This is a genomic window from Microbacterium testaceum StLB037 (assembly GCF_900104345.1).
Taxonomy (GTDB): domain Bacteria; phylum Actinomycetota; class Actinomycetes; order Actinomycetales; family Microbacteriaceae; genus Microbacterium; species Microbacterium testaceum_A.
Genome location: NZ_FNJN01000007.1, coordinates 1 through 56,482, shown reverse-complemented (window position 1 = coordinate 56,482; position 56,482 = coordinate 1). Strand labels below are relative to the sequence as shown.

Sequence of the window (56,482 nt, the reverse complement as noted above, 5' to 3'; positions counted from 1 at the left end):
CGAGCATGCTCGGCTCGCTCGGGTTCTGCTCGATGCGCGAGCGGATGCGCTTGATGTGCACGTCGAGGGTCTTGGTGTCGCCGAAGTAGTCGGTCCCCCACACGCGGTCGATGAGCTGGCCGCGCGTGAGCACGCGACCGGCGTTGCGCATGAGCACCTCGAGCAGCTCGAACTCCTTGAGGGGGATGTTGATCTCGCCACCGTCCACGGCGACCGTGTGACGGTCGATGTCCAGCACGACGCGCCCGCCCGACAGGACCCGGTCGTCGAGGTCGGCCTCCTCGGGCGTGCGGCGGCGCAGCACGGCGCGCATCCGCGCGAGGAGTTCGCGGGTCGAGTAGGGCTTGGTGACGTAGTCGTCGGCGCCGAGTTCGAGACCGACGACGATATCGACCTCGGAGTCCTTCGCCGTGAGCATGATGATCGGCACCTGCGAGGTCAGACGCACCTGACGACATACCTCGGTCCCCGGCATCCCGGGGAGCATGAGATCCAGCAGGAGGATGTCGGCTCCGCGCTCGCGGAAGGCGACCAGTGCGAGGGCGCCGTCCTCGGCGATCTCGACTTCGTACCCCTCCCGGCGCAGCAGGTAGGCCAGCGGGTCGGCCAGATCGGGTTCGTCCTCGACGATCAGAACGCGGGTCATGCGGTGTCTCCCTTCGCGGGTACGGGGGTCGTCGCGGAGCCCTTGCGGCCCTTGCGACGGGGTTTGGGGCGGACGCTCTCGAGGTCGGGAGCTTCCGACATCGGAAGGCGGATGGTGAAGGTCGAGCCGCGGTCGGGCCGAGACCACAGCCGTACCTCTCCCCCGTGGCGCTGGACGGCGTGCTTCACGATCGACAGGCCGAGTCCCGTTCCACCGGTCCGGCGCGAGCGCGCCTGGTCGGCGCGGTAGAAGCGCTCGAAGACGCGGTGCTGGTCGCTCTCGGGGATGCCGATCCCGCGGTCGGTGACGGCGATCTCGACGACCGTGTCGTCGAGCTTGATGCCCACTCCGACCTTCGATCCCACGGGCGAGTAGGCGATGGCGTTGGCCACCAGGTTGCCGACGGCCTCGGTGAGGATCTGCGGCTCCCCGCGCACCCACAGGCCCTTCGTCCCCCCGCGGACCACCGTGACCTGGGCGGCATCCGCCTGGATCGCGTACCCCTCGACCGCGGCCGTGACGACCTCGTCGATCGAGACGTCGCGCACGTCGCGCAGCTCGTCGGAGGCCTGCAGGCGCGAGAGGCTGAGGATGCGGTTGACGAGCGCAGCCAGTCGGGTGACCTCCGCTTGCAGGCGCGACGAGAAGTGCCGCACCTGGGCGGGGTCGTCGGCGGCGGACTCGATCGCCTCGGCGAGAAGGCTCACCGCGCCGACGGGGGTCTTCAGTTCGTGGCTCGTGTTGGCCACGAAGTCGCGCCGCATCTCTTCCACGCGCTCGTGCTCGGTGATGTCGCGCAGGACGAGAAGGGTGAGGCGGGCCGAGATGGGCGTGGCCCGCACGGCCACGAGGCGCGGTTCGGCGGGAGCGGCGCCGCGGCGCAGGCGCAGGTTCTCGGCGATGCCCGAGCCGGTGTCGCGCGCCACCCGGGACACGCGCTTGAGCTCTTCGCTGGCGATCACCTCTCCGGCGTGGACGCCGAACACCTCGGCGGCCGGCGAGAGCGCCAGCACGGTCGATGAGGTGTCGCAGACGAATGCGGGGTCGTCCATCGCCCCCAGCATGGCCTCCACGCCCTCGGGCACCTCCGAGGAGGTCTGTGCGAGGGAACGGTCGCGAGCGCGGAGGGCTGCGACCACGAGGCCGACCACCGCGGCCCCGACCAGGAGTCCTGCGAGGAGCGCGAGCAGCACGAGCTGCGGTTGTTCCATGCCCCCAGCGTAGAGCCGCCTCCCGGGCGTCACCGGCCGTTCACCCCCGTGCAGGCCGCGGCAGAGGCTACTATTCACTGTCACAGCACCACTCGTTAACCTTCGCTGGGAAGAATCCCCGAGGGTTGCGGGACACCTATGTGCCGTGCCGCCGACGAGGAAGGTACCCGCCATGCGCGAAGTATTCCACCAGTCCCTCGAGGACGTTCAGAGCCGACTGGTCGAAATCGCCGACCTCGTGACCGTCGCGATCGACCGCGCCACGCGCGCCTTCGGCACGAGCGACGTCTCCCTCGCCGAAGAGGTCATCGAAGCCGACGCCGTCATCGACGAGAAGGCCTTCGAGCTCGACGAGCTCGCGATCGAGATCCTCGCCCGCCAGCAGCCCGTCGCCCGCGACCTGCGCATCGTCGTCACCGCCCTCCGCGTGAGCGCCTCGCTCGAGCGCATGGGCGACATGGCCGAGCACATCGCCCAGCTGGCACGTTCGCGCTTCCCCGAGCGGGCCATCCCCAAGGGCCTGAAGAGCACCTTCACCCGCATGGGCGAGCTCGACGTCGAGGTGGCGCGCAAGCTCGCCGAGCTGCTGCGCACGCAGGACCTGCGCATCGCCGAGGCCATTCGCGACGCCGACGACGACATCGACGAGCTGCACGTCAGCGTCTTCGAGAAGGTGCTCGGCGACTCCTGGAAGGGCGAGGCCACCGCCACGGTCGACGCCACCCTCGCCAGCCGGTACCACGAGCGCTTCGCCGACCACGCCGTCTCGGTCGCGAAGAAGGTCGTCTACCTCGCGACGGGCGACTGGGCGGGCGCCGACGACGAGTCCGCTCACGAACCGAGCCCGGTCATCTGAGCCCAGAACACGAGAAGAGGGGGTGGATGCCGATCGGCATCCACCCCCTCTTCTGTTCCGGCGTCAGTGCTTGTTGCCCTGAGCGGCGACGGCGGCGGCACCGGCGGCCGCGGCCTCGGGGTCGAGGTACTCGCCCGGGCCGAGCGGCTTCATGTCGTCGTCGAGGCGGTACACCAGCGGGATGCCCGTGGGGATGTTCAGCTCGGCGATGTCGGCGTCGCTGATGCCCTCGAGGTGCTTCACGAGACCGCGCAGCGAGTTGCCGTGCGCGGTGACGAGCACCGTCTTGCCGGCTTGCAGATCGGGCACGATGTCGCTGTGCCAGTAGGGCAGCATGCGGTCGATGACGATCTTCAGCGACTCGGTGTCGGGCACCTCACCGTCGATGCCGTCGTAGCGGGGGTCGCCGACCTGGCTGTACTGATCGTCGGCGGGCAGGGCCGGCGGCGGCACGTCGAACGAGCGGCGCCACAGCATGAACTGTTCGTTGCCGAACTCCTCGAGGGTCTGCGCCTTGTCCTTGCCCTGCAGAGCGCCGTAGTGACGCTCGTTGAGGCGCCACGACCGCTTGACAGGGATCCAGAGGCGGTCGGCGGCGTCGAGGGCGAGGTTGGCCGTCTGGATCGCGCGGCTCAGCACCGAGGTGTGCAGCACGTCGGGCAGAACGCCGGACTCGGCGAGCAGCTCGCCGCCGCGCTTCGCCTCGGCCTTGCCCTGATCGGTGAGTCGCACGTCGACCCAGCCGGTGAACTGGTTGGTCTTGTTCCACTCGCTCTGCCCGTGGCGGAGGAGGATCAGCGTGTGAGGCATGACTCCATGCTACCGAGACGAGCGCCGCGGACCGGGGCCGCGAGGCCTGGCAAAATGTTCGGGTGACCCCCTCCCCCGTCGGCCGGCCCACGCGCGGCACGACCGGGGTCAACCGCCTCCGCCGGATCGATCGCTGGATCGCCCGTCACCCCGTCCTCCGCCGCGCCGATGACCCCCTCGTCGTCGACCTGGGCTTCGGAGCCAGCGCCGTGACACCCCTCGAGCTTCTCGCCCGTCTGCGCAGTCAGCGACCGGATGCCGAGGTCCTCGGTCTCGAGATCGACCCCGACCGCGTCGCCCGGGCGCGCGAGCAGGCCGTCGGCGTCGAGGGCGTGTCCTTCGCGCGCGGCGGGTTCGAGGTGCCGCTGCCCGGGAGCCGTCGTCCCGCGGTCATCCGCGCCATGAACGTCCTGCGGCAGTACGACGAGGGCGACGTCGCCGACGCCTGGGGCCGCATGTGCGCGCGGCTGCAGCCGGACGGCATCCTGGTCGAGGGCACCTGCGATGAGATCGGTCGCATCGCGACCTGGGCCGAGGTGGGGGTGGATGCCGTTCCCCGCAGCCTCACCATCTCGCTGCGTCTCGCCGAGCTCGACTCCCCCGCGATCGCCGCCGAACGTCTGCCGAAGGCCCTGATCCACCGCAACGTCGAGGGCGAGCGCGTGCACGAGTTCGTGGCATCCCTCGATCGGGAGTGGACCCGCGCTGCGGTGGTCGCCCCGTTCGGGCCGGTCCACCGCTGGCGCACGGCGATGCGGGCCGTGGCGGACGCGGGGTGGCCCCTGCTGCGCCGCGAGCGGTGGAGACTCGGCGAGGTGGGCGTGGCGTGGGAGGCCGTCGCTCCGCGCTGAGCCTCAGACGCGCGGCAGGAGTTCGCGCGCGTCGGCCGAGGGCATCCCGGCGGCGACGAGCAGATCGACGGCGAGCGGACGCAGGGCCGCAATCAGGTTGAGCTCGCCGACGCGTCCGTCCGGAAGGAGGGCCGCCGGGTCGAGCCGCCGAGCGACCGCCCCGATCGCCTCCCGGGCGACGGGCTCGAGCGAGATGTCGTCGAGGCCGTCGCGCACGAGCCCCGCCCCTCGGGCCAGCTCGGCCAGAAGGTCGGCGGGAACGGGCCGGCTCTCGCCGTCGGCGCAGAGGTACGCCGCACGCCGAGCGACGACGCGCAGATTCCGCGTCGTGAGATCCAGCGCCCCGCGCACTCGCTCATGGCGGTCGAGTTCGGTCCGCTGGCGGCGCAGGAACGGCGAGATGCGGGCGACCTCGCGACCGGATTCGAGCGACCCGCTCCACGCGTCGACGTAGGTCTGCAGCGAACGGGCACGCTCGAGACCGCGCTCCGCCCGAGCCCGGTCGCCCTTGCGCAGGGCCCGAACGATCGTGTCCATGGCCGCGTCCATCGCGTCGAACAGCTCGTCGGCGTCGCGCAGCTCGGTGCGACGCAGAGTGCGCGGGATGAGCGCGGTCACGATCAGCGCCGCGACACCCCCGACCGCGCCGTCGACCAGGCGGAGGAACGGGACGCCCGAGACCAGGACGAGGGCGATGAGCGACTGCACCACCGCGGCGAGCGCGAACCCCGGCTGCGGCGAGAGGAAGCGCGCGACCACGAGCGTGACCGTCATCGCGAGAGCGATCTGCCACCATCCCGCGCCCGCCACGATCAGCACGACCTCGGCGATCAGGATGCCGACCAACATGCCCATGACCGTCTCGGCCACCCGCCACGGACGTGCGTCGCGAACGAGGCCCAGGCTCGACACCGTCACGGTCGCCGCCAGCAGCGGCACCGGATGCCCGAGGACGACGTGGGCGAACGCGAAGGCGGCCGTGGCGGCGACGACGATCTGGGCGATCGCGGGGAGCGACTCGCGGACGCGGACGAAGCGACGACCCAGCGTCGTGCGCCAGCGCGAACGGGCGACGACGACCCCGACGGTCGTCGAGGAGTCGTCGGTGCTCATTCCGCGGCGCGGCGGCGCCCGAGGCGCGGCAAGCGGGGAACCGAGGCGGTGGCCCCGGCGTCGGCCGGCACGACCGTCTCGGCTGCGGCGGCGAGCGGGCCGTCAGCGGTGTCGACGACGAGGGGCTCGCCCTCGGGGGCGGTGCGCTTGACGAGGGCGAGGGCGATGGGGCCCTCCTCGTGGTGCACGGCGACCGAGGTGATGGCACCGATCACGGTGTCGCCCGCGCGGACGACGTCTCCGCGAGAGGGGAGGACGTTGTCGCTGCCGTCGAGCTGCAACGCCACGACGCGACGCGGCGGGTGACCGAGGTTGTGCACCTTGGCGACCGTCTCCTGGCCGCGGTAGCAGCCCTTCGACAGGTGCACCGCCGTGCGGAGCCAGTCCATCTCGTGCGGGAGGAGCCGCTCGTCGGCGTCGACGGACACCCGGGGACGCCACGCGGCCACGCGCAGCGCCTCGACGGCGTCGAGACCGGCCAGAGCCGTCTGCCCCGCCGCGGCGGACGCGATCACGCGCTCGTACTCCGCGGCATCCACGATCGCTTCGGCCCAGTCGCGGTCGGCACCCGGGTGCGGGTCGACACGGGCGTACGCCCAGCCGCCGGGAGAGACGTCGGGCCACGGATCGACCCAGACCGGTGCGACGGTCGTGAGGGCGCTGACGGCCTCGCGCGTGCCACCGAGGACGAACAGCTCGTCCGAACGATCCGTCACCACGACGCGCAGGCGGAACCGCATGCGCGTGAGCCAGGTCGCGAGGGCCTCGGCGTCGGAGGCGTCGACGAGGAGCCACGTGATCTCGCCGTCGTCGACCACCGAGGCGGCGTGCTCGACACGCCCCTGCGGATCGAGGATGAGGAACTCGGTCGAGACCCCGGGCGCCAGGTGCGTGAGCGCCTGCGACGACAGGGAATCGAGCCAGCTACGGCGATCCTCGCCCGAGACCGTGATGATACGGCGGTCACCGAGCGGGGCGAGGGCGGATCCGGATGCCAAGCGGCGCTGCTCCGCGACGGGAGCACCGACGTGGCGGAGGCCCCGGTCGTCGACGACCGCACCGGGGACGTCCGAGAACGAGGTCATGCTCACTCCGCCCGAGCCAGTCGAGCCGAGGCGTGCGAGCCGAGCTCGCGACCGAGGGCGGCGATGTCCCAGGCCCACAGCAGGTGGTTGTCGACGAGACCGTAGAGGCGGGTGGCCGCGGTGTAGGACTTCGCTCCGGCCGTGCGGACGACCGCATCCGTCGCCAGATCGATGCGCGGGCCCTTCACCTGCCCGACGTAAAGCTCCAGGATGCCGTCTGCGTGCGCCAGGCTCACCTCGATGTCGAAGCCGCCGTCGGCGTTGCGGAGCGCTTCGACGTCGTCGGCCGTCCGGGTCACCGGGGCCGCGGTCGCCGGGAGCAGTCCCGGACCGGCATCGGCGTCGCCGACCGGCCGTGCGAGGCGCCAGTAGCCGATCTCGGAGACGAGCGGTCGTCGCTCTTTTCCCTCGAGGAGCCACGCGTCGGCGGAGTAGTTCAGGAACGCACCGCCATCGTGGCTGAAGCTCACCCGGTGGGCGAACTCACCCGAGAAGGATCGGCCGTCGACCTCGTAGTCGATGACGCCGGTACCCTCCCAGACGCCGACCAACCACGAGAGCGGAACGAGGTCGGCCGGAAGATCGGTCGGGATCTCGATCACGACGCGCTCAGCGCTGGCCGCGGTAGAGGTTCCAGATGACCGTCCCGGACACGAAGGCGATCGCCAGCGAGGCGAGGCCGAGAAGTCCCACGAAGAACGCTTCGAGCGCGAAAAGGTCCATAGCTCGATCCTAGCCCGACACCAGCGCGGCGAGACCGAACCCCGCAGTGATGATGCCGAGCACCACCATGGCGCCGACGCTGCTCAGCGCCATGCGCTGGATGAAGGCCTGCGATCGGCCGTACCAGAGCTGCACGGCGAAGGCCACGATGATGCAGCCGCCCAGGGCCACGGTGATCCACTGCGCGCGCCAGGGCTCGGGGGCGAACAAACCGATGAGCACACCCGCGACCGCGGCGAGCACCCACACAGCGACGACGCCGCCGAAGGTGCGGCGCGGCGCGAGGTCGGGCGTGGACATGCCCCCATCATCACCCACGACGCCCCCGACGCGCACGCGCAGCGCCGGTGTCGAGGGGCTGCGCCCGTCACCCTAAGATGATCGGGTGCGCGGCACGCCGCACGGGAGGTCCTCTTGGCACAGCTTCTGGTACTCAGCTCCGCCCCGGGCGGCGGCGCGGCCCTGCCTGCGCTCGAACTGCTGAGCCACCGCGTCCGACAGATCCCCGCCGAGGCCGCGCAGCTGGTGAACGCCCCCAGCGCCGACGTCATCTTCGTCGACGCGCGCTTCGACCTGGTCGGCGCGAAGTCGCTCAGCAAGATCCTGACGACCACCGGCGTCGAGGCGCCGCTCGTGCTGATCGTCACCGAGGGCGGACTCACCGCGGTCTCCACCGACTGGGGCATCGACGACGTCGTCCTGGTCGGCGCGGGTCCCGCCGAGATCGACGCGCGCATCCGACTCGCGATGGGCCGTCGCGCCGCCGATCAGGTCTCCACGCGCATTCAGACCTCGGGCATCACGATCGACGAGTCGTCCTACTCGGCGAAGGTGCACGGCAAGCCCCTCGACCTCACCTACAAGGAGTTCCAGCTCCTGCACTTCTTCGCCACGCACCCCTCGCGCGTCTTCACGCGCGAGCAGCTGCTGAGCGAGGTCTGGGGCTACGACTACTTCGGCGGCACGCGCACGGTCGACGTGCACGTGCGACGCCTGCGCGCGAAGCTCGGCGATCTCGAGCAGCTCATCGGCACGGTGCGCAACGTCGGCTACCGGTTCAACGTCTACGAGGACGACGCCCCCGCCGCGGCATCCCCCTCCGCATAAAGCCACACGCACCGCGTGTTCACTCCCGTGTCACCGACCCCTGCAATGATGTGGGGATGATGGAACACGACTCGCTGGATGCCGGTCTCGGCGACGCCGACGACGACGACTTCGACGAGGCCGTAGAGGCCGAAGACGACCAGCTTCCCGACCACCGCTACCTCGACCGCGAGATCAGCTGGCTGTCGTTCAATCAGCGCGTGCTCGAACTCGCCGAAGACCCCACGGTCCCCGTGCTCGAGCGCGCGAACTTCCTCGCGATCTTCGCCAGCAACCTCGACGAGTTCTTCATGGTGCGCGTCGCCGGCCTCAAGCGCCGTATCGTCACGGGCCTGGCCGTCCCGACCAACGTCGGTCGCGCCCCGCTCGACGTGCTCGCCGACATCTCGGCCGAGGCGCACCGCCTGCAGCTCCGCCACGCCGCCGCCTGGACCGAGAAGGTGCGCCCCGCTCTCGCCGACGCCGGTATCGAGGTCGTCACGTGGGACTCGCTCGACGAGCCCACCGCCGAGCGGCTCACCGAGTACTTCCAGCGCAACGTCTTCCCGGTGCTCATGCCGCTGGCCGTCGACCCCGCGCACCCGTTCCCGTACATCTCGGGCCTGTCGCTGAACCTCGCGATCCGCATCCGCAACGCCCGCACGGGCCGTCAGGAGTTCGCGCGCCTCAAGGTGCCCCCCATGCTCCCCCGCTTCGTCGAGATCGGCGGAGACGGGCCCGGCGTGCGCTACCTGCCGCTCGAGGAGCTCATCTCGAACCACCTCGGCGACCTGTTCCCCGGGATGGAGGTCCTCGATCACCACGCGTTCCGCCTGACGCGAAACGAGGACATGACGATCGAAGAGGACGAGACCGAGAACCTCATCCAGGCGCTCGAGGCCGAGCTCCTGCGTCGCCGCTTCGGCCCGCCCATCCGCCTCGAGATCACCGAGGACATGGACGACGTGACCCGCTCGCTGCTGCTGAGCGAGCTCGACATCACCGAGCAGGAGGTCTACCGGCTGCCCGGCGCCCTCGATCTGCGCGGCCTGTTCGACCTCTCGCGCATCGACCGGCCCGATCTGCGCTACCCGCCGCATGTGCCCAAGACGGCTCTGGCCTTCCAGCCGCCCGAGCAGAACGGCCGCGCCGACCTGTTCGGCGCGATCCGCAAGGGCGACGTGCTCGTGCACCACCCCTACGAGTCGTTCGCGACGAGCGTGCAGGCCTTCCTCGAGCAGGCCGCCCGCGACCCGCACGTGCTCGCGATCAAGCAGACGCTGTACCGGACCTCGGGCGACAGCCCCATCGTGCAGGCGCTCATCGACGCGGCCGAGGCCGGCAAGCAGGTGCTCGCGCTCGTCGAGGTGAAGGCCCGCTTCGACGAGGCCAACAACATCGTCTGGGCGCGCAAGCTCGAGAAGGCGGGCGTCCACGTCGTCTACGGTCTCGTCGGCCTCAAGACCCACTGCAAGCTCGCTCTCGTCATCCGCGAAGAAGAGGGGCGCCTGCGCCACTACAGCCACGTCGGCACGGGCAACTACAACCCCAAGACAAGCCGTATCTACGAGGACTTCGGCCTGTTCACCGTCGACGACCAGGTCGGTCGCGACCTCACCCGTCTGTTCAACGAGCTGAGCGGGTACGCGATCGAGAAGAAGTTCAAGCGTCTGCTCGTCGCACCCCTGCACCTGCGCCGAGGGCTCCTGCGCCACATCGACAAGGAGCGCCGCAACGCTCTCGAGGGCAAGCCCTCGGGGGTGCGGATCAAGGTCAACTCGATGGTCGACGAAGAGATCATCGATGCCCTGTACCGCGCGAGCCAGGCGGGCGTGCCCGTCGAGGTGTGGGTGCGCGGCATCTGCTCGATCAAGCCCGGCGTCCCCGGGATGAGCGAGAACATCACGGTGCGCTCCATCCTCGGCCGCTACCTCGAGCACTCCCGCATCTTCACGTTCGAGAACGACGGCGACCCGCAGGTGTTCATCGGCAGCGCCGACATGATGCACCGCAACCTCGACCGCCGCGTCGAGGCCCTGGTCCGCGTGGTCGACCCCGTGCAGGTGCAGGAGCTGACGACCCTGTTCACCCTCGCGATGGACGACGGGACGAGCTCATGGCACCTGGGGTCCGAGGGCGAGTGGACGCGGCACAGCGTCGACGATGCCGGGGCGCCCCTCATCGACCTGCAGGAGCACACGATGGCTCTCGTCCAGCGCAAGCGTCGGGCCCGGACGGCGCGGTGACGAAGACCGAGATCGAGACCGCTGTCTACGCGGCCGGCGGTGTGGTGTGGCGGCAGGTCGAGGGGAAGCTCCGCATCCTGCTCATCCACCGCACGAAGTACCGGGATCTGACCCTCCCGAAGGGCAAGGTCGACCCCGGCGAGACGCTCGCCGAGACCGCGGTGCGCGAGATCCGTGAGGAGACCGGCATCCGCGTCTCGCTGGGGGTGCCCGTCGGGGTCTCTCGATACCGGATGCCGAGTTCACGCACCAAGATCGTGCACTACTGGGCGGCCGAGGCGACCGATGCCGCCGTGCGCAGCTCGACGTTCGTGCCGAACAAAGAGGTCGCGGCGATCGAGTGGGTGAGCCTGAAGAAGGCCCGCAAGAACCTCAGCTACCCCGTCGACATCGAGATCCTCGACGAGTTCACGCGGATCGTCGAAGAGGGGGCTCTGCCCACCTTCCCGATCGTCGTGCTGCGCCACGGCAAGGCGCGGGCCCGCGAGGGGTGGGAGGGCTCCGACAGCGCCCGCCCCCTGACCCCGCGCGGGCGCCGCCAGGCCGAGGCGATCGTCGGTCCCCTCCTCGCCTTCGGTGTGCGTCGGGTCTACTCGAGCCCCGCCGAGCGCTGTGTCCGCACCGCCACTCCCCTCGCCCAGGCGCTCGGCCAGCGCGTCCACCTGACCGAGGCCGTCAGCCAGGACGCGTGGGAAGAGGGCCGCGCCGACGCCCGGTCGCTCATCGGCGAACGGGTGCGCGCGCGCAAGCCGGTCGTCGTGTCGAGCCACCGACCCGTCCTGCCCGACATCCTGCACGAGCTCGCGCTCGCGACCGGAACCATGGGCGGCTCGTACCTCGGGAGCGCTTCGGCGCTGGAGCCCGCGGCGTTCTCGGTCGTGCACATCCCCGTCGAGCACCCCGGCGCCGGCATCGTGGCCATCGAGACGCACGAACCGAAGGTGTGACGCTCCCCACCGGCATCCGACTCGCCTGGCGCGAGGTCCCCGCTGGTGCCAGGCGTCGCGACGTGTCGCGGGCGCTCCTGGCCGAGCTCCTGCCGGGCGCGCGGTTCCGTTCGCGATGCCCCGCGTGCGGCGGAGACCATGGCCGCATCCACGTGGAGGGGGCGGATGCCGCGGTCTCGGTGTCGTACGTCGAGGGGTGGGCCGTCGCGGTGGCAGCGCAGGGTCTCGAGCGCGTCGGTCTGGATGCGGTGCCCACCGATGCGGGGGGTCTGGAGCGGGTGCTTCCGCGGCTCGCGCCCCCAGGACCGGACGATCTCGAGTCGCCTGCTCCGGAAGCGTGGGCGGATGCCGGCGGGTCGAGCGCCGCGCCCGCCCGGACGTGGGCGCGCGTCGAGGCCGTCCTGAAAGCCGACGGACGCGGGCTGACCGTCGATGCTCGACGGGTCGCCGTCCAGGGGCACGGGGACACGTGGGTGGCTCGAATCCTCTCGTCCGCCCCGCGCGGACGGCCCCGCGCGAACGAGGGTGACCCGGCAGAGGGCCTCCCGCGCGAATGGCGCGGGTGGGACCTCGATGGTCCGGCGAACGTCGTGCTCGCCGTGGCGGTGGAGAGCGCCTCGGGCCTCTGAGCCTAACGACGACGCGAGCCGGCCGTCAGGGTCGCACGGGCAATGCCACGTCGTCGATCCACCGCGACAGCACCGCCGCGGCATCGGGTCCCCCGGCGCGCTCGACCGCGGCGCGGAAATCATCCGTGGTGACGAGGGCATGGCGGTGGTCCGCCGTCCACGACCGCAGGAGATCGAAGAACGCCTCGTCGCCGAGCGTGCGCCGCAGCGCGTGCAGCGTGAGGGCCCCGCGCTTGTAGACCCGGTCGTCGAACATGTCATCGGGCCCGGGATCGACCAGCAGGAGGTCGCGCGGCTTCGCGGCGAGTCGCGCGTAGTAGTCCGCGACGCACGACTCGACGGAGGCCCCTCCCGAGGTCTCCGACCACAGCCACTCGGCGTAACAGGCGAAGCCCTCGTTGAGCCAGATGTCGCTCCACCGGGCGATGCCCACGCTGTTGCCGAACCACTGGTGGGCCAGCTCGTGCGCCACCAGACGCTGCGCGGCGGGAACGAGGTGGTTCATCCCGAACACGGCGAGCCCCTGCGCCTCGAGGGGAATCTCGAGCTCGTCGGCGGTCACCACGAGGGTGCACGCTTCTTGGGGGTACGGCCCGAAGAAGCGGTCGAAGGCCCGCAGCATGTCGGGCACCGTCGCGAAGGCGCGATCGACCGCGGCGGTCAGGGCGGGAGGGGCGGTGACCGTGACGGCGGGCACCGGGGCGTCACCGGTGCCCTCGAGCTGACGCGTGCGGTACCGACCGACGTGCACGGCCGCCAGGTACGTCGCCGTGGGGACGTCGGAGACGAACGTCGTCGTCGTCCGACCACCCCGCCGCGTGCTCGACCCCGCGACGCCGGTGGCGGCGGCGGCGTAGCCGTCGTCGACCGTGATCTCGAGGCGCATGCGCGCCCTGTTGTCGGGGCGGTCGTTGCACGGGAACCACGTCGGGGCGCCGATGGGCTGCCCCGCGACGAGAGCGCCGTCGGTCAGCTCCTCCCAGCCCACGGTTCCCCACCGCGACCGGCGGGGAGCGGGCGCACCCGCGTAGGTCACCTCGACCTCGAAGCGGTCCCCGGCGGCGAGAGCGTGCGGGGGCGTCACACGCAGAGTCCGCGGCCCCGCCGAGAATCGCGCGACCGCCCCGTCGACGCGCACGCGCGACGTTCGGAGGCCGACGAGATCGAGAGTGAACGACGACACGGCCTCGCGCGCGACCGCGACGATCGTGGCGACGCCGTCGAGGCGGTTCGTGCGGACGCGATAGCCGATCGCGAGGTCGTACGACTCGACGTCGTACGAGAGGTCGCCGCTCTGCGGGGCGTAGGGGTCGGCCACGCTCACGTCGTCGACTGGTACGCGCGCACCTTCACCGCGCGCCACGGACCGATGGGGTTGCCGCTCCACCGCGAACCGACCGGGACGGTCTCACCGCGCATGACGAGCGAGGCGGGCCCCACGGTCGCGTGCGCGCCGAGGGTGGAGGCGGGGAGGACGACGCTGTGCGGACCGAGGGTCGACCCCGGCTCCAGCTCGACGGTATCCATACTCATGATTCGATCATGGAACAGGTGCGTCTGAACGACGCATCCGCGGTTGACGGTTGACGCGTCGCCCAACGTGACCAGGTCGGGTTCGGGCAGCCAGTAGCTGTCGCACCACACGCCGCGACCGATCTTCGCGCCGAGGCTGCGCAGCCAGACGGCGAGCGCCGGGGTTCCCGCCGCCGCGCGCGCGAACCACGGGGCCGCAACCATCTCGGTGAAGGTGTCCGACACTTCGGTGCGCCAGACGAAGCTCGACCACAGCGGCTGCTCGCCCGCGCGGATCACGCCGACGATGGCCCACTTCGCCGCGGTCGAGACCCCCGCGGCGACAGCCCCCGCCGCGAGCAGCACGACGCCCGACAACAGCAGCGTCCACACCGGACCGAGCACGACCCAGAGCGCGGCGAGAGCGAACATCACGCCGAGGCCGATCGCGCAGGTGACGACGACCGGCACGAAGCGGCACAGCTCCCACAGCGTCCGCGCGAGACGCAGGCTCGCGGTCGGTCGATAGGTGCGCGACTCGTCACCCTCGGCCGAGAGCCGGCGAAGGCGCACCGCGGGCGAGCCCAACCAGGACGATCCCGCCTTGGCCTTCATCGGCGCTGCGGACAGCACGGCGACCAGCCCGTCCCGCGGAACGCGGTGGCCGGGCGCGGCCATTCCGGAGTTGCCGAGGAAGGCGCGCTTGCCGATCCGTACGGGCCCGATGCGCATCCACCCCGCGCGCAGTTCGTACGACGCGACCATCGTGTCGTCGGCGAGGAACGCCCCGTCTTCGATGCGCGTCATCGACGGGATCAGAAGAACCGTCGAGGCCTCGACGTCGTGTCCGACGCGCGCACCCAGCAGGCGCAGCCACACGGGCGTGAACAGCGAGGAGTAGAGGGGGAAGAGCACCGTGCGGGCGGCATCCAGGAGTCTTTCGATCGTCCACGCCTGCCACGCCACGCGGCTGCGCACCGGGTGGGTGCCCTCGGTGAGGCCGATCGACATCACGCGCACGAGAAGCACCACGGATGCCGCGAACACCAGGCCCGCGACGGCGACACCCGGGACGAGCCAGGCGAAGGCGCCCGCGGCCGCGTGGCCGAGATCGTCCGCCCCGCGGATCCCCTGCGCCACGACGAGACCGCCCACGGTGAAGGAGGCGAGCGGGAGAAGAGCGAGCACAACCGCCGATGCCGCGTAGGCCCACAGCCAGCGGGTGGGCGCCGGGGGCCGGTGCGTCGGCCACCCCTTCGCCGTCCCGCCCACGCGGACGGCGGGCGATCCCGCCCACGACTGATCCGCCTTGACGCGTCCGAAGACGGCCGAGCCCGGCGCGATCTCGGCACGGCGACCGATGCGGGTGCCGGGTGCGAGCGTCGAGCGAGCGCCGACCGTGGCCTCGGCGCCGATGCGCACCTCGCCGATGCGAACGAGGTCACCGTCGATCCAGTACCCGGTCAGGTCGACCTCGGGCTCGATCGAGGCCCCGTCGCCGATGACGAGCATCCCCGTGACGGGAGGCAACGCGTGCAGGTCGACGTTCCGACCGATCCGCGCGCCCAGCGCCCGGGCGTAGTACGACACCCAGGGGGCTCCGGCCAGACCCACGGCATCCACCTGATCGGCGATCTGCTCGGCGAGCCAGAGCCGGATGTGCACCCACCCGCCCCGCGGATAGTCGCCGGGGCGCACGCCCGAGAGAAGAAGTCGAGCGGATGCCACGGCGATCGCCATGCGCCCGAACGGCGTCGCGAAGACGAGGAGACCGACGACGAGAGCCGGCCAGGGCACCGACGGCAGCACGTCGAATCCGGGGACGAGCCGAAGGAGCGCCGAGGCCGTGAGCAGGTACAGCAGCCACCGCACACCTGAGAGGATGAACAGCGGAGCGCCGAGGAGGGTCTGCGCCCACTGGGTGGTGCGCGGCGTCGGTTCGGCGCGGTGGAAGGCGGCGGGCGTCTCGTCGGAGAGCTGCGGTCCGAGCGCCTTGGCCATGGCCCCGAGGCGCGGAACGTCGTAGATGTCGGCGACTGAGAACTCCGGCACCCGTGCCCGGATGCGCGAGACGAGCTGCGCGGCGGCGAGCGACCCCCCACCGAGATCGAAGAAGTCGGCCTTGCGCTCGGTGACGGGGATGCCCAGAACGGCCTGCCACTGCTCGGCCAACCAGGCCTCGTCGACCGAGAAGTCCGTCGCGGCGGGGGCTTCCAGTCCGGGCAGGGGCCACGGGAGGGCCGCGCGGTCGACCTTGCCCGAGGTGCGGACCGGCAGGGAGTCCACCACGCCGAGGAGGGGGATGGTCGCGGCCGGGAGTCGTTCCGCGAGAGCCGCACGGGCAGCCCCGCGATCGAGCTCGGCTCCGACCTCCATCACGAGATAGCCGACGAGGACCGGCACCCCCGCTTCGGTGGTCCGCACCGCCACGGTCGCCGCGCTCACGTCCGGAAGATTCTGCAGCGCCGATTCGACCTCACCGAGCTCGATCCGGCGGCCGCCCACCTTGACCTGATCGTCCGCGCGCCCCTGGAACACCAGCCCCTCGCGCTCGAAGCGCACGAGGTCCCCCGAGCGATACGCCCGCTCCCACCCGAGGGTCGGCATCGGTGCGTACTTCTCGGCGTCCTTCGCGGGATCGAGATACCGGGCGAGGCCGACACCGCCGATGATCAGCTCGCCCACCGCGCCCTCGGGGACGGGGAGTCCCTCGGCATCCACCACCGCGAGGGCCCACCCGTCGAGGGGCAGGCCGATGCGCACGGGCAGAGAGCCGTCGAGCGGAGCCGCGCACGCCACGACGGTGGCCTCGGTCGGACCGTAGGTGTTCCACACCTCGCGCCCCTCGGCCACGAGGCGAGCGGCGAGCTCGGGCGGACACGCCTCTCCGCCGAAGATCAGCAGGCGCACGTTCTCGATCGAGTCGGCCGGCCACATCGCGGCGAGGGTCGGAACGGTCGAGACGACCGTGATCCCCTGCCGCAGCAACCACGGGGCCAGGTCCTCCCCCGAGCGCACGAGAGAACGAGGAGCCGGCACGAGGCACGCCCCGTGTCCCCAGGCGAGCCACATCTCCTCGCACGAGGCGTCGAACGCGACCGACAGTCCGGCCAGCACGCGGTCGCCGGGGCCGAGCGGCTCGCCCTGCAGGAAGATCCGCCCCTCCGCCTCGACGAACGCCGCCGCCGAACGGTGAGACACCGCCACGCCCTTCGGGACGCCCGTGGATCCCGAGGTGAAGATGATCCACGCATCGTCGTCGATCGCGGGCGGGGCGACGATGGGGACGGCGCTCGTGCGGGGGTGCGGCGCCGCTCCGTCGTAGAGACGGACGAGATCACCCTCGGCCGCGACGAATTCCCCCTCCCCCGCGACGATGCCGCGCACCCCGGCTTCGCCGAACACCAGGCGCGCGCGCTCGTCGGGGTCATCGGCATCCACCGGCACGTAAGCGGCGCCCGCCGCCATGACCGCGAGGATCGAGACGTACAGCTCCTTCGACCCGGACGGCATGCGCACGCCCACCCGGTCGCCCCGGCGCACCCCCGCCTCGTGCAGGGCCGCCGCCGTCCGCCTCACCCGCGCGAGCAGTTCGCGGTAGCTGAGCGCTCCGGATCCGTCGTCGATCGCGGAGGCCTCCGGATGCCGAGACGCGACGTCTGTGAGGATGTCGATGAGGGTGCGCGCGGGAGCCGCGGCCCCCGTCCGGTCGAGCGGGGCCTGAGCTTGGGAAGCGGAGGTCGTCACGGGGATGAACAGTACAACCCCCGGGAAAACACCCCGGAACGGCCGCCCCGGTTCACCTTCCGTTCACCCGTGCAACGCAGTCTGTTAGCAGTCGCTGTTTACCGTTCACGACGAACCCTGCACCGGGTTCCTGTTCCCGACATGCGAAGGATTCACACCGTGAAGCTCTCCCGACTCGCCCAGCTGGGCACCGTGGCCGCCGTGGCCTCCCTGACCCTCGCCGGCTGCGCCGGCCCCTCGGGCTCCGGCGACGCCGCGGGCTCGACCCCCTCGTCGACCTCGTCCGACGTCGCGTTCACCGTCGACCCGAACCTCTCGGGCACGATCACCGCGGGTGGCTCGAGCGCCCAGGCCAACGCGCAGGCCGCGTGGACCAGCGCGTACAACGCCCAGGCCAAGGGCGTCACGATCAACTACGACAAGTCGCAGGGCTCCGGCGGTGGCGTCACCAACTTCCTCAGCGGCGCGTACGACTTCGCCGGCTCCGACTCGCCGCTGAACGCGGACCAGACGGCCCAGTCCAAGGCCCTCTGCACCGAGGGTGGCGTCAACATCCCCGTCTACCTCGACGGCGTGGCCATCATCTTCAACATCCCCGGCGTCACGAGCCTGAAGCTCTCGGGCGAGACGATCGCGAAGATCTTCGCTCTGCAGATCACCGACTGGTCCGACCCGGCCATCACCAAGGACAACGGCACGGCCCTCGCCGCCGGCGCCATCACCACCGTCGCGCGTTCCGACGGCTCGGGCACCACGCAGAACTTCACCAACTACCTCGCCGCGACGCAGTCGTCGGTCTGGACCTCGCCCGCGGGCAAGGACTGGCCCATCGAGGGCAACGTGTCGAAGCAGAAGGGTGGCTCGGGCGTCGTCGAGGCCGTCAAGGCCGGCACCGGAACCATCGGCTACGCCGACCACTCCGCCATCGGCAGCCTGAACGCCGCGTCGATCATCCAGGACGGCACCGCCATCGCGTACAGCCCCGAGGCCGTCACCGCGACCTTCGCGGCCGCCGCGGTCGACGCCAGCAACGGTGTCGCCGGTGACCTGTCGAAGAAGTTCGACTACTCGAAGCTCACCGCTGAGACGTACCCGATCCCGCTCGTGTCGTACGCCGTCACCTGCACCACGTTCAAGGACGCCAAGCAGTCCGAGCTCGTCAAGTCGTACCTCGGCTTCGTGACCAGCACGCTCGGCCAGCAGGTCGCGGCCAAGAACGCCGGCTCCGCGCCGCTGCCCGACTCGGTGCTCTCGGCTGCTGCCGAGACGCTCGCGTCGATCAAGTAAACATCTCTTCGGACTCGGCCCGGCCCGCACCTCGTGTGCGGACCGGGCCGGGCTGATCGGAGCGGTCGACCAGCTCGAACGCTCCGCTGAGCCAGCATCCTCAGAGAACACCCGACCGAGGAGAACCATGACCCGTGCCGAGCGTGAGGTCCCCCGTGACTGACACCGTCGCTGACACAGAGACCGCCCCGTCCTCCCCTCCCCCGCCTCGGACGTCGATCGTCGGCAAGCGCCGCGTCGGCGATTCGGTCTTCCTGGGGCTGTCGACCACGGCCGCCGTGTCGATCATGATCATCCTCGCCGGGGTGGCGATCTTCCTGATCATCCGCGGCATCCCCGCGATCACCGGCAACTGGACCGAGGGTGACCTCGCGGGCTACCAGAACGGCAGCTGGACCAACTTCTGGGAGTACGTCGGTCCGCTGCTGTTCGGCAGCATCTGGGCCGCGCTCATCGCCATGGTCATCGGCACGCCGGTCGCCATCGGCATCGCGCTGTTCATCTCGCACTACGCCCCGCGTCGGATCGCCGGCTTCCTCGGCTACATCGTCGACCTGCTGGCCGCGGTCCCCTCGATCGTCTTCGGCCTGTGGGGCATCATCGTCATGCGCCCGCTACTCGTGCCGGTCGGTGAGTTCCTCAACCAGTACCTCGGCTGGATCCCGCTCTTCCAGGGCCCGGTCTCGACCACGGGTTCGACGATGTTCACCGGTGGTGTCGTCCTCGCCGTGATGATCCTCCCGATCGTCACCTCGATCACGCGCGAGATCTTCCTGCAGACCCCGCGCCTGCACGAAGAGGCCGCCCTCGCGCTGGGCGCCACGCGCTGGGAGATGATCCGCCTCGCGGTCTTCCCCTACGCCCGCAGCGGCATGGTCTCGGCCACGCTCCTCGGTCTCGGCCGCGCGCTCGGAGAGACGATGGCCATCGCGCTGATCGTCTCGCCCAGCCTGATCTATTCGGTGCTGCTGCTCACCGACGGATACAACTCGCAGACCATCGCGGCCAACATCGCGCTGAACTTCCCGATCGCCACCGACCTCCAGCGCTCGGCGCTGATCGGTACCGGCCTCATGCTGTTCGTCGTCTCTCTCGCGGTGAACATGCTCGCCCGCTACATCATCGGGGCGACGGGCCCCGGTGCGAAGGGTCGCAAGAAGGGCAAGCGCTCATGACCGTCACGGCCCCCTCGTCCTCGTCTCCCCTGGCCCTCACCAGCGGCCAGCTGCCCCGCTTCATCGAGCCCGCGCTCCTGGTCGGCGTGGCCGTCGTGGTCGCGGTCATCCAGCTCCTGCTGGGCGGCTTCGCCCTCGCGACGTGGCTGATCCTCTCGGCGGTGCTGTACCTGATCGCCATCGGGGTCGGGTCCTCGATCGTCGAGAATCGCCGCAAGGCGGTGGACCGCGTCGTCCGCGGCCTGGTGACCGTCGCGTTCCTCCTCGCGGTCGCACCCCTCATCTCGACCCTGTGGACCGTGGTCTCCAAGGGCCTCGCGGTGGTCAACTGGAACTTCGTCACGCAGGTGGGCGGCACCGCCTTCAACCCCGACACCCTCGAGGTCGTCGCGACGGCGGGTGCCTGGCAGGCCATCACGGGCACGCTCATCATCACGGGTATCGCCGCCCTCATCTCGGTGCCGATCGGCGTCCTCGCCGCGGTCTACCTGGTCGAGTACGCGCAGCCGAACAACCCGCTGCGTCGCGCGATCACCTTCCTCGTCGACGTGATGACCGGCATCCCCTCGATCGTCGCCGGTCTGTTCGCGTTCTCGCTGTTCAGCCTGGTCGTCGGTCCGAAGGCGTTCAGCGGGTTCTCGGCATCCATCGCCCTCTGCGTGCTGATGATCCCGATCGTCATCCGCTCCACCGAAGAGATGCTGCGCCTCGTCCCGGCCGACTTGCGCGAGGCGTCCCTCGCGCTGGGCGTGCCGCGCTCGGCGACGATCATCAAGGTCGTGCTGCGTACCGCCGCATCGGGCATCATCACCGGTGTCGTGCTGGCCGTGGCCCGCGTCGTCGGTGAGACCGCGCCGATCTTCATCGCGGCGAGCTTCACCGACAACTTCAACGCCAACCCGTTCGAAGGCCCGATGCAGACCCTCCCCGTGATGGCCTACACCGCGTACAGCTTCCCCGGTCAGGACATCGATGCGTCTCAGGCGAACGCCTGGGGTGCGGCCTTCCTGCTCGTCGTCCTCGTCGTCATCTTCAACCTGATCGCCCGTATCGTGGCGGCGGTGTTCGCGCCCAAGGCGCGCTGAGCCCAGAAAGGCACTCACTCGTGTCCAAGAGCATCGAGGTCCAGGACCTCAACGTCTACTACAGCGACTTCCTCGCGGTCGAGGGCGTCTCGATCGACATCGAGCCCCGCTCGGTCACCGCCTTCATCGGCCCTTCGGGCTGCGGCAAGTCCACGTTCCTGCGCACGCTGAACCGCATGCACGAGGTCATCCCCGGCGGTCGCGTCGAGGGCCGCGTGCTCATCGACGGCGACGACCTCTACGGTCCGGGCGTCGACCCCGTGCTCGTGCGTCGCCACGTCGGCATGGTCTTCCAGCGCCCCAACCCGTTCCCGACGATGTCGATCCGCGAGAACGTGCTGGCCGGCGCGAAGCTCAACGACAAGCGGATGCCGAAGAGCGACGCCGACGCCCTGGTCGAGAAGTCGCTGCGGGGCGCCAACCTCTGGAACGAGGTCAAGGACCGTCTCGACAAGCCCGGCGGCGGCCTCTCGGGCGGTCAGCAGCAGCGTCTGTGCATCGCGCGCGCCATCGCCGTCTCGCCCGACGTGCTGCTGATGGACGAGCCGTGCTCGGCCCTCGACCCGATCTCGACCTTCGCGATCGAAGAGCTGATCGGCGAGCTGAAGAGCGAGTACACGATCGTCATCGTGACGCACAACATGCAGCAGGCCTCGCGTGTGAGCGACAAGACGGCGTTCTTCAACATCGCCGGCACCGGCAAGCCCGGAAAGCTCATCGAGTACAACGACACCGCGTCGATCTTCACCGCACCCAGCGTCCAGGCGACCGAAGACTACGTCTCGGGCCGTTTCGGATAAGCAGTCCCGTGCGAAGGCCCCGCTCCGGCGGGGCCTTCGTCGTTCCCCGGCCGCTCAGTCGCGGGGGCTGAGCAGGTAGGCGTTCAGTTCATCGGTGAAGGCGCGGTCCACCGGCACCTCGATCCCGTCGACGGATCGGATCGGGGCGGCGAGCCGCACGCTCGACAGCAGCCAGGCGGCATCCGCGGTGGCGAGGTCTTTCGCCGGCACCGTCTCGTACGCCGTGGTGAAGCCGCGACCCTCGAGGTACGCGAACAGACTGAGCTGCGTCGTCCCGTGCAGGATGCCGGCCTGCGGCTCGGGCGTCACGAAGCGGTCGCCGACACGCAGGACGACGGATGCCGTGGGCGCCTCGAGCAGGTAGCCGTCGCTCGTGACGAACACGGCGTCGTCGGCCCCGCGACGTTTCGCCTCGCGGATGGCGGCCATGTTGACGGCGTACGAGAGCGTCTTGGCCCCGAGCAGGAGCCAGGGAGCGCGCGCGGGGACGTCGAGGGCGTAGCCGCGATCGAGGGTGGCGACAGCGACCCCTGTCGTTCGTCCGCTCGTGTTGTCGGGGGCGTCGGCGAGCGTGATCCACGCCGTCGGCGCGGGGCCGTGCTCGACGCCGCGGCTGAGCAGCAGCTTCATGACGTTCTCACCCGCCCCCGCCTCGCGCGCCACGCGCTCGATCGCGACGCGCCACTGGGCGAGGTTCGGCGCGGGGAGGTCGCAGAGCGCCGCGGAATGCGCGAGGCGCGCGAGGTGCGGCCCGACCTCGTGCGGATGGCCGTCGACGACGCCGAGGCTCTCGAACACGCCGTCTCCGCGCTGAGCACTGAGCTCACCCACCCCGAGGGCGGGACCGTGTGGGTCGATCTCGTGCAGCGTGTCACGGTAGTCGGCGCCTTCGTCATCGGGTGCCGCAGGGTCGATCACGAGAGCGAAGCGCCAAGCCATGAGCCGAGCCTACGCCGCACCGCCGACACGCCCGGGTCTTGTCAACCGGGCTGTTCCAGGGAATGTCCGCGGGCGGGGCTTGTTACACTTTCCTAGCCGGGCCGCAGTAACCCCGGGCTCCATCTTCTGCCGCTATGAGCGGCCATGCGCCGAGAGGCGTTCTGCGGTCCGGCACTTATCTTTTCCGCTCAGGTCAGCGCGTCACGGCGCCAAAGAGCGGCCGACGCCGACAGGTCCTCCGCGTACGTGGCGAGCCGCAGAGCGCGCGTGGTGAGGGCAGATGCCCGCTCCGACTCGGTGTTCTCGTAGTCGTCGGCGAGGTGCGTGGACCCTGCCGCCTGCACACGGCAGAACGCCGCGGCGCGATCGAGGGCCACGGCGAAGTCCCCTTCGAAGAGCCCGCGCAGGATGGTGTCGATCAGCTGCACCAGCTCTTCGGGGCCCGCCGGCGCGGGAGCCCCGGCCACCACGGCATCAACCGTCGCCATCTCCACCCGACCGCGCTCGTAGAGCAGGGCGGCCGTGGCGGCGTCGTCGTGGATCATCAGCTGCAGAAGGTAGAGGCGCCACAGCGAGCCGGGAAGGGAGCGAGCGGGCGAGCGCGACCACAGCTCGGCGATGTCGTCGATGCCGTGATCGTCGGTGAACGCCACCAGCCGCTCGACCACGTCGATGCTCGGATCGGCGCGGACGCGCGACAAGAGCGCCTGCGCCGTGCTGTGCGCGACCCGCGACACCTCGGCCGGGTCCTCCGCCGAGAACAGACGGTCGAACAGCTCTGCGGGACGCCGAACCGGCTTGTGGAATTCGCGGGGGGAATCGCTCATGCATCCAGGCTAAAGCGTCCCCCTCGCGGGGCGGGCCGCACGCGAGGTACCCGCTGGCGACGGCACCGGAACAGGCAGTCTGAAGGTGATCAGGCCGTGGCGACGGCGAGCACGGGGGCCGAGCTCGGCGTGCCGTCGGGAGAACCACCCGCGGGTTCGACCGTCACGGCGATGACGTCACCGCTGTGCATCTCACCCGAGAGCTGAGCCGTGGCGTTGCCATCGGCATCCGGCTCGAAGATCCCGGCCGGGATCGCGATCTGGTTCTCACCGCGAACGAACCACAGCTCGTAGGTCTTGCCGTCGGGCAGCGCCGGCATGCCGTCGGCGACAAGCACGCTCTTTCCGCTCGAGGGCGACCAGTGCGCCGTGGCGACCGTTCCGTCGGGCATGGTGGCCGAGGCCGACTGCGCGTCGGGTGCATCTTCGATCTGCTGGAGGGCGACGACCGCGGCAGGCGGAGCGAACAACTGGCTGACGGTGACGGCGCCGAAGCCGAGCACGAGGACGGCGGCGAACGATGCGGCCAGTGCGAACCAGCGACGGGCACCCCATCCGGATCCCGGAGACGCGCCGACCGTGACGGCCTCGCGCTCGGGCTCGGTGACAGCGGGGCCGGCCGCGGCGAAGTCCTCGACGTCGTCGACGGATTCGGCGGCGGAAGCGGATGCCGCTGACTCCTGCGGGAGGTCGGAGATGCGCGCGAACAGCGAAGCCCGCACGGACGGCGGAGGCTCGACGGGCTCGACGGAGTCGCCGATCGCGGCCACCGCGTCGACGGCATGGCGCACGTGGTGGTCCCAGTTCGGGTTACCCGCGAGAGCCTCCTGGTACGCGCGCTCATCAGCCTCGGAGAGCGCGTTGAGCGCGTGTCCGACGGCGAGGTCGGCGAAATCCCTCTCGTTCACTTGTCCACCCCCATCTCCATTCTCAAGCGCGACAATCCGTCGCGCATTCGTGTCTTGACCGTACCGAGCGGCGCCCCGACGAGGGTCGCGATCTCACTTTGGCTGTACCCGCCGAAATAAGCGAGCGTGAGCGCTTCTTTCTGCGCCTCGGGGAGCGTCGCCAGTGCATCGACGACGCGCCGCCCTTCCATTTTCAGTTCGACCTTCTCGGACACGGCGTCGTATGCGACGTCCATATCCCGGAAGCCCGCGCGCACATCTCGATCGACGCTCGACTGCGAGGACCGCACGCGGTCCACCGCTCGACGGTGCGCGATCGTGAGAACCCACGATCTTCCCTGACCTCTGTTCGGAGTGAAGCGCCCAGCGGATTGCCAGATCTCGAGGAAGACCTCCTGAAGCACTTCCTCGCTCTGCGAGCGGTCCACGAGCACACGGAGGATCAGACCGAAGGCGCGGGCCGACAGGGAGTCGTACAACTCGGCGAAAGCGGCGCGGTCGCCGGCGGCGACGCGCTGCAAGAGGACACCCACGTGGTCGGCGTTCTCCGTCCCGTCGTCGGGAAGGTCGAAACCGTCGATCACCATGACCCCATCATTGCCTACGCCCCGCGCAACCTCGCGCGCGTATATGTGCGTGGCGAGACAGCTCGGGGCAAACCGTTATCTTGAGCCTCCGCGGCGTTCCGGGCGTCACCGGGTTCGATCGAAAAACATTCTGAAGAATATTTATTCTCGCTTGACCAGGGATTTAAAGCCCTCCGAATGCCGGCGACCGGTCGAATCCGCAACATTTCGCAATCCGATCCCGAGGGGGTCCCGAAGACCCTGTGTAAGCCGCTCCACGGCGAACCGCCCCTCGCACCGGGGTGTCCCTGACGGGTCGCAGACGCGATCCGGATGATTTCGGAGGAATGTCATGCTCACCAACAAGAAGCCCGTTGTCGCTGGTCTCGCCCTCGTTCTGGGCTCGGCCTTCGCTCTCACCGCATGTTCGGGTGGCACCACCTCGGGTGGCTCGACCACCGACGAGAGCGCAATGCCCTCGATGTCGGCCTCGCCGTCGATGTCGTCCAGCGCGATGGACCCGGCCGCCAACCTCGTCGGCCCCGGTTGCGCCGACTACGCCGCTGCCGTTCCCTCGGGCTCCGGCTCGGTCGCCGGCATGGCTGCTGACCCGGTGGCCACCGCCGCGTCGAACAACCCGCTGCTGAAGACGCTCACCGCGTCCGTCAGCGGCCAGCTGAACCCCGACGTCAACCTGGTCGACACGCTGAACGGTTCGGAGTTCACGGTCTTCGCCCCGGTCGACGACGCGTTCGCCAAGATCCCGGCCGCCACCATCGACGGCCTCAAGACCGACTCGGCCACCCTGACCAAGATCCTCACGTACCACGTGGTCCCCGGCCAGATCGCCCCCGACGCGATCGACGGCACGCACACCACGGTCGAGGGCCAGGACGTCACCGTCTCGGGCTCGGGCGACTCCATCAAGGTGAACGACGCCAACGTGATCTGCGGTGGCGTCCAGACCGCCAACGCCACGGTGTACCTCATCGACTCGGTGCTGATGCCCCCGGCCATGTAATTCACGGACGCGCGAGTCTTCGCGTTTCCGAGCGGTCGATGATCGACCGATCCTGACGGCGAGCGCCGGACCCCAGGCGAGGGGGTCCGGCGCTCGCTTTCGTTCGTCAGGAACCGACCGTGCGGATGATCTCGTCCTGCACGAGCCGGGCGGCGACAGGGCCGGCGTTCATGAACCACGGGTCGAAGTCCACGGTCGTCGCCTTCTGCCCGGCGACGGCGGAGAGGGTCTGCCAGAGCGGTGCCTGCTCGATGAACGAGACGCCCTCCCCCGTCCCGCCGTAGAACACGTGATCCGCGTCGGCGAGGTCGATCTGCTCGGCGCTGATCTCCTGCGACGTCTCGTCGAACCGCTGCGACTCCGGGCGTCCGAGACCGAGATCTTCCGCGATGCCTCCCGCGAAAGACGGCAGTCCCATGATGCGCGTGCGGTCGCCCGTCGACTGCAGGAAAGATACGGCCGGCTCCCCCGCCGGGTGGGTCTGCGAGAAAGCGGCGCTCTGCGCCTGAAGATCGTCGAGGATGCCGCGGGCATCGCCCTCGTCACCCAGGGCGTCGGCGATGAGGAGGAAGTCGCTCTTCCAATTCACCCCGTTGCCCTTCGTCACCACGGTGGGCGCGATGGCCGCGAGGGCGTCGTAGAGCTGGGCACCCCGGGTCGAGTTAATCAGGATCAGATCGGGCGCGGCTTGAGCGATCGCCTCGAGGTCGGGCTCGGTCCGCTGACCGATGTCCGACATGGCGTCCAGCGCCGGCACCCGGTCGGGGAACGCGTCGAGTAGATACCGGGGCACCAGTCCGCTGTTCTCGGCGCGGGTCGCCGCCACCGGCACCTGCCCCAGAGACAGGAGCGCGTCGAGCTGCCCCGTGGAGACGACCGCGATGCGCTTCGGCTCGGACGGAATCTCGGTCGTGCCGGCGAAGTGCGTCACCTCGCGGGGGAAGACGCCGTCGGCTTGCGCGGAGCCCATGCCGGGCTCGAGGTCGCGCGAGACGGTCCACTCCCCGGTCGAGCCGGCCTCGGCATCCACCGCCGAAGGGCCCGCGGCGGGGCCGGCGCATCCGGCGAGGGCGAGCACGGCTGCAGCGAGGCCGACGCCGACGAGTCGTCGAGGACGGAATCGGGCACGAGAGGACGGGAAACGAAAGTCGATCACCCGGTTAGGTTATCCTTACCTATGTGATCGTCGTCCAGCCGCCCACCGTCCCGGGCGTGGCGGAACGGGATTCGAGTCGACGGTCGTCGCGACGACGCGCGGTCATGTTCTTCCTGGTCGTGAGCGGCATCCTCGTCGGACTCGTCCTCGCGAGTCTCGCCGTGGGATCTCGCGCCCTCAGCCCCCTCGATGTCGTGTCGGCCCTCTTCTCGGATCGACAGGATGCCGCCGGCGTCATCGTCCATCAGCTCCGCCTACCGCGCACCCTCACCGCGATCTTCGCCGGGGCCTGTCTCGGCGTGGCCGGCGTACTGATGCGGGCGGCGACCCGGAACCCGCTCGCCGACCCGGGCCTGCTCGGGGTGAACGCGGGCGCCGCCCTCGGCGTCGTCGTCGCCATCGGGTTCTTCGGGGTCGCGACGGCGAGCGGATACGTCTGGTTCGCCGTCGCGGGCGCGGCGGGGGCGTCGCTGCTGGTGCACACCGCCGTCCGCGGCGAGCGGCGCGACGACACCATCGGTCTCGTCCTGGCCGGGGTGGCGCTCAGCGAGTGTCTCGGCGCCGTCGTCCGCATCATCACGCTGGCCGATGACGACACCTTCGAATCGTTCCGCTTCTGGGCGGTCGGTTCGTTCGAGCGCCGCGACCCGGACGTCGCGCTCCAGCTCCTGCCCTTCGCCGTCGTGGGCCTCCTGCTCGCCGTCGTCGTGGCGCGGGGCCTCGATCAGCTGCAGCTCGGCGCCGACCTGGCGCGGGCACTCGGGGTCTCTCCCCCGCTGGTCATGATCGGCTCGGGCGTCGCCATCACCCTGCTCTGCGCCGCCGCGACCGCGGCAGCGGGACCCCTGGCCTTCATCGGGCTGCTCGTGGCTCACGCCGTTCGCGGCGCGGTGGGCGGGTCCGTCCGGACGTCGCTCCCCCTGGCCGCCGTGACCGGGGCAGCGCTGACGCTCGCGAGCGACGTCCTCGGTCGAGTCATCGCCCCTCCGGGCGAGGTGGAGGCGGGGATCGTCGCCGCTTTCCTCGGGGCCCCGCTGCTGCTGTGGCTCATCCTCCGGAAGAAGCGGATGCCGTGACCACGGCAACCCTCCTCCGCACTCCCGCGCGCTCGCGACGGCGCCGCCGATACGCGCTGGTCCTGGTCGGCACGCTCGTCGTCGCGGCGATCGCCGCGGTGGTCGGGCTCACGACGGGTTCCTTCCAGGCGTCCCTCGGGCAGGTGGCATCCGCGCTGACCGGAGAGGGTGACGGCCGGACGAGCGTCGTGGTCGTGGGCCTGCGCGTCCCGCGCATTCTGGCCGCTCTCGCCATCGGCGCCGCCCTCGGCATGGCCGGGGCCGTGTTCCAGACGCTCGCCCGCAACCCGCTCGCGAGCCCCGACATCGTCGGATTCAGCGCCGGGTCGGCCACCGGCGCCCTCGTCGGGCTCACTCTTCTCGCGCCGGCCGCCTCTCCCGCCGCCGGGGCATGGATCGGCGGTCTGCTGACCGTCGTGGTCGTCATGGCCATCGCCCGCAGCGTGGGCGTCTCGCGAGAGCGGACGATCCTCGCCGGGATCGCGCTCTCGACCCTGCTGTCGGCGGCCAACGATTACCTCTTGACCAGGGCCCCGCTCGAGATCGCCCGCAACGCGACGCAGTGGCTTCACGGGAGCCTGGCGGCGACATCTCTCGACGATGTGGCGCTGCTGCTCTCGTCGATCGGCATCCTGTCATTCGTGCTGATCGTCGTGTACCGCGACTTCCGCACTCTCGAGCTGGGCGACGACACCGCTGTCGCCCTCGGGGTGCGCACCGGGCGGATACGCCTCGTGCTGGTCGTCGTCGCCGCGCTTCTCACGGGGACCGCGACCGCGGTCGCCGGTCCCATCGGTTTCATCGCCCTCGCCGCACCGCAACTCGCTCGACGCACCATGGGCACCAGCGGGATCCCCCTGGTCGGCTCCGCGGTCACGGGCGCCGCCGTGCTCCTCGTCGCCGACGTCATCGCCCAGCGCGCCCTGGCACCGTTACAGATTCCGGTCGGCCTGCTCACCGCCGTCGCCGGGGGCGCCTACCTGTTCTGGATCGTGTCCCGGCGACGCCGGTGAGCACAAGCGCCCCCGCGAGGCCGGTAGGCTGGACGGCGAGGGCCTCTAGCTCAGTCGGTAGAGCATCGGACTTTTAATCCGCGGGTCGTGGGTTCGAGCCCCACGGGGCCCACCGCACGTCGCGATCTTCGCGCCGCATCCTCTTCAGTTCGGCATCCGCCTCAGCCGGTAACCGACACCGTCGGGTCGATCAACGGGTTCTCACTCGATCCCGAATCGCACATCGACCATCTTGTGCGTCCAGGCGAGCACGTCGGAGGTCACGCCCGCGGCGAGCGCTTCGTGCACGTACTGCTCCCATTTCGCCCGGAGCTCGGCCATCGAACTCGGCGGCATCTCCATCGAGAGTTCAACGGCCTGCTGCCAGGTCGAGGCCGGCACGTTCAGCGCTGCGATCGTCTTCGGCGCCATCTCCGCCATGGATCGAGCGGTGCGGTCGTCCAAAGCGCCTAGCGCGTCTAGCACGTACGCGTCGAGGAGTCGAAGCATCGGTTTTCCGCGGGCTCACGTCGACACGTCGTTAGAGAAGAGCGCGATCACGGCACTCCACACCGGCGGCAGTGACAGAGGTGCGTTCATCCCCCCGCCCTACGTCCACGACGCACCCGCTCGATGGTCTCGGCGGCTGCGACACCGGCGAGAAGGATCGCGGCCGCGATCGACAATCCGAGCGCGTTCAGGACAGGGAGGAAAAGGGCCATCCCCGCGAGCGCAGCCAGACCGACGAGGCCGAGCAGCTGAGCTCGCGGCCACCGTCTTTCGAGGGTGCGCCGGAACAGCGCCGTTCCGGCGAGGAACAGGAGGGGCCCGCCGACGATGACGATCGTCGCGGCGACGCTTCGCTGATCGGGTTGCGACAGCATTTCCTTGTCGCCCACGCTCATCAACACGATCCCGCCGATGATCGGAAGGTGCACCCAGGTGTAGGCCGTGCGCGCGAGACGGCCGGGTTCGTCCGACTCCTCGATCGCCTCCGCGCCGACGCGCTCGCCGTGATCGAAGTAGATCCACCACGCCGCCGCGGCAGCGACGAACGCCGTCACCAGCGATGCCACCGAAGACGCGGACGACTCCTTCTCGACGAAAGCGAGGCCGGTGACGAGCAGTCCCTCGCCGACGGCGATGAGGACGAAGAGCGCCGTCCGCTCCGCGATGTGGGGACCGGACAGGTCCCACGACTGAAGCAGCACCCTTCCTCGACCCGGTACCGGGTACCCCAGAATCGTGCCGAGCAGTTCGAGCGCGAGAGCCGCGGTCCACAACGGCAGCTGCCCGGCGGGCGGCAACACCGCACCGACGATCCAGAGGGCCCCGCCGACGGCAGTCCATCCGAGGATCAGAGCGAAATCGTGCGCCACCCGCCGGTCGTGACGAACGGTCGCCCACACGATGAATCCCGTGCGCCCGATCTGCAGGACGACGTATGCCACAGCGAACGCCCACGCTCGATCGCCGAATGCTTCCGCGATCGAAACGCTCATCACGAGCGCGATGAAACCCAGAGCCACGACCGCTCCGCGCACGGCGAGCTTCACGGGGTCGAGCCAATTGGTGACCCATGTGGTCGACACCCACGCCCACCACAGAGCGCACACCATGATGACGCCCTCGAAAGCTCCGAGCGGCGTCTGGTTCTCGGAGAGGTAGGCGGACAACTGCGTCAGCGCGAGAACGAACATCAAGTCGAAGAACAGCTCGACGTACGTCACCCGGTCCGCGCGCGAGGAGTCCGTGGGGCGCAACACGTCGCGGGTCATCCCGAATGCCATGCCCCATCCTGGCATTGACGCGTTGGACGCCGGCGAAGCTCTCACAGTTGCGCCGGCGCGCTCGCAGGCCCCCGCGGCACGACGACAGATTCTTCAATACAGCGAATCATGTACTATCGCGAGCATGTCGATCGCCGCTCCACTCGCCACCGCGACGCACACCGCAGCATTGGCCCGGCTCGGACACGCGCTGTCAGACCGCACCCGTGCCGGCATCCTGCTCGCCCTTCGGGAAGCCCCCGCCTTCCCCTCGGATCTGGCCGAGGCGCTCGACGTTTCGCGGCAGGTCATGTCGAACCAACTCGCCTGTCTCCGCGGCTGCGGCCTGGTCGAGTCGGTGCCGGATGGACGACGCACGTGGTACCGGCTGGCTGACTCGCACCTCGCTCCCGCTCTCGACGAGCTGTTGCGAGTCGTGCTCTACGTCGAGCCCGGATGCTGCGCCGGCGAGACGTGCACGTGCGCATGAGCACCGCCGAGACACGCCTCACCGCCGATCGCCGATCGGTCCTGCAGCGCCGGATCCGCTGGATCGTCGCGATTACGATCGCCTACAACCTGGTCGAAGCCGTCATCGCGATCGCGGCGGGATCGGCGGCGTCGTCGGCCGCGCTCATCGGCTTCGGACTCGACTCCACCATCGAGGTGCTCTCGGCCGCAGCGGTCGCCTGGCAATTCACGCGAAGCGATCCGGAACGCTGGGAGAAGGGCACGCTGCGCGTCATCGCCGTGGCCTTCTTCGCCCTCGCGGCATATGTCGCGGCGACCTCGGTCATGGCTGCGATCGGTCGCAGTGCTGTGGAGCACTCCACGCTCGGCATCGTCATCACCGCACTGAGCGTCGTCATCATGCCGTTCCTCTCGCTCGCCGAACGTCGCGCCGGTCGCGAACTCGGCTCGGCGACGGCCGTGGCCGACTCGAAGCAGACGCTCATCTGCACCTACCTCTCCGCGGCGGTTCTGGTGGGACTGGTCGCCAACAGCATCTTCGGGTGGTGGTGGGCGGATGCCGCCGCCGGACTGGTCATCGCGGCCTTCGCGGTGCGCGAGGGGATCGAGGCCTGGCGCGGCGACGCCTGCGCCACCTCGGTGGGCATGCTCCTCGATGACGACGAGCATGATTCCGATCACGACCACGACGGAAAGCACCACTGACCCATGCGCCCCCTCGCGAAGGCCCTCATCGCCTCCGGCGCCATCCTCGTCGCGCTCACGCTCGCGGCCGCCGTCTTCGTCGTCGTCGATCGATCCGATGACCCCGATCCGAGATCGCTGCAGGTCGAGCGGGCCGATTCCCACGTGCTCGACCCGGGCGACTCCGACGCCGTGAGCATCGTCGAGTTTCTCGACTTCGAGTGCGAGGCGTGCGCCGCGTATCACCCCGTCGTCGAGGACGTCCGCGAGAAGTACAGGGGCGAGATCCGGTTCGTGGTGCGCTACTTCCCTCTGCCGGGTCACGCCAACTCGGGCACCGCCGCCGTCGCCGCCGAAGCCGCCGCGCAACAGGGGCGCTTCGAAGACATGTATCGCGTGCTCTTCGAGCGTCAGTCGCAGTGGAGCCACACGACCGAGTCCCGTGCACCCGTGTTCCGCGACTACGCGGTCGAGCTGGGTCTCGACATGGAGACGTACGACGCCGCGGTCGCCGACCCGGCGACCGAAGCCCGGGTCCGCGCCGACTTCGACGAAGGTCGGGCGCTCGGTGTCGGCAGCACTCCCACGTTCTTCGTCGACGGCGAACCGCTCACCATCGAGAGGTGGGGGGATCTCGAGTCGGCGATTCTCGACGCCCGGCGTGCCTGAGCGATCAATAGACCCACTGCGCCCGTCAGCCGATCACCTCCACCCCGAACCCCGCCACCACGTCGCGCACCTCGCCGAGGTAGCGCTGGGCCTGCTCGGTGAGGGGGATGGCGGTGCGGCCGATCCAGCCGATCTCGATCCGCTCGTCGACGTCGAGGGGGACGGCGACGATCTCGGGGTCGAGGTCGTCGCTGATGATGCCCGTCGAGATCGTGTACCCGTCGAGACCGATCATGAGGTTGAAGATGGTCGCGCGGTCGGAGACCCGGATCTCCTGCTTGCTCGAGAGGGTCGAGAGGATCTCTTCGGCGAAATAGAACGAGTTGTTCGCGCCCTGATCGAAGGTGAGACGCGGGAGGTCCGCCAGGTCGTCGAGGGTCGCGCGCTCGCGCGTGGCGAGCGGATTGCGTCGCGAGACGAAGATGTGCGGCTCGGCACGGAAGAGCGGGTGGAAGGCGAGGCCCGAGTCCCGCAGCAGCTTGTCGAGGACGTTCCGATTGAAGTCGTTGCGGAACAGGATGCCGAGCTCGCTGCGCAACGTCCGGACGTCTTCGATGATGTCGAAGGTGCGGGTCTCGCGCAGAGAGAACTCGTACTCCGCGGCATCCGTCGCCTTCACCATCCGCACGAACGCGTCGACGACGAACGAGTAGTGCTGGGCGGAGACGCCGAGGAGGCGCCTCGAGGGCGGACGCCCCAGGTAACGCTGCTCGAGCAACTCCGCCTGCTCGACCACCTGGCGGGCGTAGCCGAGGAACTCCACTCCGTCGACGGTGAGCGTCACCCCGCGCGCGGAACGGGTGAGCAGGTCGCGGCCGACGCGCGTCTCGAGATCGCGCATCGCGGCCGACATCGTGGGCTGCGCGACGTAGAGCAGGTCGGCCGCGGCGCTGATGGACCCCTCGGCGGCCACCTCGATGAAGTACTGCATCTGCTGCAGCGTGATGCCGCTCGCCCGCTTCGCCATAGGTCGAGGCTATACCGCGACATAGCGGTACTGAATTACCCGATGACCCGACCGAAGGCGCACGATGAGGACACGATCACCGCACGGCCCACCCCGGCCCTACCCGATTGGCTCGACATGGCGAACGACATCACGTTCCGCATCTCCACCACGCGCTTCGACGAGGACTACGCGCCCTCGGCCAGCTCGCGGATCACCACGAACTTCGCCAACCTCGCCCGGGGCGAGCACCGCCAGCAGAACCTGCGGAACGCCCTCGCGATGATCGATCGCCGTATGAACGAGCTCGTCGGCGACGACGCGGACCGCTACCGCGTCGAGCTGGACATCGTCTCGGCCGAACTCCGTTTCGACGACGACGCCGGCGACGACCGCGAGTTCCCCCTGCTCGAGGTGCTCGACATCCACGTCGTCGACACGGTCACCGGCGAGCGCCACCAGGGCATCGTCGGCAACAACTTCTCGTCCTACCTGCGCGACTACGACTTCAGCGTGCTGCTGCCGACGGCCAACGGCGAGGGCAAGCCCTTCACGCTGCCCGAGGGTTTCGGCATCCTGCACGGCAAGCTCTTCCAGCACTTCCTCGATTCCGAGGCGTACCGCGAGCGCTATACGCAGTCCCCGGTTGTGTGCATCAGCGTATCGACGAGCCGCGAGTACCACCGCACCGGTGTCGAGCACCCCGTACTCGGCTTCGAGTACGAGCAGGACAGCTTCAGCCTCACCGACGAGTACTTCGGCAAGATGGGCCTGCAGGTGCGGTACTTCATGCCGCAGGGCAGCGTCGCACCGCTGGCGTTCTACTTCCGCGGCGATCTTCTGGCCGACTACACCGATCTCCAGCTGGCCGGCACGGTGGCCACGATGGAGACCTTCCAGAAGATCTACCGTCCCGAGATCTACAACGCCCACGAGCCGGCGGGCGAGGTCTACCGTCCCACCCTCGCGCACGACGACTTCACCCGCACGAACATCGCGTACGACCGCGAAGAGCGCAGCCGCCTCGGCATCACCCAGGGTCGCTACACCGAGGAGCACTTCGTGAAGCCCCACCGCGCCGTGCTCGACGCGTGGCTCGTCGCCGACGCCCTCCCGACCCGATGACCTCCCCGGAGACCCGCCCCGTGAACACCCTCCTCCCCACCTCGATCGTCGGAAGCCTTCCCAAGCCCGCGTGGCTCGCCAAGCCCGAGGTGCTCTGGTCGCCCTGGGAGCTCGAGGGCGACACACTCGTCGAAGGCAAGCACGATGCCCTCCGCAGCGCCGCCACGGAGCAGGAACGCCGTGGCCTCGACATCGTCAGCGACGGCGAGCAGACCCGCCAGCACTTCGTGACGACCTTCATCGAGCACCTCGAGGGTGTCGACTTCGAGAATCGCGAGACCGTCCGCATCCGCGACCGCTACGACGCGAGCGTTCCGACCGTGGTGGGCGCGGTGAGCCGTCGCCAGCCGGTTTTCGTCCAGGATGCCGCGTTCCTCCGCCAGCAGACGGATCGCCCGATCAAATGGGCCCTGCCCGGACCGATGACGATGATCGACACGCTCGCCGATCACCACTACCGCAGCCGCGAGAAGCTCGCGTGGGAGTTCGCGACCATCCTCAACCAGGAGGCCCGCGAGCTCGAAGCGGCAGGGGTCGACATCATCCAGTTCGACGAGCCCGCGTTCAACGTCTTCTTCGACGAGATGAAGGACTGGGGAGTTGCGACCCTCGAGCGCGCCGCCGAGGGGCTGCGCGCCGAGACCGTCGTCCACATCTGTTACGGCTACGGCATCAAGGCGAACACCGATTGGAAGGCCACCCTGGGCGCCGAGTGGCGTCAGTACGAGGAGTCGTTCCCCCTGCTGCAGCGCTCGAGCATCGACACCGTGTCGCTCGAGAGCCACAACTCGCACGTGCCCATCGACCTCATCGAGCTCATCCGCGGCAAGAACGTCATGCTCGGCGCGATCGACGTCGCCCGTCACGAGGTGGAGACTCCCGAAGAGGTGGCCGACACTCTGCGGCGGGCTCTGCAGTTCGTGGATGCCGACAAGCTCATCGCCAGCTCGAACTGCGGAATGGCCCCTCTGCCGCGCCAGGTGGCGTTCGAGAAGCTGAGCGCGCTGTCGGCGGGTGCCGGCATCCTGCGCGAAGAGCTCTCGCGCGTTCTCGCCTGAGCTCCGCTGCGATCCGTGGCAGAGTCGACGGTGTCCCCCTTCACCGCCGAGGAGAACCATGCCCATCGCCGCCGATGACCCCCGCCTGACGTCCGCGTTCACGCCGTCCTCCACCCGCTACGACGACGTGCCGTTCCTGCGCGCCGGGGCGAGCGGCATCCCTCTCCCCCGCATCTCACTCGGGCTGTGGCAGAACTTCGGCAGCGGCCGCACCCTCGATTCGCAGCGCGAGATCCTGCGTCACGCCGTCGACCGGGGCGTGGTGCACATCGACCTGGCCAACAACTACGGCCCGCCCTACGGTGCCGCCGAGACGACGTTCGGCACGGTCCTCGACAGCGATCTGCGCGCGTACCGCGACGAGTTGTTCCTCTCGACCAAGGCCGGCTACGACATGTGGCCGGGCCCCTACGGCGCCGGCGGGTCGCGCAAGTACCTCGTTCGTTCTCTCGAGCAGAGCCTCACCCGCATGCGCACCGACTACGTCGACGTGTTCTATTCGCACCGGGTCGACCCCGAGACGCCGATCGAAGAGACGGTCACCGCGCTCGCCGACATCGTGCGCAGCGGCAAGGCGCTGTACGTGGGCATCTCGAACTACCCGGCCGACCTCACCCGCCGCGCGCACGAGCTGCTCGCCGCCGAGGGCATCCGCCTGTTCATCCACCAGCCGCGCTATTCGCTGTTCGACCGCACGCCCGAGTCGGAGCTGTTCCCGACGCTGCGCGAGCTCTCGGTCGGAAGCGCGGTCTTCTCGCCGCTCTCGCAGGGGCTGCTGACCGCCAAGTACCTCGACGGCACGGTGCCCGCCGACTCGCGCGCGGCCGACAGCCGCTTCCTCGACGAGTCGGCGCTCACCGACGACTACCTCGAGCGCATCCGCGGTATCGACGGGGTCGCTCGCGAAGCCGGACTCTCAATCCCGCAGCTGGCCGTGGCCTGGGTGCTGCGCGACCCGGTCGTCACGACCGCGATCATCGGCGCCTCGCGCCCGAGCCAGATCGACGACGCGGTCGAGGCGAGCAAGGCCACGCTGAGCGACGACGTGATCGCCGCCCTCGAGCCGTTCGCCGCCCCCTCGGGCGGGTCGCTGCGCTGACCGACGCACACCGCGGGCGTCGGCGCAAGCGGCGCGGCATCCGCCCTCCGATCGTGTGAGGTGAGATTCCACACGGGAATCGAGGAGGCGCTATGGGTGTCGCACGTTGGATCGGAACCGGAGCGGTCGCACTCGCGGGAGCGGTGCTCGCCCGGACGGCGATCGGCCGCGCGGCCGCCGCCGGAACGGTCGCCTACCGGGTCTGGAAGGACCCGAAGGTGCAGAAGATCCGCCGCAAGGTGCAGGCGAAAGTCCTCAAACAGCGCTCGCCGCGCTGAGGGATCCCGGGCCCGGGTCGCGATCGTCGACCCGGGTCTCACGTGGGCCCCGGCTCCGTCCCCAGGGGCAGGGGCGAGACGGGCTTGGTAACTCCGAACGCGAAGGTCGTGTCGATCGACGACAGCGAGGGGATCGCTCGCAGGTGCTCGCGCAGGAGCCGTTCGTACTCCTCGAAGCTCGGCGTGACGATCCGCACGAGGTAGTCCCAGTCGCCGGCGAGCAGGTGCGCCTCGACGATGTGCGGAATGGCGCGCAACCGCTCTTCGACGGCGTCCACGGTGCTTCCCTCGTGCGAGGCCAGCCGCAATCGCACGAAAGCCGTGATGGTGAGGTCCACGGCTTTCGCCGAGACGACGGCGCGGTAGCCCTCGATGACCCCGGCCTGCTCGAGGTGGCGCACACGCCGCAGACACGGCGATGGAGACAGGCCGACGCGATCGGCGAGTTCCTGGTTCGAGAGGCGTCCGTCCTGCTGCAACTCGCGCAGGATGAGACGGTCGATGCGGTCAAGGTCCACCATGTAGCAGATTCTGCCAAAAATCAGACCGATCGAGCAATCATCGCAATCGCCTGCGGCGCCGTCCTTTCTACGCTCGCAGGGTGACGACGTTCGCTCTCTCCCTGCCTCGCGCCGTTCCACGCCGCACCCTGGTCGGCGTCGCCGCCCTGACCGCCGTCGTCATGCTGTGGTCGTCGTTCGCCCTCTCCACGCGCGCCCTCGAGGGGGCCGGACTCACCATGGCGGATGCCGCGATCGTGCGCTTCGCCGTGCCCGCGGTGGTCCTGAGCCCGTGGATCCCCCGCACGCTGCGCACCCTCCGTACCGAGCGCCCGACGGTTCTGGCTCTCGTACTGCTGGCGGGGCTGCCGCACTTCCTGTTGTTCGCCTGGGGCGCGCACCTCACCTCCGCGGCTCTCACCGGGTTGCTCGTGCCGGGAACCGTCCCCGTTTTCGTCACCCTCCTGCTGTTCCTGTGCGTCCGCCGGACGGTGTCGCGGCGGCGCGTACTCGCCCTCGCCGCGGTCGTGGCGGGGGTGGCGGCCAGCGCCCTGTTCACTGGCGGACCGACCGGGCCCGGCGGCATCGCCGTCCTGCTGGCGGCGGGCCTCGTCTGGGCCGCGTACACCCTCGGCGTCGCCCGCACGCGCCTCGATCCCGTCGGCGTGATCGTGATCGTCTCGATCACGTCCGTGGCATCCGCTCTTCTGCTCGCGGTCACGGAGGTGCTCCCGTCCGCGTTGCTCGCCGGCACCGCCGACCTGTCGACGGTGGGAAGCTATGCCCTCGTGCAGGGGGTCGGGACGGGCCTGCTCTCGACCGCGTGCTACGTCGTCGCGGTCAAGAACCTCGGCAGCAGCCTGCCCGCCGCAGCCGGGGCCCTGAGCCCGGTCCTCACCGCCGTCGTCGCCGTCCCCCTCCTGGGAGAGTCGCTCGGCCTCGGCCTCGGGGTCGCACTGGCCCTCATCGTCACCGGGGTCGCCGTCTTCGCCCTGTCACCCGCGACGCCGAGCGGGCAGAGCACTCCGCGCTGACGGCATCCGTTCCGTCCTCCGCTCCGAAGAGAGGGGGAGACTCGTCGCGCACGCGCGAGGAGCGGAGATGAGGGATGCCATGACGACCGACACCGCGGCCCGTACCGACGAGGCCACCACGGTCCGCCGACCGCACGCCTGGATCTGGGCAGCCCTGGCCGGCATCGTCTCGGCCGCCGCCCTGCTGGCTGTCGCGGAGGCGCTCGCGGCGCTCGTCGCTCGATCGGCGAGCCCCATCCTCGCCGTCGGTTCGTTCATCGTCGACATCGTCCCGCGCCCCCTGAAAGAGCTCGCGATCACGCTGTTCGGCGAGAGCGACAAGATCGCCCTGCTCGCGGGTGTGGGTCTCGGCGCTGCCGTCGCCGCCGCCGTCGCGGGCGTGCTCGAGTACCGCTTCCGCTTCGTCGGCGTCGTCCTCCTCGGAATCGGCGGCATCCTCGCCACGGCGGCGATCATCACGCGCGCCGGGGCCGGCGCTCTCGCGTGGCTGCCCCCCGTCGTCGGCACGGTCGCGGGCATCCTCGTGTTGCTGCTGGCGATCGTGCGTCTGCGACGCTGGGTCTCGGCCGCCGTTGCGCAGAACGCCCAGGCCTCCGGCACCGATCGACGCCACTTCCTGCTGTTCACCGGCCTCACCGCGGTCGGCGCGGTCGTCGTGGGTGTCGGTGCTCGCGTCCTGAACGCCGCGACCTCGTCTGTCGCCGCCGCACGCGACGCGCTGCGGATCCCGGCCGCCCGCTCCACCGTGACCGTTCCCGAGGGCGCGAACTGGGAGATCGACGGGCTCACCCCGATCGTCACCCCCAACGGCGACTTCTACCGCGTCGACACCGCACTGACCGTCCCCAACGTCGACCCCACCACATGGCGCCTCTCCATCGAGGGCATGGTCGACAACCCCGTGGAGCTGAGCTTCGACGACCTCGTCAACATGGGCCTCGACGAGTACGGCGTGACCCTCACCTGCGTCTCCAACGAGGTCGGCGGCGGCCTGGTCGGCAACGCCATCTGGACCGGCGTCCCCATCCGCGACGTGCTGCGCATGGCCGGCGTGCAGGGAGACGCCGACATGGTGCTCTCGGAGAGCGTCGACGGGTACACGGCATCCACTCCCCTCTCGTCGCTCACCGACGACAACCTCGACGCGATCTTCGCGGTCAAGATGAACGGCGAACCGTTGCCCTTCGAGCACGGATTTCCCGTGCGCATGGTCGTCCCGGGGCTCTACGGCTACGTCTCGGCCACGAAGTGGGTCACCAAGCTGACCGTCACGCGGTTCGACAAGGACGAGGCGTACTGGACCCCGCGCGGATACTCGGCCGAAGCGCCGATCAAGATGTCGTCGCGCGTGGACACGCCCAAGATCGGCTCGCCCGTCGCCGCGGGCGCCGTGGTCGTCGCCGGCATGGCATGGGCCCAGCCCGTCGGCGTGCAGAAGGTCGAAGTCAGCATAGACAACGGCGAATGGCAGGAGACGCAGCTCTCCACCCCCATCAACGACCAGTCGTGGGTGCAGTGGAAGTTCGACTGGACCGCCGAGGCCGGGACGCACTACATCGCGGTCCGCGCGACCGACAAGCAGGGCAACCTGCAGATCCAGGATGCGGCTCCGATCGCCCCGAACGGCTCGAGCGGGTGGCAGCGGACGCTGGTCACCGTCTCGTCGTAAGCCCGGCAGGGCAATGTCAATCGCTGTTCCCGGGCGCGTCGCGAGGGGCATGATCACACTATGCCTTCAGCAAGCATTGCGACCCGAGCCGGTGCTTCCGCATGACCACGGTCCCCAATGAGCCCCCTGTGTCCCCCGCCCCTCCCGGCGTCGACCCCGACCATCCGTTGACGAGCATCCGACGCTCCATTCCGCGCGACTGGGACGAGCAGGTCGACCTCTTCGCGATCGTCAAGCTCGACAGCGGCGGGTTCGTCCGCGGGTGGAACCTCGGAGCGGAACGCATCAAGGGGTACAGCGAGGACGAGATCCTCGGCTCGCACTTCTCGCGCTTCTACCGCGAAGAGGACCGACGGCGCGGCAAGCCCGACCAGCTGCTCGCTGCCGCCCAACGCGACGGCCACGTCGAAGACACCGGCTGGCGCGTGCGCAGCGACGGCTCGGAGTTCTGGGCGCGGGTGACGATCTCGGCCATCCGCACCGACCAGGGTCAGGTCCTCGGTTTCGTCAAGATCGTGCGCGATCTGACGACCGAGAAGCAGGAAGCGGATGAGCGCCAGTCCCTGCAGCGCACCTTCGCGCACGACCTTCTCTCGCCGGTCACGGCTCTCCGTGGCTACCTCGACCTGATCGGCGAGGAGCTGCCCCCTGACCACCGCCTCCTGCGCCTCGCCGGCGAGGCGAGCGACCACATCGTCGCCATGGCCCAGGCCCTCATGGCCGACGTCAACACCGCCGCCGAGCGGGGACGGCGGCGCGCGAGCCTCGACCTCATCGCCCGCGGAGCCGTCTCACTCGTCCTGCCGGGCGATGCGCCCGGCCGCGTCGTGTTCGGTCAGATGGATGCCGTTCCCATCTGGGGCGATGTGCTCGGACTCCGACGCGCGATCGCCAACGTGCTCGAGAACGCCGCGAAGTACTCCGACGACCTCATCGAGGTCGACGTCTTCGAAACCGACGAGGGGGCCGTGGTGCGCGTGCGCGACCGAGGTCGTGGCATCCATCCCGACGATCTCGCCTCGATCACGCAGGAAGGCAACCGAGGTCGGCTCGCGGATGCCGGCGACGGGGGACGAGGGATCGGGCTCGCGAGCGTGCAGCGCATCGTGGGTGCACACGGCGGAACGGTGCGCATCATGAGCGCACCGGGTGAGGGGACGAGCGTCTCCCTCACGATCCCCCGCGCCGACGACGAGGTCGACCCGGTTCGGATCGACTGAACCCGGTCTCGCCTCAGGAGCCCGAGGTCGAGAGCTCCGCGCCCGCAGCCTCGATCTCGGCCAGGGCCGCCGCGCTGGCGTCGGGATGCACACCCGCGACCAGGTCGGTGAGAACGCGCACGCGGCGTCCCGCGCCGATCGCATCGAGGGCGGACGCGCGCACGCAGTAGTCGGTCGCGATGCCCACCACGTCGATGTCCCGGATGCCGTGGACCTCGAGCAGCTGCGCCGCGGTCTCGCCCGCATCGGTGACGCCCTCGAACAGCGAGTAGGCGGGCTTGCCCTGCCCCTTCTTGAGATGGTGCGTCACCCGCGAGGTGTCGAAGACCTCGTCGTACTCGGCACCGAAGGTGCCGCCCACGCAGTGCACCGGCCACGTATCGACGAAGTCGGGGCTGTCCGAGAAGTGGCCGCCGTTGTCGTCGTCGCCGTGATGCCAGTCCCGCGACGCGACGATGAGCGCGTACTCATCGGCGTGCACGGCGAGGTAGCGTGAGATGCGTTCGGCGACCGCGTCACCGCCCTCGACGCCCAAGGCGCCGTGCTCGGTGAAGTCGTTCTGGACATCGACGATGAACAGGGCGCGCGTCATGCGTCGAGCCTACGCTCCGCGGCATCCGTCCGCCCGAGCTTCGAGGGCCACCAGATGCGCCGGCCGAGGTCGTACGCCAGAGCGGGCACCAGCAACGAGCGCACCACGAAGGTGTCGAGCAGCACACCGAAGGCCACGATGAAGGCGATCTGCGCGAGGAAGAGGATCGGGATGACCCCGAGAGCCGCGAACGTCGCCGCCAGCACAAGCCCCGCCGAGGTGATCACTCCGCCCGTGGCGACGAGGCCACGCAAAATCCCCGCACGCGTACCGTGCGCGAGGGACTCCTCCCGCACCCTCGACATCAGGAAGATGTTGTAATCCACACCCAGCGCGACGAGGAAGACGAAGCCGTACAACGGCACCGCCGGATCCGCGCCCGGGAAGCCCAGGATGCCGTCGAACACCAGGGCACTGACGCCCAGCGCCGCCCCGAACGACACGATGACGGTCCCGATGAGGATGAGGGGGGCCACGATCGAGCGCAGCAGAGCCATGAGGATCAGCAGGATGACGGCGAGAACGATCGGGATGATGAGCGTCCGATCACGGATCGAGGTGTCGATCGAGTCGATGTCGGTGGCGGTGACACCGCCCACCAGGGCGGTGCCCTCGCCGAGCTCGGTGGTGAGATCGGCGCGGAGCTGACGGACGGTCTCGTCCGCCGCCGGTGAATCGGCCGTATCCGCCAGGGTCGCGGCCAGCAGGACGTCGCCGTCCGCGACGGTCGGGGCGGGCGCGGGCGTCCCGGGCGCACCGAAGGCCGTCGTCTGGAGAGCTCCGTCGGATACGCTCACCGGCGACTGCCCACCGGGGGCGTCGGCGCTGAGCACCGCGACCGCGTCGACTCCCGACGCGCTCTGAAGGACGGTCGCCGCCCGAGCGGCGTCCTGTTCGGGGACGAGAACGTACGCCGGGCTGCCCGAGCCGCCCGGGAAGTGCTCGGCGAGGGCGGCTTGACCGTCGCGCGCCTCGGACGCCCCCAGAACGAGGTCGCTCGCCGGCACGCCGTCGGCGCGCAGCTGGGTGACACCGACGCACGCGGCGAGGAGGACGAGCGTGCACACGATCCACACCGGCCGGGCCCGGCGGGCGACGAAGCGCGCCTGGCGCGACCAGAACCCCTTCGCTGGCTGCGTGAGGTCGGCCGGCAGGGCCGACTGACCGGGCTTCGGCAGGAACGGCCAGAACGCCGCCCGGCCGACCAACGCCAGGAGAGCGGGAAGGAAGGTCAGCGCCGACAGAACGGCGAAGGCGATCCCGATGGACGCGATGGGCCCGAGGGCACGGTTGGTCGCCAGATCGGACAGCAACAGGCAGAGGAGCCCGGCGATCACGGTGCCCCCCGAAGCCAGGATGGGCTCGAACGCTCCCTTCCACGCCCGGACCGTGGCATCCCACCGCGGACGACCCTCGCCGATGGCCTCGCGGAAGCGTGCGACGTACAGGAGGGCGTAGTCGGTGGCCGCGCCGATGACGAGGATGAACAGGATCCCCTGGACCTGACCGTTGAGGACCACGATGCCGGCGAAAGCGAGCCACCACACGGTCAGCAGGGCCACGCAGAGGGCGAAGACCGAGGTCAGCAGCACCAGGATCGGCAGCAGCGGTGAGCGGTACACGATGACGAGGATGACGAAGACGGCCACCAGCGCGACGATCAGCAGAAGGCCGTCGATGCCGAGGAAGCCCTTCACGAGATCGGCGGTGAACCCGGCCGGGCCCGTGACCCACGCCTCGACGCCCGCCGGGACCTCGGCGGACACCTTCTCGCGCACCTGCTCGACGACGTCGCGCACTTCATCGGAGCTGTCGATGGGTACGAAGATCTGCGCGGCCTGTCCGTCCTCCGAGACCACGGGAGGCGACGCGTCACCCGAGACGCCGTCGACGGCGGCGAGGTCCGTCGCGAGGGTCTGCAGTGCGGTCACCTGTGCATCGCTAAGCGCGGAGCCGTCAGCGGTCGAGGCGACGACGATCGCGGGGATCGTGTCACTCCCGGTGAAGTCGGTCAGGCGCTCGCTCACTCGCGTCGCGTCGGCCGACTGCGGCAGGAAAGAGGACTGATCGTTCGTCGCGACCTGGTCGACCTTGCCGAAGAAGGGACCGCCGATCGAGCCGCCCACCACCCAGAGCAGAACGAGCAGGCTGGGGATGCCGACCCTCAGCCACCGCGAGACGCGCGGGGCGTTCGTCGATCGGCGGGTGCGTCCGCGGGAGGAGCGGCGAGTTGAAGCAGGCGAAGCGGACATATAGCTAGCTTATCTAGCAATACGTGCGTCGCGCCAGTCCGTCACCCGCGCGCGAAGAGCACCACGATCGACACGACGAACGCCACCGCACCCAGAGTCAGCACCCCGGCCGCCAGCAGGGAGACGAAGCGCACCAGCGGAGAAGAGCGCGTCAGCCGCATGCGATCGACGCGGCCCCGGCGGTAGAAGATGTCGGCCATGTCGGCCGCCCCGATCTTCGCGTCGTCGTGGGCCGAGAGCGGAGCCTCATTCACTCCCCCGTCGGCGTCGAACCACCGCACGACGCGGCCCCCGTCGACATGCTCGACCACGGCGCGAGTCGGCAACCACGTGCCATCGGCCAGAAGCAGGAAGACCGCGACGAAGGCGAGCAGAAGACCGCCACCCAGACCCACCCACGTGAAGATCTCGATGACGGCATCGAGGGCGTTCGACACGGGGGCTCCAGCAGGGTTCGACGGGCGGAGGACAGCCGTCACGCGGACGCGGAACGAGGCGGGTTCAGCCTATCGGGCGAGGTCGGGCCGAACCTCTCGAGCCACCGTCCCGAGGGCCTCGAGCCGTCGGGTCGCGCGCAACGCGATGACCAACGGCACCGCCGCCACGACACCGAACGAGATGTCGATGAGCTGCCAGCCGAGCGGGAGACCGCGGATCGCCCCCGCGATGAGCGCCAACGGAATGATCCCCGCGCACGCGACGAGCCCCCACTGGAGGACGAACACGTTGCGAACCGGATCGCGCCACGGGCCGATGAAGGCGACGGCGATCAGCAGATGGGCGAACGCCAACCAGTCGGTGCCGTAGGCGATGAACGGGAACGCCGCGGCCGTGGCATCCAGTCCCTCCCCCACCCGATCCACCCACCCGACCGCCTCCGGAGCGAAGGCCGCGACCCCGAGCCCGCGCAGGATCTGGCGACCGAGGGCGAGCTCTTCGCGCAGCGGGAAGGCGGTCAGGCCGCTGACGGCGAGTCCCGCGATGACGATCGCGAGGCAGACCCGGATGCGACGGATGAGAGCGGTTCGTTCGTTCATGGCCCCCCGTTCGATGCCGGCCCCTGGGGCGAGCGTACGACCGAGCGCGTGCGCGACGCGGCGAAATGCTCCACCGACGAAGAAAGGCCCCCACCCGGTGGAAGCGGGTGAGGGCCTTCGGAGCCGCCTAAGGGAATCGAACCCTTGACCTATTCATTACGAGTGAATCGCTCTGCCGTCTGAGCTAAGGCGGCATGTGCGCGCTGGAGCGTGCACGATCATCGATCTTACATGCTCCAGCGCGTGCTCAGGTACGCGCTCAGTAGTCGCCGGCGGCGGTGCGGTCCGCGAGGATGTCACGACTCGACGACAACCCCAGACGCGTGGCGCCCGCGGCGATCATCTCTTCGGCGGCCGCGCGCGTGCGCACTCCCCCGGATGCCTTGACCTCGGCGCGGTCGCCGACCGTGCGCTTCATCAGCTCGACCGCGTGGACGCTCGCGCCACCGGCGGGGTGGAAACCGGTCGACGTCTTGACGAAATCGGCGCCCGCGTTCACCGCCGCCTCGCAGACGGCGACGATGGCCTCGTCGCTCAGCGCGGCGGATTCGATGATGACCTTGAGGACGGTCGGCGCGGGGGCCGCGGCCCGGACGGCGCGGATCTCGGACTCGACGATGTCGTAGCGACCCTCGATCGCGGCGCCCACATCGATGACCATGTCGATCTCGTCGGCACCCTGCGCGACCGACAGAGCGGCCTCGGCGGCCTTGACCTCGGCGTGGTGCTTTCCGCTCGGGAAGCCGCACACCACGGCGAGCTTGAGCCCCTCCGGCAGCTGCACCGGCAGGAACGAGGGCGAGATGCACACGCTGTAGGTGCCGAGCTCGGCGCCTTCGGCGATGAGGCGCTCGACGTCGGCGCGGGTGGCCTCGGGCTTGAGCAGCGTGTGGTCGATGTAGGTCGCCAGGTCGGCGATGGGCGCGGTCATGGGGGTCTCCTCGGGGTATGACGTCTTCAGCCTAGGCGCGCGGGCGGCAGGGAGCGGGGCGCTACTCGCAGCGCAGCCCCTCGGCGGGCACGGTGCCGTCGACCAGGTAGTCGTCGACGGCCGAGTTCACGCAGTCGTTGCCCTTGTTGTAGGCGAGGTGCCCCTCGCCCACGTAGGTCACGAGCACACCCTGCGAGAGTTGACCGGCGAGAGCCTGCGCCTCGGTGTACGGGGTCGCCGGGTCTCCCGTCGTGCCGAGCACCACGATGGGCGGCGAGCCGGGGGCGGTGATCGCCTGGCGCGTGCCCGTCGGTGGGGCGGGCCACGCGGCGCACGCGTCGGGGCCCAGCCAGTAGGGGGCGACCACCGGGGCCTTCTGCTGCAGCTCTTTCTCGATCTGCGGGTTGTCCTCGTCACCCTCGTCGGGATAGTCGACGCAGTTGTACGCCCGCAACGCCTGCATCGTGTTGTCTTGGTACTGACCGCCGACACGACCGTTGTAGAAGTCCGCGAGTTGGAAGGCGACGGAGGCATCGCCGTTCTGCGCCCCGGTGAGAGCCATGCGCAGGTAGGGCCAGTTCTGGTCGCTGTACAGTGCCGCCACGATCGAGGTCACGAGGGTGTCCGCGCCGAGCCGCCTCCCGTCGGGGCCGGTCAGCGGGCGGGCGTCGACGCGTTCCAGCAGCGACGAGAGATCGTTCATCGCGTCGTCGACGGAACCGGTGAACGGACAGTCCGAGCTTTCGAGGCAGTCAGCCATGAAAGCGCGCAGGGCGTTCTCGAACCCGACCGCCTGGGCGATACCGCTCGCGCTGCTCGGCAGGCTGGGGTCGATTCCCCCGTCCAGGACCATTCGCCCGACACGATCGGGGAAGAGCCCCGCGTACGTCGTGCCGAGGAACGACCCGTACGAGAAGCCGAGGTAGTTCAGCTTCTTGTCCCCCAGGACGCCACGCAGCAGGTCCATGTCGCGCGCGGCGTTCTCGGTGGAGACGTAGGGAAGGATGCCGTCACTGTTGGCCTGACACGCCTGCGCGAAGTCGGCCTGGCGCTTCTCGAGCGCGGCGTTCCACTCGTCGCTGCCGCGCGTACCCGGGGGGATGTCGTAGAGGAACGAATCCATGCCCGCCGCGTCGTAGCAGGTGACCGGTGCCGACTGGCCCACCCCGCGAGGGTCGAAGCCGATGATGTCGTACGTCTTCGTCAGCGTCTCGTCGGCCACGAGCGACAGGGAGTCGCGCACGGTGGACACACCGCTCACACCGGGACCCCCGGGGTTCGTCAGCAGAGAGCCCAGCGGCTGGCCCGACGTCGCCCGATGCCGGATCACCGACAGCGTGAGGTCGCCGGCCGACGGATCGGCGTAGTCGCGGGGCGCGGTGACCGTCGTGCAATCGAAACCGGCCGAGCCGCAGTCGGTCCAGGTGAGCGTCTGCCCGTAGTAGGGCAGGAGCGACGCGTCGATGCCCTCGGTCTGCGGTGCCAGTGACGGCCCGACCGCGGGAGCCAGGGGAGGGATCTGGGCGTACAGACAGCCCGACAGGGCGAGGGCGAGACCCGCGACGCCCGCGATGACGGCGGCGAGACGACGGCGGACGCTCACGGAGCGGATCCGTTGGCGACGGTGATCATAAGACTCTCCAGGGCCAGCAGCGGGGCGGCGTTCTGCTCGAGGTTGCGGCGGGTGACCGAGATGCGGTCGAGGACTCCCAGCGTGCGCGCGGGAGACCACTCCCCGGCGAGGGCGCGGAGCGCGTCGAGGCGTTCGCTGTTGACCAGGTCGCCGTCGCGGCCGTACTGGATCATCACGACATCGCGGAAGAGCGACTGCAGGTCGGTGAGCACGCGGTCGATACCGTCGCGCAGGCTGCGGGTCGCCCGGCGCTTCTGGTCGTCTTCGAGGGCGTTCACCTGACCGCGGACCGACGGCGGCACCGCAGCCCCCTCGGCGACGCCGAGCATGCGCAGAAGCGATCGGCGCTCTTCTTCGTCGCGGGTGGCGGTGAGGGCCTTGGCGTCATCGGTGGCCAGCCGCACGATGCGTCCGGCCACATCGACGGCGTCGCCGATCCCGCGGACGGCGAGCACCGCCGCGAGGGTTTCGGCGCGGCGGCCGCGAGCGTCGTCGTCGGTCGCGAGGCGCTGCGCCATGCCGATGTGGCGCTGCGCGTGGCGTGCGGACTCCTCCGCGATGTCGGGGCTCACTCCCGTGCGTTCCACGATCAAGGCGGCGACGTCGGCGACCGACGGCTCGCGCAGACGCAGGACGCGCACGCGCGAGCGGATGGTCGGCAGCAGGTCGGCGTCGCTGGGTGCGCACAGCACCCAGACGGTCTTCTCGGGCGGCTCCTCGAGGGCCTTGAGCAGCACGTTCGAGGTGCGCTCGGCCATCCGGTCGGCGTCTTCGACGACGATCACGCGGTGACGACCGAGCGAGGGGGCGAAAGAGGCGCGCTCGACGAGTCGACGCGCCTCGTCGATGCGGATCACGACCTGCTCGGTGCGCAGGGCGGTGAGATCGGGGTGGGTCCGGGCGAGCACCTGGCGTTGCGCGTTCTCGTCACCCGGATCGGCGATGAGAGCGGCGGCGAACGCGTAGGCCAGGGTGGACCGCCCCGAACCGGGAGGTCCGGTGATGAGCCACGCGTGCGCGAGCGCCGAGGGGTCGGATGCCGCGGCTTGCAGCGTCTGCACGGCCTCGTCTTGCCCCCACACGGCGTCCCAGGGGAACGACGCCGTACCGGCGGCGGACGCGGACGGATCGAGGGCGACGGACATGGGCTCCAGCCTAATCGGGGGGTCGGACACGGCCGCTGGCGGTCGGCTGTGCATCGACCACGCTCGCCTCAGCCGAGGTGCTCCTGCATCGCCGCGCGCACCTGACCCGCCAGCATGTCCGGCGCCTGTGTGGCATCGAGCACGAGGAAGCGGTGGGGCTCGGCGGCGGCCAGGGTGAGGAAGCCGGCGCGCACGCGCGCGTGGAACTCGCTCTTCTCCGCTTCGAGACGGTCGAAGGGCTTGTCGTCCGCGTCCAGGCGACGGCGCGCCGCGGCGGGGTCCAGGTCGAGCAGCACGGTGAGATCGGGCAGGAGCCCGCCGGTCGCCCAGAGCGACAGGGCGCGGATGTCATCGGCATCCAGGACACGACCGGCGCCTTGATAGGCGACGGAGGAATCGAGGTACCGGTCCTGGATCACGACGTCGCCGCGCGCGATGGCGGGCTGGACGACGGTCTCGACATGATGGGCACGGTCGGCCGCGTAGAGCAGCGCTTCGGCGCGGGCGGCGATGTGACCGCGGTGGTGCAGGACGATGTCGCGGATGCGCACTCCCACGTCGGTGCCACCTGGCTCGCGCGTGCGAACGATGTTCCGGCCACCGGAGCGCAGCCAGTCCTCGAGCATCGAGGCCTGAGTGGTCTTGCCGGCGCCGTCCCCCCCTTCGAAGGTCACGAATAGGCCGGGCCCCCCGGCCGCGGACGCCCGAGGGAGAGTCAGCGGCCGGGTGCGGTCGTCGGTCACGAGTTCTTCGCCGGGGCCTTGCGCGTGGTCGTCGCCCGCGGGGCGGCGGTCTTGGCGGCCGTCGTCTTGGCGGCCGCCGTCTTGGTGACAGCCGTCTTCGCCGCGGTGGTCTTCGCCGTCGTCTTGGCCGCCGTGGTCTTGGCGGCCGTGGTCTTCGCTGCCGTGGTCTTCGCGGGGGCCTTTCGCGCTGCGGTCTTCTTCGGCGCGGGACCCTTGGCGCGCTTGTCAGCGATCAGCTCGACGGCGCGCTCGAAGGTGATCGCCATCGCGTCTTCGCCGCGGGGGACAGTGGCGTTGGTCTCGCCGTCGGTGACGTAGGGACCGAAGCGACCGTCCTTCAGCTTGAGGGGCTTGCCGCTGACGGGGTCGGCGTCGAACTCCTTCAGAGCGCTCGAGGCCCGGCGGGCGCCGTACTTCGGTTCGGCGTACTTCGCGAGCGCCTGGTCGAGCGTGATGTCGAAGATCTGCTTCTCGTCGTCGAGCGACCGGGAGTCGGTGCCCTTCTTGAGGTAGGGACCGAAGCGACCGTTCTGCGCGGTGATCTCCTCACCCGAGGCGGGGTCGGTACCCACGACGCGGGGAAGGGAGAGCAGCTGCAGGGCCGTATCGAGATCGACCGTGTCGACGGACATCGACCGGAAGAGCGAGGCGGTCCGAGGCTTCGGGGCCGCTTCCTTCTTGGCTCCGCGCTTCTTGGGGGCCTCGACGACCTCGCCCGTGGCCTGGTCGACCTCTTCGGGCTCCTCGGCGTCGACCTCTTGCACGTAGGGGCCGAAGCGTCCGTCCTTCACGACGACGAGCTTGCCGTTCTCGGGGTTCTCGCCCAGCACCCGGTCGCCGGCCACGGGGGCGTCGATGAGCTCCTGCGCCTTCGCGGGCGTGAGCTCGTCGGGCGCGAGGTCCTCGGGGATGTTGACGATGCGCGGCTTGGCGTCGGGGGCGGCCGTGGGATCGGTCACCTCGAGGTACGGGCCGTACTTTCCGAAGCGCAGCGTGGCCGTGTCGGTGATGCGCGTCGAGTTGAGCTCGCGAGCGTCGATCTCGCCGAGGTTGTCGACGATGTGACGCAGTCCCACCTGCTTCTCGGAGCCGAAGTAGAACGACTTCAGCCACTCGGTGCGGCGCTGCTCGCCACGCGCGATGGCGTCGAGATCGTCTTCGAGGGCGGCGGTGAAGTCGTAGTCGACGAGGTCGGCGAAGTGCTCTTCGAGGAGGCGGACGACGCTGAACGCGAGCCAGCTGGGCACGAGCGCCTGACCACGCTTGCTGACGTACCCACGGTCGAGGATCACACCGATGATGCTGGCGAAGGTAGACGGGCGACCGATCCCCTTCTCTTCGAGGGCCTTGACCAGGCTGGCCTCGGTGTACCGCGGCTTCGGAGAGGTGCTGTGCCCCTTGGGCTCGACATCGCTGACCGACAGCGTGTCGCCCACGGCGACCGCCGGCAGCGACTGGTCGGCATCGTCGTCGTTGCGCTTCTCGTCGGCGCCTTCTTCGTAAGCCTCGAGGAACCCCTTGAAGGTGTAAACGGTTCCGGATGCCGTGAACTCGGCGACCTGGTCACCGGCCTTGACCGTGAGCGTGACGGTCGTCGTCTCGTACTTGGCATCCGCCATCTGGCTCGCGACGGTGCGCTTCCAGATCAGGTCGTACAGCTTCTGCTCGTCGCGATCGAGCGAGGACGCGAGCGACGCGGGCGTGCGGAAGGTCTCGCCCGAGGGACGGATGGCCTCGTGCGCCTCCTGCGCGTTCTTCGACTTGCTTTTGTAGACGCGCGGGTTCGCGGGAACGGCCTTGTCGCCGTAGAGAGCGACGGCCTGAGCACGCGCTGCCGAGATGGCCTGCCCCGAGAGGGCGACCGAGTCGGTACGCATATAGGTGATGAAGCCCTTTTCGTAGAGTCGCTGGGCGACGCCCATGGCGTGCTTGGCGCTCATCGAGAGCTTGCGGCCGGCCTCCTGCTGCAGCGTGGAGGTCGTGAAGGGGGCGCGCGGGCTGCGCGTGCCGGGCTTCGCCTCGACCTTGGCGACGGTCGCCGTGCCGGCGGCGGTGATCGCGTCCGCGAGTGCGCGTGCCTGCGCCTCATCGAGGACCACGACGGCCTTCTTGAGCTGGCCGTTGTCGTCGTAGTCGCCGCCGCGCGCGATGGGCGCACCGTCGAGACGGTTCAAGCGCGTGGTGAACGAGGAGCCGGACTGCGACGCGAGTGCCTCGACGTCCCAGTACGAGGCCGAGACGAAAGCCATGCGCTCGCGCTCGCGCTCGACGACCATACGGGTGGCCGCGGACTGCACGCGACCGGCGCTGAGGGCCGTGCCCTCGCGGCCCGAGCCGACCTTGCGCCACAGAACGGGCGAGACGTCCCAGCCGTAGAGCCGGTCGAGCACGCGGCGGGTCTCTTGCGCGTCGACGAGCGAGACGTCAAGTTCGCGGGTGTGCTCGGCGGCCTCTTTGATGGCGTCCTTGGTGATCTCGTGGAAGATCATGCGACGCACGGGGACCTTGGGCTTGAGGACCTCGAGGAGGTGCCACGCGATGGCTTCGCCTTCGCGGTCACCATCAGTGGCGAGGAGGACTTCGTCGGCCGTCTTGAGGGCGCGCTTGAGCTCGGCGACGGTCTTCGTCTTGCGGTCGTTGACCACGTAGAAGGGGTCGAAGTCGTTCTCGACGTCGATGGAGTACTTGCCGTACGCCGCCTTCTTGTCGGCCGGGATCTCTTTCTTCGACGCGAGGTCGCGAATGTGACCGACCGAGCTGAGCACCTCGTAGTCGTCGCCGAGGTATCCCTGGATCGACTTCATCTTCGTCGGGGACTCGACGATGACGAGCTTCTTTCCGTTTGCCACTGGGGTCCTTTCGTCGATGCACACCATACACACGCCTCCCTGTTCGGGTTCCGGGAGGTCTCACGGGCTCGACCGTTCGGGGGGTCCGGCCCGTGAGCGCGCATCGAATGAAATCCCACCGTACGCCCCACCGACGGTGATGGTGGCGACCAGGCCCTCGACATCGCACTCTCGCAGGGTCGCTTCCCCCGCCGAAGCGACCCGTGCGGCCTCGTCGCACGGCACCCCCGATACTGCCCCGCTGGCCGCATCCGCCGCAGCCAGGGCGGCGGCATCCGCGGTCCCCGCGAGTCGTTCGGCGGCGACCGCGGCACCGCCGACGACGGCCAGGGCGACCGCGAGACCGGCGACCACCGAGATCACTCCGAGGGTCGACACGCTCGCGGGCATCAGCGACCTCCGTCGAGGGCGCAGGCGCGCGTCGAGACCGGAGGGAGGGGCAGGCCCATCGGCACGCGAGCAGACGCTCGTACGCAGACCACTCCGCCGCCGCGGTCCACCGACGCCGTCGCCCCCACCTCCGCCAGCCGCTGCAGGGCGGCGTCGTCGCCCCTGCCGAGCAGACGCGCGGCCTCGGTGGTGAGCTGCTGCACCCGTACCGTGGTCGCGAACGACGCGAGGACACCGGCCCCGAGGACCAGGACGACCAGAACGGCGGGCAGAGCCACCGCGAACTCCGCCGTGACCGCCCCGCGCTCCCCCAGCCTTCTCATTGAACAGTCAGCGCGCGACGCACGAGATCGGTGAGGATCCCCCGCACCTCGTCGCTGCGCATGATCATCACGAGCAGGCCCGCGAAGGCGACAGCCGCCGCCGTAGAGGTATAAAGGCATACTTCTGCCAGGATGGGGCAATGGAGCTTGCAGGCCAATCGACACCACGTGTCGCCATCTACGCGAGACAGTCCGTTGACGAGGACCAGGGGATCGCCCAACAGATCGAAGACTGCCGTACCGAAGTGTTTCGGCGCGGATGGCGGGTCGTGGCCGAGTATCAAGACAACGACACTTCGGCTTCCAAAGAGCGAGGCCCAAAAACCGCCTGGTCGGCGATGCTCAAGGGCTTTGACGCAGGCGAGTTCGACACGATGATCGTGACCGAGACGTCTCGGATCACGCGCAGTCTCGGCGACGTGCTCGACATCCGTCCGCCACGTCGAGATATTCGCGTGGTCGTTGCCCGCGAAGGCATCGACACCGAGCTCGACGATTTCATGCTGAAGCAATTGGTGTTGCTTGCTGAGCGTGAGGTTCGGATCAAGACCGAGCGAGCAGCCCGCTACGCGGTGGGGAGGCGACTCGCAGGGCACCCCACACCCGGGATGCCACCGCATGGGTACCGGTGGGTGCCAAGCATCGAGAGAGACGCGGCGGGTACGCGCTACAGAATTGACGAGACGGAAGCGGAAGACATCCGTCAGATTTTTAGCGAATTCCTGGCGGGGGCTCCACTCGCCCAGGTCGCGCGAGATCTGAATGATGATGGCAAGTTGACGCGTCGGGGCGCGCGCTGGGACGCCACCATGGTTCGAAGGGTTCTGTTGAACCCGCTTTATGCAGCTCTCCTCCCTCCGGCTCAGCCGACGGGCAAGTTCGACGCGACGTCCATAGATTTGGAAGCGTGCACGCCTGGGGCGTGGCAAGCGATCGTCGAACGGCACCAGTTGGTCGCGAGTCGTGGACGGTTGATCGGAGTCCGGCCGAACCACAGCGGTACTGCGCGGAAGTGGCTTTTGTCTGGGCTCGCAGTGTGCGGGTCATGCTCACGCCCCGTCCGTTCGGCTAGCGGCCAGACTCATCCCACGGCGCCCGTAGATGGAGGCAGCGCCGCGCCGTCTCGTCGCTACCACGCATACCGGTGTCCGAATGGTCATTTCATGCGCAACGGCGACATCATCGACGAATACGTCGCGGAGGTCTGCATCGCGCGACTCGCGAGGAAGGACGCCGCTGACCTCCTCGCGCCGCGTTCGGACTGGATGGACGTCGCCACTCTTAATTCGACGCGCGAAGCACTGAAACGCCGCAGACAGTCAATCGCGAGTTTCGTCGCGCGCGGACTCATGACAGACACGGACGCAGACGAGAGCCTAGTGAGCATCGCGCACGAGCTTCAGTCGATCGGCGATCAGATCGCGCTTGCTGTTCTGGAGGATCCGCTCGCGGAGGTCGCCGCCGTCGAAGACGTTCGAGACTGGTGGATGGGCGCATCTCTCGCTCGAAGACGCCTCGTCGTCGAGGCACTAATGGCGGTCAAAATTCACCCGGTCGGCAATGGCAAGCGGGTGACGACGTTGAGCGGCGCCGCAGCCACTATCTCGGTTGAGTGGATCACGCGTTGAGACCCTGATACTGACCTCCCGGCGCCGAGGAAGGTGGGTCGGCTGGGGACAGTCAATGAGAGTCGAGTGACGATCGCGCACAGAGCCCGCCATTGACAGTCTCCTAATCCGAGGTCGAAGACGCAGGAATCATGACCCATCGCCTTCGCCGATAGTCCTGATAACCGAAACTATCGAGGCCTTCGTGGCAGGGGGGTGAAGTGAGATGGGGCTGAGCAACAAGAGCCGCGTGATCACGCGGAACGGTTCCTCGAGATTCGTCGCGATGGACAAAACGCTGCGTGGCAGCCCGCCGACTGGTGGCGTGTTGGTCGCGCCTGCTGAGCGTGAAATCCGGGGGAGCGGGAGGGAACGGGAAAGGTCCAGGTGACCGCCCGGGGATCGCTATCCGTTCGGCTGACGCGGCGCCGCAGCTCCCGCCGCTACTGATGCCACTAGGCCATTACGCTCATCGCCGGGGTCATGCCCTGGGCTCAAAGCCGCGACCGGTCCCACTAGTCAAGGTGTGGGACCGGTCGTCTTCGCTGACACACCCACGCGTTATGCGTGCGTGGGCGCTGGTGGTGCTTATGTGCGCGAGAGTCGCGACTCGCTCAGTTCCACCACAGGCGCGTGTCGTAGTAGGCCATGCCTTTTCGGATGCTCTTCACGCAACGGGTGGAGCTGCTCAGCATCTTCTTTCCCTCCGCAGCCACCGCCGCTTCCTTCAAGGCCGTCTTGGCGACGCACATGACCTGCGAAGGGGTGCTGAAACCCCATCCGTTTGGCACTGCTGCTTGAGCCGGCGAAGCCACCAAGACGGATCCCATAACGACTGCGCCTGCGAATCCCACTGCGGCCATTTTCTTCTTGAAACGGTTCATTTCGTTGTCCCCCCTGGAAACGGTTTGACACCGATCCTGTCGAGGCAGCAGTCGTTTCGCAACGCCTATCCGAATGCGGTGGTGACGCCGACCGCCCACGAGACCAGGTACCACACGAGAGCCGCCGCGGCGATGTACCCCGTTACGAGGCCGACGATCGCGAGCTTCCGGCCGACGCCCACCCGGCGGCTGGCGCTGAACCCCAAGTGGCCGAGGAGTATGGCGGCGATCGCGCTGAGAATGGCCAACGGCAGGAACAAGAGCCCCAGGAGCGGCACGA

At 69.6% G+C, this 56,482-nt stretch carries 54 protein-coding genes, 2 tRNA genes and 2 pseudogenes (1 of these 58 cut by a window edge); 25 read left to right on the top strand and 33 right to left on the bottom strand.

Annotated features, from left to right (window positions below; all coding sequences use genetic code 11):
* Positions 1 to 646 carry the 5' portion of a response regulator transcription factor gene (locus tag BLS25_RS14400; protein WP_056229258.1) on the bottom strand. The gene continues 38 nt to the left of window position 1, outside the view, so 646 of the gene's 684 nt are visible here — the first part of the coding sequence; it begins with the start codon at positions 644 to 646; its stop codon lies off the left edge, out of view.
* The gene (locus tag BLS25_RS14395; protein WP_074696633.1) at positions 643 to 1,857 is read right to left on the bottom strand and encodes a sensor histidine kinase; all 1,215 of its coding nucleotides are present in this window, start codon (positions 1,855 to 1,857) and stop codon (positions 643 to 645) included. Before BLS25_RS14395 ends, BLS25_RS14400 begins: the two co-directional genes overlap by 4 nt.
* Positions 1,858 to 2,029: 172 nt before the next feature.
* Here BLS25_RS14395 and phoU point away from each other — a divergent pair, with 172 nt between their 5' ends.
* The gene (phoU, locus tag BLS25_RS14390; RefSeq protein WP_074696631.1) at positions 2,030 to 2,713 is read left to right on the top strand and encodes a phosphate signaling complex protein PhoU; all 684 of its coding nucleotides are present in this window, start codon (positions 2,030 to 2,032) and stop codon (positions 2,711 to 2,713) included.
* Positions 2,714 to 2,776: 63 nt separating this feature from the next.
* Here the strand turns inward: phoU and BLS25_RS14385 are convergent, their stop codons facing one another.
* Positions 2,777 to 3,523 carry a phosphoglyceromutase gene (locus tag BLS25_RS14385; RefSeq protein WP_074696629.1) on the bottom strand — a complete coding sequence of 249 codons (747 nt, stop codon included), beginning with the start codon at positions 3,521 to 3,523 and terminating at the stop codon, positions 2,777 to 2,779.
* Between the two features lie 62 nt (positions 3,524 to 3,585).
* Here BLS25_RS14385 and BLS25_RS14380 point away from each other — a divergent pair, with 62 nt between their 5' ends.
* Entirely contained in the window at positions 3,586 to 4,374 is a 789-nt protein-coding gene (locus tag BLS25_RS14380; protein ID WP_074696627.1) for a class I SAM-dependent methyltransferase, read from the top strand.
* Between the two features lie 3 nt (positions 4,375 to 4,377).
* Here the strand turns inward: BLS25_RS14380 and BLS25_RS14375 are convergent, their stop codons facing one another.
* The 4 genes from BLS25_RS14375 to BLS25_RS14360 all read right to left on the bottom strand — a co-directional run bounded on the left by BLS25_RS14375 (position 4,378) and on the right by BLS25_RS14360 (position 7,595).
* Entirely contained in the window at positions 4,378 to 5,487 is a 1,110-nt protein-coding gene (locus tag BLS25_RS14375; protein ID WP_176786384.1) for an FUSC family protein, read from the bottom strand.
* The gene (ygfZ, locus tag BLS25_RS14370) at positions 5,484 to 6,572 is read right to left on the bottom strand and encodes a CAF17-like 4Fe-4S cluster assembly/insertion protein YgfZ (protein WP_056229280.1); all 1,089 of its coding nucleotides are present in this window, start codon (positions 6,570 to 6,572) and stop codon (positions 5,484 to 5,486) included. The genes BLS25_RS14375 and ygfZ overlap by 4 nt, the downstream gene beginning before the upstream one ends.
* A gap of 2 nt (positions 6,573 to 6,574) precedes the next feature.
* Positions 6,575 to 7,174, bottom strand: a complete 600-nt coding sequence (locus BLS25_RS14365) for a heme-binding beta-barrel domain-containing protein (protein ID WP_074696625.1) — start codon at positions 7,172 to 7,174, stop codon at positions 6,575 to 6,577.
* Positions 7,175 to 7,304: 130 nt separating this feature from the next.
* Complete coding sequence (locus tag BLS25_RS14360; RefSeq protein ID WP_056229286.1) at positions 7,305 to 7,595, bottom strand: hypothetical protein; 291 nt, start codon at positions 7,593 to 7,595, stop codon at positions 7,305 to 7,307.
* A gap of 114 nt (positions 7,596 to 7,709) precedes the next feature.
* On the opposite strand from BLS25_RS14360, the gene BLS25_RS14355 reads away from it, so the two are divergent.
* The 4 genes from BLS25_RS14355 to BLS25_RS14340 are packed head-to-tail and all read left to right on the top strand — an operon-like array spanning position 7,710 to position 12,203.
* Positions 7,710 to 8,402 (top strand): winged helix-turn-helix domain-containing protein, encoded by a 693-nt coding sequence (locus BLS25_RS14355; RefSeq protein WP_056229289.1) that lies wholly within the window; start codon positions 7,710 to 7,712, stop codon positions 8,400 to 8,402.
* 56 nt (positions 8,403 to 8,458) lie between these two features.
* Positions 8,459 to 10,627, top strand: a complete 2,169-nt coding sequence (locus BLS25_RS14350; protein WP_074696623.1) for an RNA degradosome polyphosphate kinase — start codon at positions 8,459 to 8,461, stop codon at positions 10,625 to 10,627.
* Positions 10,624 to 11,574 carry an NUDIX hydrolase gene (locus tag BLS25_RS14345; protein ID WP_235556980.1) on the top strand — a complete coding sequence of 317 codons (951 nt, stop codon included), beginning with the start codon at positions 10,624 to 10,626 and terminating at the stop codon, positions 11,572 to 11,574. The genes BLS25_RS14350 and BLS25_RS14345 overlap by 4 nt, the downstream gene beginning before the upstream one ends.
* Positions 11,571 to 12,203 (top strand): 4'-phosphopantetheinyl transferase family protein, encoded by a 633-nt coding sequence (locus BLS25_RS14340; RefSeq protein WP_074696621.1) that lies wholly within the window; start codon positions 11,571 to 11,573, stop codon positions 12,201 to 12,203. The genes BLS25_RS14345 and BLS25_RS14340 overlap by 4 nt, the downstream gene beginning before the upstream one ends.
* Before the next feature lie 25 nt (positions 12,204 to 12,228).
* Here the strand turns inward: BLS25_RS14340 and BLS25_RS14335 are convergent, their stop codons facing one another.
* Positions 12,229 to 13,527: a M1 family metallopeptidase gene (locus tag BLS25_RS14335; protein ID WP_074696827.1), complete on the bottom strand. Its 1,299-nt coding sequence runs from the start codon at positions 13,525 to 13,527 to the stop codon at positions 12,229 to 12,231.
* Positions 13,524 to 17,462 carry a Pls/PosA family non-ribosomal peptide synthetase gene (locus tag BLS25_RS14330; RefSeq protein WP_081349873.1) on the bottom strand — a complete coding sequence of 1,313 codons (3,939 nt, stop codon included), beginning with the start codon at positions 17,460 to 17,462 and terminating at the stop codon, positions 13,524 to 13,526. Before BLS25_RS14330 ends, BLS25_RS14335 begins: the two co-directional genes overlap by 4 nt.
* 159 nt (positions 17,463 to 17,621) lie before the next feature.
* Between BLS25_RS14330 and BLS25_RS14325 the strand changes: the two genes are divergently transcribed.
* The 4 genes from BLS25_RS14325 (at position 17,622) to pstB (ending at position 21,809) form a co-directional block, all read left to right on the top strand.
* On the top strand, positions 17,622 to 18,749 hold the full coding sequence (locus tag BLS25_RS14325; RefSeq protein ID WP_074696617.1) for an extracellular solute-binding protein: 1,128 nt from the start codon (positions 17,622 to 17,624) through the stop codon (positions 18,747 to 18,749).
* Between the two features lie 155 nt (positions 18,750 to 18,904).
* Complete coding sequence (gene pstC, locus BLS25_RS14320) at positions 18,905 to 19,924, top strand: phosphate ABC transporter permease subunit PstC (protein WP_074696616.1); 1,020 nt, start codon at positions 18,905 to 18,907, stop codon at positions 19,922 to 19,924.
* Complete coding sequence (pstA, locus tag BLS25_RS14315) at positions 19,921 to 21,009, top strand: phosphate ABC transporter permease PstA (RefSeq protein WP_056229312.1); 1,089 nt, start codon at positions 19,921 to 19,923, stop codon at positions 21,007 to 21,009. Before pstC ends, pstA begins: the two co-directional genes overlap by 4 nt.
* A gap of 20 nt (positions 21,010 to 21,029) precedes the next feature.
* Positions 21,030 to 21,809 (top strand): phosphate ABC transporter ATP-binding protein PstB, encoded by a 780-nt coding sequence (gene pstB / locus BLS25_RS14310; protein ID WP_056229315.1) that lies wholly within the window; start codon positions 21,030 to 21,032, stop codon positions 21,807 to 21,809.
* A 54-nt stretch (positions 21,810 to 21,863) separates the two neighbouring features.
* Here pstB and BLS25_RS14305 read toward each other — a convergent pair whose 3' ends face one another.
* From BLS25_RS14305 to sigK, 4 genes are all read right to left on the bottom strand, one after another.
* Positions 21,864 to 22,748 carry an aminotransferase class IV gene (locus BLS25_RS14305; RefSeq protein WP_074696614.1) on the bottom strand — a complete coding sequence of 295 codons (885 nt, stop codon included), beginning with the start codon at positions 22,746 to 22,748 and terminating at the stop codon, positions 21,864 to 21,866.
* 188 nt (positions 22,749 to 22,936) lie between these two features.
* The gene (locus BLS25_RS14300) at positions 22,937 to 23,575 is read right to left on the bottom strand and encodes a hypothetical protein (RefSeq protein WP_056229321.1); all 639 of its coding nucleotides are present in this window, start codon (positions 23,573 to 23,575) and stop codon (positions 22,937 to 22,939) included.
* A gap of 89 nt (positions 23,576 to 23,664) precedes the next feature.
* Complete coding sequence (locus tag BLS25_RS14295; protein ID WP_074696612.1) at positions 23,665 to 24,483, bottom strand: anti-sigma factor; 819 nt, start codon at positions 24,481 to 24,483, stop codon at positions 23,665 to 23,667.
* On the bottom strand, positions 24,480 to 25,070 hold the full coding sequence (sigK, locus tag BLS25_RS14290; protein WP_056229327.1) for an ECF RNA polymerase sigma factor SigK: 591 nt from the start codon (positions 25,068 to 25,070) through the stop codon (positions 24,480 to 24,482). The genes BLS25_RS14295 and sigK overlap by 4 nt, the downstream gene beginning before the upstream one ends.
* Positions 25,071 to 25,401: 331 nt before the next feature.
* Between sigK and BLS25_RS14285 the strand changes: the two genes are divergently transcribed.
* Positions 25,402 to 26,070 (top strand): fasciclin domain-containing protein, encoded by a 669-nt coding sequence (locus tag BLS25_RS14285; protein ID WP_074696610.1) that lies wholly within the window; start codon positions 25,402 to 25,404, stop codon positions 26,068 to 26,070.
* Between the two features lie 106 nt (positions 26,071 to 26,176).
* Here BLS25_RS14285 and BLS25_RS14280 read toward each other — a convergent pair whose 3' ends face one another.
* Positions 26,177 to 27,226: an iron-siderophore ABC transporter substrate-binding protein gene (locus tag BLS25_RS14280; protein WP_074696608.1), complete on the bottom strand. Its 1,050-nt coding sequence runs from the start codon at positions 27,224 to 27,226 to the stop codon at positions 26,177 to 26,179.
* A gap of 23 nt (positions 27,227 to 27,249) precedes the next feature.
* On the opposite strand from BLS25_RS14280, the gene BLS25_RS14275 reads away from it, so the two are divergent.
* From BLS25_RS14275 to BLS25_RS14265, 3 genes are all read left to right on the top strand, one after another.
* Entirely contained in the window at positions 27,250 to 28,302 is a 1,053-nt protein-coding gene (locus tag BLS25_RS14275; protein ID WP_081349872.1) for a FecCD family ABC transporter permease, read from the top strand.
* On the top strand, positions 28,299 to 29,315 hold the full coding sequence (locus BLS25_RS14270; protein WP_074696605.1) for a FecCD family ABC transporter permease: 1,017 nt from the start codon (positions 28,299 to 28,301) through the stop codon (positions 29,313 to 29,315). The genes BLS25_RS14275 and BLS25_RS14270 overlap by 4 nt, the downstream gene beginning before the upstream one ends.
* Before the next feature lie 39 nt (positions 29,316 to 29,354).
* Positions 29,355 to 29,427, top strand: a tRNA-Lys gene (locus BLS25_RS14265).
* An 89-nt stretch (positions 29,428 to 29,516) separates the two neighbouring features.
* Here BLS25_RS14265 and BLS25_RS14260 read toward each other — a convergent pair.
* Together BLS25_RS14260 and BLS25_RS14255 are read right to left on the bottom strand one after the other, a co-directional pair.
* Positions 29,517 to 29,735 (bottom strand): hypothetical protein, encoded by a 219-nt coding sequence (locus BLS25_RS14260; RefSeq protein ID WP_074696603.1) that lies wholly within the window; start codon positions 29,733 to 29,735, stop codon positions 29,517 to 29,519.
* A 155-nt stretch (positions 29,736 to 29,890) separates the two neighbouring features.
* The gene (locus BLS25_RS14255; protein WP_074696602.1) at positions 29,891 to 31,084 is read right to left on the bottom strand and encodes a low temperature requirement protein A; all 1,194 of its coding nucleotides are present in this window, start codon (positions 31,082 to 31,084) and stop codon (positions 29,891 to 29,893) included.
* A 124-nt stretch (positions 31,085 to 31,208) separates the two neighbouring features.
* On the opposite strand from BLS25_RS14255, the gene BLS25_RS14250 reads away from it, so the two are divergent.
* From BLS25_RS14250 to BLS25_RS14240, 3 genes are read left to right on the top strand one after another with little or no spacing between them, the layout of a single operon-like run.
* Positions 31,209 to 31,553 (top strand): ArsR/SmtB family transcription factor, encoded by a 345-nt coding sequence (locus BLS25_RS14250; protein ID WP_074696600.1) that lies wholly within the window; start codon positions 31,209 to 31,211, stop codon positions 31,551 to 31,553.
* Complete coding sequence (locus BLS25_RS14245; protein WP_074696825.1) at positions 31,550 to 32,239, top strand: cation efflux transmembrane domain-containing protein; 690 nt, start codon at positions 31,550 to 31,552, stop codon at positions 32,237 to 32,239. Before BLS25_RS14250 ends, BLS25_RS14245 begins: the two co-directional genes overlap by 4 nt.
* Positions 32,240 to 32,242: 3 nt before the next feature.
* The gene (locus tag BLS25_RS14240) at positions 32,243 to 32,887 is read left to right on the top strand and encodes a DsbA family protein (protein WP_074696598.1); all 645 of its coding nucleotides are present in this window, start codon (positions 32,243 to 32,245) and stop codon (positions 32,885 to 32,887) included.
* A gap of 25 nt (positions 32,888 to 32,912) precedes the next feature.
* Here the strand turns inward: BLS25_RS14240 and BLS25_RS14235 are convergent, their stop codons facing one another.
* Positions 32,913 to 33,854 (bottom strand): LysR family transcriptional regulator, encoded by a 942-nt coding sequence (locus tag BLS25_RS14235; protein WP_074696596.1) that lies wholly within the window; start codon positions 33,852 to 33,854, stop codon positions 32,913 to 32,915.
* A gap of 117 nt (positions 33,855 to 33,971) precedes the next feature.
* Here BLS25_RS14235 and BLS25_RS14230 point away from each other — a divergent pair, with 117 nt between their 5' ends.
* The 4 genes from BLS25_RS14230 to BLS25_RS14215 all read left to right on the top strand — a co-directional run bounded on the left by BLS25_RS14230 (position 33,972) and on the right by BLS25_RS14215 (position 37,393).
* On the top strand, positions 33,972 to 34,958 hold the full coding sequence (locus BLS25_RS14230) for a putative oxygenase MesX (protein WP_074696823.1): 987 nt from the start codon (positions 33,972 to 33,974) through the stop codon (positions 34,956 to 34,958).
* A 20-nt stretch (positions 34,959 to 34,978) separates the two neighbouring features.
* A complete protein-coding gene (locus BLS25_RS14225) occupies positions 34,979 to 36,016 on the top strand; it encodes a methionine synthase (RefSeq protein ID WP_074696821.1) in 1,038 nt (345 codons plus the stop codon).
* A 58-nt stretch (positions 36,017 to 36,074) separates the two neighbouring features.
* The gene (locus tag BLS25_RS14220; protein ID WP_074696595.1) at positions 36,075 to 37,115 is read left to right on the top strand and encodes an aldo/keto reductase; all 1,041 of its coding nucleotides are present in this window, start codon (positions 36,075 to 36,077) and stop codon (positions 37,113 to 37,115) included.
* A gap of 92 nt (positions 37,116 to 37,207) precedes the next feature.
* Complete coding sequence (locus BLS25_RS14215; protein ID WP_056229409.1) at positions 37,208 to 37,393, top strand: hypothetical protein; 186 nt, start codon at positions 37,208 to 37,210, stop codon at positions 37,391 to 37,393.
* Positions 37,394 to 37,431: 38 nt separating this feature from the next.
* Here BLS25_RS14215 and BLS25_RS14210 read toward each other — a convergent pair whose 3' ends face one another.
* A complete protein-coding gene (locus BLS25_RS14210; protein ID WP_056229413.1) occupies positions 37,432 to 37,914 on the bottom strand; it encodes an Lrp/AsnC family transcriptional regulator in 483 nt (160 codons plus the stop codon).
* An 80-nt stretch (positions 37,915 to 37,994) separates the two neighbouring features.
* On the opposite strand from BLS25_RS14210, the gene BLS25_RS14205 reads away from it, so the two are divergent.
* The 3 genes from BLS25_RS14205 (at position 37,995) to BLS25_RS14195 (ending at position 41,816) form a co-directional block, all read left to right on the top strand.
* A complete protein-coding gene (locus BLS25_RS14205) occupies positions 37,995 to 38,927 on the top strand; it encodes a DMT family transporter (RefSeq protein WP_074696594.1) in 933 nt (310 codons plus the stop codon).
* Positions 38,928 to 39,006: 79 nt separating this feature from the next.
* Entirely contained in the window at positions 39,007 to 40,596 is a 1,590-nt protein-coding gene (locus BLS25_RS14200; protein WP_056229418.1) for a molybdopterin-dependent oxidoreductase, read from the top strand.
* A gap of 128 nt (positions 40,597 to 40,724) precedes the next feature.
* Positions 40,725 to 41,816, top strand: coding sequence for a PAS domain-containing sensor histidine kinase (locus BLS25_RS14195; protein ID WP_256335600.1), 1,092 nt, complete (start codon positions 40,725 to 40,727; stop codon positions 41,814 to 41,816).
* Positions 41,817 to 41,829: 13 nt separating this feature from the next.
* On the opposite strand, the gene BLS25_RS14190 is transcribed toward BLS25_RS14195, so the two are convergent.
* The 13 genes and pseudogenes from BLS25_RS14190 to BLS25_RS14130 form a co-directional block, all read right to left on the bottom strand.
* Entirely contained in the window at positions 41,830 to 42,408 is a 579-nt protein-coding gene (locus BLS25_RS14190; RefSeq protein WP_074696592.1) for an isochorismatase family protein, read from the bottom strand.
* Entirely contained in the window at positions 42,405 to 44,660 is a 2,256-nt protein-coding gene (locus BLS25_RS14185) for an MMPL family transporter (RefSeq protein ID WP_081349868.1), read from the bottom strand. Before BLS25_RS14185 ends, BLS25_RS14190 begins: the two co-directional genes overlap by 4 nt.
* Positions 44,661 to 44,701: 41 nt before the next feature.
* A complete protein-coding gene (locus BLS25_RS14180; protein WP_056229424.1) occupies positions 44,702 to 45,097 on the bottom strand; it encodes a hypothetical protein in 396 nt (131 codons plus the stop codon).
* Between the two features lie 69 nt (positions 45,098 to 45,166).
* Positions 45,167 to 45,697: a hypothetical protein gene (locus BLS25_RS14175; RefSeq protein WP_056229429.1), complete on the bottom strand. Its 531-nt coding sequence runs from the start codon at positions 45,695 to 45,697 to the stop codon at positions 45,167 to 45,169.
* A gap of 121 nt (positions 45,698 to 45,818) precedes the next feature.
* Positions 45,819 to 45,891: transfer RNA gene (locus BLS25_RS14170), tRNA-Thr, on the bottom strand.
* A 65-nt stretch (positions 45,892 to 45,956) separates the two neighbouring features.
* Positions 45,957 to 46,628 carry a deoxyribose-phosphate aldolase gene (gene deoC / locus BLS25_RS14165; RefSeq protein ID WP_056229432.1) on the bottom strand — a complete coding sequence of 224 codons (672 nt, stop codon included), beginning with the start codon at positions 46,626 to 46,628 and terminating at the stop codon, positions 45,957 to 45,959.
* A gap of 61 nt (positions 46,629 to 46,689) precedes the next feature.
* Positions 46,690 to 48,231: an alpha/beta hydrolase gene (locus tag BLS25_RS14160; RefSeq protein ID WP_256335599.1), complete on the bottom strand. Its 1,542-nt coding sequence runs from the start codon at positions 48,229 to 48,231 to the stop codon at positions 46,690 to 46,692.
* On the bottom strand, positions 48,228 to 49,406 hold the full coding sequence (locus BLS25_RS14155; protein WP_074696590.1) for a DNA polymerase III subunit delta': 1,179 nt from the start codon (positions 49,404 to 49,406) through the stop codon (positions 48,228 to 48,230). The genes BLS25_RS14160 and BLS25_RS14155 overlap by 4 nt, the downstream gene beginning before the upstream one ends.
* A gap of 68 nt (positions 49,407 to 49,474) precedes the next feature.
* Positions 49,475 to 50,149: a dTMP kinase gene (gene tmk, locus BLS25_RS14150; RefSeq protein WP_081349867.1), complete on the bottom strand. Its 675-nt coding sequence runs from the start codon at positions 50,147 to 50,149 to the stop codon at positions 49,475 to 49,477.
* Positions 50,146 to 52,998: a type I DNA topoisomerase gene (gene topA / locus BLS25_RS14145; protein WP_074696588.1), complete on the bottom strand. Its 2,853-nt coding sequence runs from the start codon at positions 52,996 to 52,998 to the stop codon at positions 50,146 to 50,148. Before topA ends, tmk begins: the two co-directional genes overlap by 4 nt.
* A gap of 60 nt (positions 52,999 to 53,058) precedes the next feature.
* A complete protein-coding gene (locus BLS25_RS14140) occupies positions 53,059 to 53,388 on the bottom strand; it encodes an Rv3654c family TadE-like protein (protein ID WP_056229443.1) in 330 nt (109 codons plus the stop codon).
* Positions 53,388 to 53,666 carry a hypothetical protein gene (locus tag BLS25_RS14135; RefSeq protein ID WP_143017969.1) on the bottom strand — a complete coding sequence of 93 codons (279 nt, stop codon included), beginning with the start codon at positions 53,664 to 53,666 and terminating at the stop codon, positions 53,388 to 53,390. Before BLS25_RS14135 ends, BLS25_RS14140 begins: the two co-directional genes overlap by 1 nt.
* 41 nt (positions 53,667 to 53,707) lie before the next feature.
* A pseudogene (locus tag BLS25_RS14130) lies at positions 53,708 to 53,818 on the bottom strand (DUF4244 domain-containing protein); the annotation flags it as partial.
* A gap of 33 nt (positions 53,819 to 53,851) precedes the next feature.
* Between BLS25_RS14130 and BLS25_RS16500 the strand changes: the two are divergent.
* Positions 53,852 to 55,339 (top strand): recombinase family protein, encoded by a 1,488-nt coding sequence (locus BLS25_RS16500; RefSeq protein WP_143017968.1) that lies wholly within the window; start codon positions 53,852 to 53,854, stop codon positions 55,337 to 55,339.
* Between the two features lie 593 nt (positions 55,340 to 55,932).
* Here BLS25_RS16500 and BLS25_RS16720 read toward each other — a convergent pair.
* On the bottom strand, positions 55,933 to 56,202 hold the full coding sequence (locus tag BLS25_RS16720) for a hypothetical protein (protein WP_143017933.1): 270 nt from the start codon (positions 56,200 to 56,202) through the stop codon (positions 55,933 to 55,935).
* A gap of 65 nt (positions 56,203 to 56,267) precedes the next feature.
* A pseudogene (locus tag BLS25_RS16990) lies at positions 56,268 to 56,482 on the bottom strand (hypothetical protein); the annotation flags it as partial.

Bases quoted from the DNA above. Each gene is read 5' to 3' on its own strand.
- BLS25_RS14210 (WP_056229413.1), bottom strand. From the start codon at position 37,914: ATGGTGGACCTTGACCGCATCGACCGTCTCATCCTGCGCGAGTTGCAG.
- BLS25_RS14300 (WP_056229321.1), bottom strand. From the start codon at position 23,575: ATGAGCGATTCCCCCCGCGAATTCCACAAGCCGGTTCGGCGTCCCGCA.
- BLS25_RS14235 (WP_074696596.1), bottom strand. From the start codon at position 33,854: ATGGCGAAGCGGGCGAGCGGCATCACGCTGCAGCAGATGCAGTACTTC.
- pstA (WP_056229312.1), top strand. From the start codon at position 19,921: ATGACCGTCACGGCCCCCTCGTCCTCGTCTCCCCTGGCCCTCACCAGC.
- BLS25_RS14260 (WP_074696603.1), bottom strand. From the start codon at position 29,735: ATGGCGGAGATGGCGCCGAAGACGATCGCAGCGCTGAACGTGCCGGCC.
- BLS25_RS14360 (WP_056229286.1), bottom strand. From the start codon at position 7,595: ATGTCCACGCCCGACCTCGCGCCGCGCCGCACCTTCGGCGGCGTCGTC.
- BLS25_RS14245 (WP_074696825.1), top strand. From the start codon at position 31,550: ATGAGCACCGCCGAGACACGCCTCACCGCCGATCGCCGATCGGTCCTG.
- BLS25_RS14350 (WP_074696623.1), top strand. From the start codon at position 8,459: ATGATGGAACACGACTCGCTGGATGCCGGTCTCGGCGACGCCGACGAC.
- deoC (WP_056229432.1), bottom strand. From the start codon at position 46,628: ATGACCGCGCCCATCGCCGACCTGGCGACCTACATCGACCACACGCTG.
- BLS25_RS14140 (WP_056229443.1), bottom strand. From the start codon at position 53,388: ATGCCCGCGAGCGTGTCGACCCTCGGAGTGATCTCGGTGGTCGCCGGT.
- BLS25_RS14230 (WP_074696823.1), top strand. From the start codon at position 33,972: ATGGCGAACGACATCACGTTCCGCATCTCCACCACGCGCTTCGACGAG.
- BLS25_RS14220 (WP_074696595.1), top strand. From the start codon at position 36,075: ATGCCCATCGCCGCCGATGACCCCCGCCTGACGTCCGCGTTCACGCCG.
- BLS25_RS16500 (WP_143017968.1), top strand. From the start codon at position 53,852: ATGGAGCTTGCAGGCCAATCGACACCACGTGTCGCCATCTACGCGAGA.
- sigK (WP_056229327.1), bottom strand. From the start codon at position 25,070: ATGGTGATCGACGGTTTCGACCTTCCCGACGACGGGACGGAGAACGCC.
- BLS25_RS14395 (WP_074696633.1), bottom strand. From the start codon at position 1,857: ATGGAACAACCGCAGCTCGTGCTGCTCGCGCTCCTCGCAGGACTCCTG.
- BLS25_RS14305 (WP_074696614.1), bottom strand. From the start codon at position 22,748: ATGGCTTGGCGCTTCGCTCTCGTGATCGACCCTGCGGCACCCGATGAC.
- BLS25_RS14250 (WP_074696600.1), top strand. From the start codon at position 31,209: ATGTCGATCGCCGCTCCACTCGCCACCGCGACGCACACCGCAGCATTG.
- BLS25_RS16720 (WP_143017933.1), bottom strand. From the start codon at position 56,202: ATGAACCGTTTCAAGAAGAAAATGGCCGCAGTGGGATTCGCAGGCGCA.
- BLS25_RS14155 (WP_074696590.1), bottom strand. From the start codon at position 49,406: ATGTCCGTCGCCCTCGATCCGTCCGCGTCCGCCGCCGGTACGGCGTCG.
- BLS25_RS14215 (WP_056229409.1), top strand. From the start codon at position 37,208: ATGGGTGTCGCACGTTGGATCGGAACCGGAGCGGTCGCACTCGCGGGA.
- BLS25_RS14200 (WP_056229418.1), top strand. From the start codon at position 39,007: ATGACGACCGACACCGCGGCCCGTACCGACGAGGCCACCACGGTCCGC.
- BLS25_RS14240 (WP_074696598.1), top strand. From the start codon at position 32,243: ATGCGCCCCCTCGCGAAGGCCCTCATCGCCTCCGGCGCCATCCTCGTC.
- BLS25_RS14285 (WP_074696610.1), top strand. From the start codon at position 25,402: ATGCTCACCAACAAGAAGCCCGTTGTCGCTGGTCTCGCCCTCGTTCTG.
- BLS25_RS14255 (WP_074696602.1), bottom strand. From the start codon at position 31,084: ATGGCATTCGGGATGACCCGCGACGTGTTGCGCCCCACGGACTCCTCG.
- BLS25_RS14385 (WP_074696629.1), bottom strand. From the start codon at position 3,523: ATGCCTCACACGCTGATCCTCCTCCGCCACGGGCAGAGCGAGTGGAAC.
- ygfZ (WP_056229280.1), bottom strand. From the start codon at position 6,572: ATGACCTCGTTCTCGGACGTCCCCGGTGCGGTCGTCGACGACCGGGGC.
- BLS25_RS14190 (WP_074696592.1), bottom strand. From the start codon at position 42,408: ATGACGCGCGCCCTGTTCATCGTCGATGTCCAGAACGACTTCACCGAG.
- BLS25_RS14175 (WP_056229429.1), bottom strand. From the start codon at position 45,697: ATGAACGAACGAACCGCTCTCATCCGTCGCATCCGGGTCTGCCTCGCG.
- BLS25_RS14185 (WP_081349868.1), bottom strand. From the start codon at position 44,660: ATGTCCGCTTCGCCTGCTTCAACTCGCCGCTCCTCCCGCGGACGCACC.
- phoU (WP_074696631.1), top strand. From the start codon at position 2,030: ATGCGCGAAGTATTCCACCAGTCCCTCGAGGACGTTCAGAGCCGACTG.
- BLS25_RS14375 (WP_176786384.1), bottom strand. From the start codon at position 5,487: ATGAGCACCGACGACTCCTCGACGACCGTCGGGGTCGTCGTCGCCCGT.